General features: G+C 63.6%; 37 protein-coding genes. 16 read left to right on the top strand and 21 right to left on the bottom strand.

What is annotated here, in order from left to right; genetic code table 11:
- Window positions 1–197: 197 nt before the first annotated feature.
- From EAV90_RS33615 to EAV90_RS33585, 7 genes are all read left to right on the top strand, one after another.
- Window positions 198–1,211 (top strand): formylglycine-generating enzyme family protein, encoded by a 1,014-nt coding sequence (locus EAV90_RS33615; protein ID WP_122404336.1) that lies wholly within the window; start codon window positions 198–200, stop codon window positions 1,209–1,211.
- A 15-nt stretch (window positions 1,212–1,226) separates the two neighbouring features.
- Complete coding sequence (locus EAV90_RS33610; RefSeq protein ID WP_122404337.1) at window positions 1,227–2,840, top strand: arylsulfatase; 1,614 nt, start codon at window positions 1,227–1,229, stop codon at window positions 2,838–2,840.
- A 371-nt stretch (window positions 2,841–3,211) separates the two neighbouring features.
- The gene (locus tag EAV90_RS33605) at window positions 3,212–3,514 is read left to right on the top strand and encodes a transporter family protein (protein ID WP_245509676.1); all 303 of its coding nucleotides are present in this window, start codon (window positions 3,212–3,214) and stop codon (window positions 3,512–3,514) included.
- 120 nt (window positions 3,515–3,634) lie between these two features.
- Window positions 3,635–5,761, top strand: a complete 2,127-nt coding sequence (locus EAV90_RS33600; RefSeq protein ID WP_129145837.1) for an adenylate/guanylate cyclase domain-containing protein — start codon at window positions 3,635–3,637, stop codon at window positions 5,759–5,761.
- Entirely contained in the window at window positions 5,758–6,774 is a 1,017-nt protein-coding gene (locus EAV90_RS33595) for an ABC transporter substrate-binding protein (RefSeq protein WP_122404340.1), read from the top strand. The genes EAV90_RS33600 and EAV90_RS33595 overlap by 4 nt, the downstream gene beginning before the upstream one ends.
- Before the next feature lie 375 nt (window positions 6,775–7,149).
- Window positions 7,150–8,301, top strand: a complete 1,152-nt coding sequence (locus EAV90_RS33590; RefSeq protein WP_347338827.1) for a fructose-1,6-bisphosphatase — start codon at window positions 7,150–7,152, stop codon at window positions 8,299–8,301.
- A 90-nt stretch (window positions 8,302–8,391) separates the two neighbouring features.
- Window positions 8,392–9,579, top strand: a complete 1,188-nt coding sequence (locus EAV90_RS33585; RefSeq protein ID WP_164937217.1) for a 6-phosphofructokinase — start codon at window positions 8,392–8,394, stop codon at window positions 9,577–9,579.
- A gap of 534 nt (window positions 9,580–10,113) precedes the next feature.
- Here the strand turns inward: EAV90_RS33585 and EAV90_RS40950 are convergent.
- A complete protein-coding gene (locus tag EAV90_RS40950) occupies window positions 10,114–10,569 on the bottom strand; it encodes a hypothetical protein (protein ID WP_244607689.1) in 456 nt (151 codons plus the stop codon).
- Window positions 10,570–10,578: 9 nt separating this feature from the next.
- Here EAV90_RS40950 and EAV90_RS33580 point away from each other — a divergent pair, with 9 nt between their 5' ends.
- Window positions 10,579–11,562, top strand: a complete 984-nt coding sequence (locus EAV90_RS33580; RefSeq protein WP_244607690.1) for a Spy/CpxP family protein refolding chaperone — start codon at window positions 10,579–10,581, stop codon at window positions 11,560–11,562.
- Window positions 11,563–11,597: 35 nt separating this feature from the next.
- Here the strand turns inward: EAV90_RS33580 and EAV90_RS33575 are convergent, their stop codons facing one another.
- Together EAV90_RS33575 and EAV90_RS39850 are read right to left on the bottom strand one after the other, a co-directional pair.
- On the bottom strand, window positions 11,598–11,816 hold the full coding sequence (locus EAV90_RS33575; protein ID WP_122404343.1) for a hypothetical protein: 219 nt from the start codon (window positions 11,814–11,816) through the stop codon (window positions 11,598–11,600).
- 27 nt (window positions 11,817–11,843) lie between these two features.
- Window positions 11,844–12,140, bottom strand: a complete 297-nt coding sequence (locus tag EAV90_RS39850) for a hypothetical protein (RefSeq protein WP_162500380.1) — start codon at window positions 12,138–12,140, stop codon at window positions 11,844–11,846.
- Window positions 12,141–12,591: 451 nt separating this feature from the next.
- Between EAV90_RS39850 and EAV90_RS33570 the strand changes: the two genes are divergently transcribed.
- Window positions 12,592–13,977 carry an FAD-binding oxidoreductase gene (locus tag EAV90_RS33570; protein WP_122404344.1) on the top strand — a complete coding sequence of 462 codons (1,386 nt, stop codon included), beginning with the start codon at window positions 12,592–12,594 and terminating at the stop codon, window positions 13,975–13,977.
- Window positions 13,978–14,082: 105 nt separating this feature from the next.
- On the opposite strand, the gene EAV90_RS33565 is transcribed toward EAV90_RS33570, so the two are convergent.
- From EAV90_RS33565 to EAV90_RS33525, 9 genes are all read right to left on the bottom strand, one after another.
- Window positions 14,083–14,946 carry a sugar phosphate isomerase/epimerase family protein gene (locus tag EAV90_RS33565; RefSeq protein WP_122404345.1) on the bottom strand — a complete coding sequence of 288 codons (864 nt, stop codon included), beginning with the start codon at window positions 14,944–14,946 and terminating at the stop codon, window positions 14,083–14,085.
- A complete protein-coding gene (locus tag EAV90_RS33560) occupies window positions 14,946–16,136 on the bottom strand; it encodes a dihydrodipicolinate synthase family protein (RefSeq protein WP_122404346.1) in 1,191 nt (396 codons plus the stop codon). Before EAV90_RS33560 ends, EAV90_RS33565 begins: the two co-directional genes overlap by 1 nt.
- 121 nt (window positions 16,137–16,257) lie before the next feature.
- On the bottom strand, window positions 16,258–17,409 hold the full coding sequence (locus EAV90_RS33555) for a Gfo/Idh/MocA family protein (RefSeq protein ID WP_122404347.1): 1,152 nt from the start codon (window positions 17,407–17,409) through the stop codon (window positions 16,258–16,260).
- Window positions 17,406–18,803 (bottom strand): hypothetical protein, encoded by a 1,398-nt coding sequence (locus tag EAV90_RS33550; protein ID WP_122404348.1) that lies wholly within the window; start codon window positions 18,801–18,803, stop codon window positions 17,406–17,408. The genes EAV90_RS33555 and EAV90_RS33550 overlap by 4 nt, the downstream gene beginning before the upstream one ends.
- 5 nt (window positions 18,804–18,808) lie before the next feature.
- Window positions 18,809–19,636 carry an ABC transporter ATP-binding protein gene (locus EAV90_RS33545; RefSeq protein WP_245162990.1) on the bottom strand — a complete coding sequence of 276 codons (828 nt, stop codon included), beginning with the start codon at window positions 19,634–19,636 and terminating at the stop codon, window positions 18,809–18,811.
- Window positions 19,637–19,650: 14 nt separating this feature from the next.
- Window positions 19,651–20,643: an ABC transporter substrate-binding protein gene (locus EAV90_RS33540; RefSeq protein WP_162500381.1), complete on the bottom strand. Its 993-nt coding sequence runs from the start codon at window positions 20,641–20,643 to the stop codon at window positions 19,651–19,653.
- A 51-nt stretch (window positions 20,644–20,694) separates the two neighbouring features.
- The gene (locus EAV90_RS33535; protein WP_122404351.1) at window positions 20,695–21,504 is read right to left on the bottom strand and encodes an ABC transporter permease; all 810 of its coding nucleotides are present in this window, start codon (window positions 21,502–21,504) and stop codon (window positions 20,695–20,697) included.
- A gap of 364 nt (window positions 21,505–21,868) precedes the next feature.
- Complete coding sequence (locus EAV90_RS33530; RefSeq protein ID WP_129145838.1) at window positions 21,869–22,528, bottom strand: TetR/AcrR family transcriptional regulator; 660 nt, start codon at window positions 22,526–22,528, stop codon at window positions 21,869–21,871.
- Between the two features lie 240 nt (window positions 22,529–22,768).
- The gene (locus EAV90_RS33525; protein WP_129145834.1) at window positions 22,769–23,617 is read right to left on the bottom strand and encodes a VOC family protein; all 849 of its coding nucleotides are present in this window, start codon (window positions 23,615–23,617) and stop codon (window positions 22,769–22,771) included.
- 210 nt (window positions 23,618–23,827) lie between these two features.
- Here EAV90_RS33525 and EAV90_RS33520 point away from each other — a divergent pair, with 210 nt between their 5' ends.
- Window positions 23,828–24,721 (top strand): sugar kinase, encoded by an 894-nt coding sequence (locus tag EAV90_RS33520; RefSeq protein WP_122404354.1) that lies wholly within the window; start codon window positions 23,828–23,830, stop codon window positions 24,719–24,721.
- Window positions 24,722–24,739: 18 nt separating this feature from the next.
- Entirely contained in the window at window positions 24,740–25,648 is a 909-nt protein-coding gene (locus EAV90_RS33515; RefSeq protein WP_129145833.1) for a ribokinase, read from the top strand.
- A 10-nt stretch (window positions 25,649–25,658) separates the two neighbouring features.
- Here the strand turns inward: EAV90_RS33515 and EAV90_RS33510 are convergent, their stop codons facing one another.
- A complete protein-coding gene (locus tag EAV90_RS33510; protein WP_129145832.1) occupies window positions 25,659–26,879 on the bottom strand; it encodes an NAD(P)/FAD-dependent oxidoreductase in 1,221 nt (406 codons plus the stop codon).
- A gap of 227 nt (window positions 26,880–27,106) precedes the next feature.
- On the opposite strand from EAV90_RS33510, the gene EAV90_RS33505 reads away from it, so the two are divergent.
- Window positions 27,107–27,901: an enoyl-CoA hydratase/isomerase family protein gene (locus EAV90_RS33505; RefSeq protein ID WP_164937216.1), complete on the top strand. Its 795-nt coding sequence runs from the start codon at window positions 27,107–27,109 to the stop codon at window positions 27,899–27,901.
- Window positions 27,902–27,920: 19 nt separating this feature from the next.
- Here the strand turns inward: EAV90_RS33505 and EAV90_RS33500 are convergent, their stop codons facing one another.
- Window positions 27,921–29,633: an IlvD/Edd family dehydratase gene (locus EAV90_RS33500; RefSeq protein ID WP_164937215.1), complete on the bottom strand. Its 1,713-nt coding sequence runs from the start codon at window positions 29,631–29,633 to the stop codon at window positions 27,921–27,923.
- Between the two features lie 320 nt (window positions 29,634–29,953).
- Between EAV90_RS33500 and EAV90_RS33495 the strand changes: the two genes are divergently transcribed.
- Together EAV90_RS33495 and EAV90_RS33490 are read left to right on the top strand one after the other, a co-directional pair.
- A complete protein-coding gene (locus tag EAV90_RS33495; protein WP_245509674.1) occupies window positions 29,954–31,117 on the top strand; it encodes a TAXI family TRAP transporter solute-binding subunit in 1,164 nt (387 codons plus the stop codon).
- Between the two features lie 33 nt (window positions 31,118–31,150).
- Complete coding sequence (locus tag EAV90_RS33490) at window positions 31,151–31,714, top strand: hypothetical protein (RefSeq protein WP_129145828.1); 564 nt, start codon at window positions 31,151–31,153, stop codon at window positions 31,712–31,714.
- A 39-nt stretch (window positions 31,715–31,753) separates the two neighbouring features.
- Here the strand turns inward: EAV90_RS33490 and EAV90_RS33485 are convergent, their stop codons facing one another.
- On the bottom strand, window positions 31,754–32,575 hold the full coding sequence (locus EAV90_RS33485) for an NAD-dependent epimerase/dehydratase family protein (RefSeq protein WP_129145827.1): 822 nt from the start codon (window positions 32,573–32,575) through the stop codon (window positions 31,754–31,756).
- A 90-nt stretch (window positions 32,576–32,665) separates the two neighbouring features.
- Here EAV90_RS33485 and EAV90_RS33480 point away from each other — a divergent pair, with 90 nt between their 5' ends.
- The gene (locus EAV90_RS33480) at window positions 32,666–33,634 is read left to right on the top strand and encodes an SMP-30/gluconolactonase/LRE family protein (RefSeq protein ID WP_129145826.1); all 969 of its coding nucleotides are present in this window, start codon (window positions 32,666–32,668) and stop codon (window positions 33,632–33,634) included.
- A gap of 270 nt (window positions 33,635–33,904) precedes the next feature.
- Here the strand turns inward: EAV90_RS33480 and EAV90_RS33475 are convergent, their stop codons facing one another.
- Window positions 33,905–35,335, bottom strand: coding sequence for an aldehyde dehydrogenase family protein (locus EAV90_RS33475; RefSeq protein WP_122404362.1), 1,431 nt, complete (start codon window positions 35,333–35,335; stop codon window positions 33,905–33,907).
- A gap of 313 nt (window positions 35,336–35,648) precedes the next feature.
- Window positions 35,649–38,009 (bottom strand): transketolase, encoded by a 2,361-nt coding sequence (locus tag EAV90_RS33470; protein WP_129145825.1) that lies wholly within the window; start codon window positions 38,007–38,009, stop codon window positions 35,649–35,651.
- 132 nt (window positions 38,010–38,141) lie between these two features.
- On the opposite strand from EAV90_RS33470, the gene EAV90_RS33465 reads away from it, so the two are divergent.
- Complete coding sequence (locus EAV90_RS33465) at window positions 38,142–38,603, top strand: Lrp/AsnC family transcriptional regulator (protein ID WP_027571162.1); 462 nt, start codon at window positions 38,142–38,144, stop codon at window positions 38,601–38,603.
- Window positions 38,604–38,689: 86 nt separating this feature from the next.
- On the opposite strand, the gene EAV90_RS33460 is transcribed toward EAV90_RS33465, so the two are convergent.
- The 4 genes from EAV90_RS33460 to EAV90_RS33445 all read right to left on the bottom strand — a co-directional run bounded on the left by EAV90_RS33460 (window position 38,690) and on the right by EAV90_RS33445 (window position 42,714).
- Window positions 38,690–39,769 carry a zinc-binding dehydrogenase gene (locus tag EAV90_RS33460; RefSeq protein WP_129145824.1) on the bottom strand — a complete coding sequence of 360 codons (1,080 nt, stop codon included), beginning with the start codon at window positions 39,767–39,769 and terminating at the stop codon, window positions 38,690–38,692.
- A gap of 60 nt (window positions 39,770–39,829) precedes the next feature.
- The gene (locus tag EAV90_RS33455) at window positions 39,830–40,816 is read right to left on the bottom strand and encodes a DMT family transporter (RefSeq protein ID WP_122404365.1); all 987 of its coding nucleotides are present in this window, start codon (window positions 40,814–40,816) and stop codon (window positions 39,830–39,832) included.
- Between the two features lie 142 nt (window positions 40,817–40,958).
- Window positions 40,959–41,798 (bottom strand): aldo/keto reductase, encoded by an 840-nt coding sequence (locus EAV90_RS33450; protein ID WP_129145823.1) that lies wholly within the window; start codon window positions 41,796–41,798, stop codon window positions 40,959–40,961.
- Window positions 41,799–41,817: 19 nt separating this feature from the next.
- Window positions 41,818–42,714 carry an SMP-30/gluconolactonase/LRE family protein gene (locus tag EAV90_RS33445; protein WP_129145822.1) on the bottom strand — a complete coding sequence of 299 codons (897 nt, stop codon included), beginning with the start codon at window positions 42,712–42,714 and terminating at the stop codon, window positions 41,818–41,820.
- Window positions 42,715–43,014 lie beyond the last annotated feature (300 nt).

Here is a 43,014-nt window from a genome sequence, read left to right as displayed (position 1 = left end):
TCAATCCGCTTCCACTCCGCCTCACTCAGCCAATATAGCTTTTGCCCCATCAAGCCCCCCTTCGACTCGGAGGTCTTGAATCACAACTCCGCCTCAGCGGGAATCCCTATTGAGTACAGACCCTAGATCAATCCAGCCTCCGTTTGGCGCACGAATTTGCACCGGGGTCGGCTCCTCACGCGCTCGGGCGCCTTGAGATGCTCCGGAAAGCTCTCGAACATAACAAGCGGCAGGGAGATGATGTCGCAACCGAGGACCTGGCGTGGGTTCCCGGCGGCACGTTCCGCATGGGCTCGGATCATCATTATCCGGAGGAGGCGCCCAGCCATCGCGTCACGGTCGACGGCTTCTGGATCGACCGCACGCCGGTGACAAATCGACAGTTCAAGGAATTCGTCAACGCGACCGGTTACGTGACCACGGCCCAGACGGTGCCGAATCCCAAGGACTATCCCGGTGCGCTGAAGAAGATGCTCTACGCTGGCTCGCTGGTATTCTCGCCACCGCAGCGCATCACCGACTCCAGGGATTGGAGCCAGTGGTGGAGCTTCATGAAGGGCGCCAACTGGCGCCATCCCTACGGCCCCAAGAGCAATCTTAGGGAATTGGACGATCATCCCGTCGTCCACGTCTCCTATGCAGATGCGCTCGCTTACGCGATATGGGCAGGCAAGGATCTGCCGACCGAGGCCGAGTGGGAGTTCGCCGCGCGCGGCGGGCTGGAAGGCAAGGAATTTGCCTGGGGCGATGCGCTCGCGCCAGGCGGCAGACACATGGCGAATGTCTGGCAGGGAAACTTCCCGGTCCAAAATCTCTGCGAGGACGGCTTTGAGCGCACATCGCCGGTGAACGCGTTTACGCCGAACGGCTACGGCGTTTACGACATGATCGGCAACGTCTGGGAGTGGACCTCGGATTGGTGGTCGGCCCGGCATGAGGCCGTTGCGCAAAAAGCCTGTTGCATTCCACGCAATCCGCGCTCGGGGCAGGAAAATGCGAGCTACGACCCGACCCTGCCCAACGTAAAAATCCCGCGCAAGGTCTTGAAGGGCGGCTCGCATCTTTGCGCGCCGAACTATTGCCGCCGCTACCGGCCCGCGGCCCGCCATGCCGAACCGGTCGATACATCAACAAGTCACGTCGGATTCAGATGCGTAGTCAGAAAAATGGGAGTTGACGATGGCCTCGAAGTCAAAGCGAGACTCGCTTGATCGCCGCACGGTGCTTTGAGTGGAACTGCCCTGGTCGCGGCAACTCTTGCCTCCGACGCACTGGCGCAGGCGCAGAAGGCCGCGCCTTCGCCGGCACCTGCCGCTGCACCTTCGGGCAGCAAGCCGAATATTCTCGTCATCTTCGGCGACGACATCGGCTACTGGAATATCAGTGCCTATAGCCGCGGCATGATGGGTTATCGCACACCCAACATTGATCGCATTGCGAGAGAAGGAGCGATCTTTACTGATCTGTATGCTCAGCAATCATGCACGGCGGGTCGCGCTGCGTTCCTCACGGGGCAAAGTTGCTTCCGAACAGGACTGCTCAAAGTTGGCCTTCCCGCCGCCAAGGAGGGGCTCTCAGAAAAAGACCCGACGCTTGCCGAATTGCTTAAGCCGCTCGGCTATGCGACCGGACAGTTCGGCAAGAACCACGTCGGTGATCGCAACGAATTTCTGCCCACGGTACACGGCTTCGACGAGTTCTTCGGCAACCTTTACCACCTGAACGCTGAAGACGAGCCGGAGAACCCAGACTATCCCAAGGACCCGGCGTTTCTCGCCAAGTATGGTCCGCGCGGCGTTCTCCACACATACGCGACGGACGCGGATGACCCGACTGAAGATCCGCGGTTTGGCCGGGTCGGCAAGCAGAAGATCGAAGACACCGGTCGGCTCACCAAAAAACGCCAAGAGACGGTGGATGAGGAGTTCTTGTCCGCCGCGATGGCATTCATTGAGAAGAACAGCCAGGCCAACAAACCCTTCCTATGCTGGTTCAATTCGACGCGCATGCACGTGTTCACCCACCTCAAGCCGTCGTCCAGTGGCAAGACCAGTTTGGGACTTGAGGCTGACGGGATGGTCGAGCACGACGGCATGGTCGGTCAGTTGCTCAAGCAGCTCGAAGATCTTGGCATCGCCGACAACACGATCGTACTTTATACGACCGACAATGGTGCCGAAGTCTTCTCGTGGCCGGACGGCGGCACGACTCCGTTTCACGGGGAAAAGAACGCGAGCTGGGAGGGCGGCTACCGCGTTCCCGGCATGATCCGCTGGCCCGGCGTTGTCAAACCTGGGACTGAAATCAACGAACTCATGTCCCATGAAGACTGGGTGCCGACGTTGGTAGCTGCTGCGGGTGAGCCGAACGTGAAGGAGAAGCTGCTCGCCGGGTACCAAGCTGCCGGCAAGAACTTCAAGGTCCACCTGGACGGCTATGATCAGCGTGCTCTGCTGGCCGGTAGCGGGCCAACCAAGCGTAAGGAGTTCTTCTATTGGACCGATGACGGCAACCTTGCCGCTCTTCGCTATGACCGCTGGAAGCTCCTGTTTCTGGAGCAGCGAGCGAACGGAATCGATGTGTGGCAGGATCCGCTGGTACCGCTTCGGCTCCCCAAACTCACGGACCTTCGCGCGGATCCTTTCGAGCGGGCTCAGTTCGATTCGGGCGAATATGTCACCTGGCGGCTCGAACGTGCTTTTGCCCTTGTCCCCGCGCAGGACGTGGTTGCCCAGCACCTGAAATCATATGTCGAGTTTCCGCCGCGGCAGAAGCCAGGCAGCTTTTCGCTCGATCAGGTGCTCGCAAAGCTACAGGAGGGCAGCAGCGGCAAGCGCTGACTTGAACTCCGCCGAGCTACGTCAATTTGCGGCCGTAACCCGTGGCGGCTCGGAACTCGGAGCTACGGCCTCGCGCGCCATGGCACGCGATTGAGCCGAAAGCGATGTGAAATTTATTGCGGATGGAGGACTCGATGAGCGAAACAACATTGACCCCGACGTGATACCGAGAAGAACGGCTTCTCGATCATTGACGTGACGCCGAACAAGGTGACCTTCCGCCTGTTCATGTGGCGGCTGCCGGAACCGGTGTCATCGGTCGATACGCTACAGCCAGCTTTTGTCTGCGAGGCAAGGAGGCCCATCATAACGGCCGCGACTCAGACGGATCTCATCGCGTCAGAAGAAGCGAGCTATCGGAGGGGACAGGCATGACAAGGAGTCAAAAAGGAAAACTAATCGCGCTCGGCTGTCTGTGCGCTTTTGCGCTGCTCGCCAGTCGGCCTCCCGCTTCGGCCGACGAAGGCGGCATCAGCTTCTGGCTGCCCGGAACCTTTGGGAGCCTCGCTGCAGCACCCGGCACCCCCGGTTGGGCCTGGGCCACGATCTACTATCACACCGACGTTTCGGCGGCGCCAGGAGCACAGTTTCCCCGCGGCGGCAGTCTGGATGTCGGCATCAGCGGTAAGGCCGATCTTGCTCTGTCGGTCCAAGCTACGTCTTTGCCGGCCTAGAACAGACCGCAGGGCTGGAACACTTGGCTGACGTTCGCGATCTCGCTGACGCCGGACACGACGTCGGCCAAGCCGATCGTCCGGAAATACCAGTGGGAGAGCAACAGCAAGGCACCTTCAATGAGCGCAAGCGTCTCCAACGGTCAGCGTTCCCTTCGCGTCGGCTTCCGGACGTCGATCATCACCGTGTTCATTGCGGTCGTGCTGCTGGTCGGGCTGACGCTCGTCTATTTGAGCTTCGCGCGCGTCACCGACATCACCCGGAGCGCAGCCGGCACCTTCATCGATAAGGTCGCACAGCTCGGGGCGGACCGGATCGACTCGCAGTTCAAGAATGTTCGCGATTGCCTCGATATCCTGGGCGGACTTCCCTCAGTCCAGTCCGCGGACATCGACGACAACACGAAGCTCTATGGCCTGATGGCGGCAATGCTGCGCAACAACGAGCCGCTGTTCAACCTCTATGTCGGCTACGAAGACGGCTCGTTCCTCGAGATGGACATGATCGATCGCGCTGGCCCCGCCTTCCGGTCGAGCCTGAACGCCCCGGAGGACGCGACATTCCGCCTCGTTGCGATTTCCCGGACCGGCCCGGCGGCTCACCCTGCCACCACGATGCTCCTGTCGGACAACCTCATCCCACTCGAAGAGAAGCCGGGGCCAGGCGATTACGATCCGCGGCAGCGGCGTTGGTATACCGACGCTTTCAGGAGGGAAGGCACTCTTCTCACCGGCCCTTACGTGTTTTTCGCGACAGGGCTTCCCGGCTACACGCTGCGCATTCCGCTGAAGGACGGACGGCGCGGTGTCGTCGCGGGCGACATCCTGCTCAGCCAGTCCGAGGCGCTCCTCCGGCGGCAGCAGCTCGGCTCCGGAACGGCCTTCCTGTTCAACGATGACGGACGGATCGTGGCCCATCCGGAGATGAGCAAGCTGATGACGGATTTCCGAGGTCGCGGAGACGAGCTGCCGAAGATCGAGGCGACAAATCTTGGGGGCCTCTCCCAGGCGGTGCGGGCGGCAGAGGCAGGTGGGCACGCTCACCAGTTCCTGTCGGACAAGGCGGGACGGACCTACGTTGCGGCGTTCCAGAAGGTCGAGAGCGCGGGTGCAGCCAATGTCAGGCTCGCCGTGGTCGCCCCGCTGGACGAGTTCTTCGCCGAGATCATCGCCGAACGTCGCACCCTGTTCGTCACGGCGCTTGGGTTCGTCGCCGCCATGGTGCCGCTGGCATTCTGGATCGGTTCGCTGCTGGCGCGATCGTTGCGCGAACTCGCCCGGCAGACCGACGAGATCCAGCATTTCCAGCTCACGGAGCGCCCGAAGCTTCGCTCGATGATCCAGGAGATCGACGACCTGGCCCGTTCGGTCTTCACCATGCGCACCGTGATCCGCAATTTTTCGAGCTTCGTACCAAAGCAGATCGTGCGCCAACTGATCGAATCCGGCGCATCGCTCGCGCTCGGCGGCACGCGGCGCGAGATCACCGTCTTGTTCACCGACGTGGCCGATTTCACTGCGAAGACCGAGAAGGCGGATCCGTCGCAGGTCATGATCTATACCTCGCGATATTTTGCGGCCCTGTCGGAAGTCATCATGGCCAACCAGGGCACGGTCGACAAATTCATTGGCGACGCCGTCATGGCATTTTGGAATGCACCGGCTGATGATGCAGAGCACGCCGTCAACGCTTGCCGGGCCGTGCTCGCGTGTTTGCGCAGGAACGAGCAGTTGAACGCGACGTTCGAAGCGGAGGGCTGGCCGCCCTTCGCCACGCGCTTTGGCCTGCATTCGGGCGACGCCGTCGTCGGAAACGTCGGCTCGGCCGATCGAATGAACTACACGGCTCTCGGTGCCACGATCAACCTGGCCTCGCGGCTCGAGGGGCTGAACAAGAGCTACGGCACGCGCGTGCTGGTTTCCGCGGCCGTGAAAGATCGCGCGGAAACTCACTTCGTCTTCCGCTGCGTCGATCGCATTCAGCCGAAGGGATTCGCGGAATCCTTTCCGCTATTTGAGCTCCGATGCGAGCGGACGGGCGATATCAGCTCCGAACTGGAGTTCTGCCGGCGATGGGATGCCGTCTACGCCATTGTCGAACGCCGCGATGACGCGGCCGCTCTCGGTATGGTGTCGGAGTTTCTGTCGAACCATCCCGAAGATCGCGTCGCTCAGCTTCATGCGGAGCGTCTCCGCTCGGCTGATGTCATTCCGCTGCCCCGTCAGGCGGGGAGGCATCACACATGAGCGCTGCCCTGTCACAACGCCTCGATCGGCGGCAGGTTCTGAAGCGCGCGGCAGGTGTCGCGATCGGCTCGATGCTCGCTGCGCCATCGGTGGCGCAAGCCAGAACGAAGTTGCGGCTGGGCTACCTTCACGTGGTCGCGGTCGACGGGCATATCTGGACCGGGCTGGATCGTGGCTCCTTCGACAAGCAAGGCCTCGATTTCGAGCTGCATGAGTTCAACACGGGGCCGGAGGTTTTCGAGGCCATGGCTGACGGTCGGTTGGACGTGCTGTCCGCCGGCGGCGTGATCTCCAATTATCTCGCACTCGGGCGGGGACGCGCCTTCGTCATGAACGATATCGAGGTCGCAACGGCTCAGCTCTGGGTGAGGCCAGCCCTCGGCGTCAGCACGTTCGCCGATCTCAAGGGAAAGCGGATCGCGACGACGACCAGGACCACGGCGCACATCTTCCTGGACCGGGCGCTCCGCGCCAACAACGTGGATCCGTCGCAAGTCGAGATCGTCGATCGCAACATGTCCGGCGCGGTGCGGGCCTTCATGTCCGGCGAGGTGCCGGCCGTAGCGCTCTGGGTGCCATTCAACATCACGGTCCGCGAGGAAATACCGGACGCCATCAAGCTGGTAGACGCCTCCGCCTTCTATCCCCAATCCGCCGTCCTCGGCGGATGGGTAGCGAGACCAGACTATTACGCGGACAACAAGGAGGTGCTGGTCCGGATCATCCGCGCCTGGGCGGAAGCCAACGACTACATGGTGCGCAATCCCGGGCCGGCGGCTCAGACGCTGCATGACAATCACTACAGCCAGGCGAAGCTCTCGGACGTCAGCGAGGCTTTCAAGGCCGAGAAGATGTTCACGTCGAGAGAATGGAAACGGCTCTACACGGATGGGACCGTGGTCAAATGGCTCCAGCAAGTCAGCGACTTCTTCATTGCAGAGGGCCGTATCCCCAATCCAGTCCCCGCGGCCGACTATTTCGACCCCAGCCTTTATCTGGCCGAGATCAAATGAGCCTCATCCGCCAGTCCAGCCGGCCGTCTCGCTGTTGCGGCAGGAGGCGCCAGTGATCACCAGCGATCAAATCGACTGGGCGCTGGAGCGGCTCGCCGCCACCCTAACGCAGGATTTCTCTTGAGGCTGTGTCGGAAGATCGCATGCCGGCGGCGGCCAACCACGAGTTAGCGGTCCGGCCAGAACCGGACTCGTGCAGCGCAGCAATAGTGACGCATGGTCCTAAGGCAAGACTGTGCGTGATCCCGGCAACCGGACGAACGGGGTGCGTGGAACCTATCGGAGCGACGGACGTTTTTGTCCGCGAATGAGCAGCGCCGTGCCCGGCGCAGCAAGCGCCGAGGCCGGAGGCGCAGAGCTGCGCGGATCGGAGTAATGCTCATGAGACTCACTCTTTCAGTCATCAAAGCTGACGTTGGCTCCATTGGCGGGCACACGAAACCGTCTTCACGCATGATCGCGACTGTCGAGGGCGAGGTTGCCAAGGCGATCTGCAATGGTCTGCTGATCGACGGCTTCATCTGCCACACCGGCGATGACATTGCGATCATCATGACGCACACGCGGGGTGAAGGAAGCTCCGAGGTCCATCAACTCGCCTGGAAGACGTTCCTGGCGGCCACCTCGGTCGCGAAGACCTCCGGGCTCTACGGTGCTGGCCAGGATCTTCTCGCCGACGCGCCTTCCGGGAACATTCGCGGCGCCGGCCCAGGCGTCGCCGAGCTCAGCTTCGACCACAGCCTCTCCGGCCTGCGACCCGCGGAATCCTTTATGGTGTTCGCGGCCGACAAATGCGGCCCCGGCGCCTACAACCTGCCGCTCTATCTCGCCTTTGCCGACCCCATGTACTGCGCTGGGTTGATGCTGCCTCCGATGATCCAGGGATTCCGTTTCCATATCATCGACATGGACAACACAGCCGGCGACAGCCTGCTCGAGCTCGACGCGCCCGCCGACAGCTACCACATTGCCGCCCTGCTTCGCGACAACGAGCGCTTTGGCATCGATCGCATCGTTTCTCGAACCCATGGCGAAGTCGCCGCGGCCGTTTCGGCACAGCGCCTCCACGCGATCGCAGGCAAGTACACCGGCAAGGATGATCCAGTCGCGATCGTCAGGAACCAGGGGATTTTTCCAGCTCCGGAGGAGATAATCTCGCCGTTCGCCAAAGCGCACTTCGTGGGCGGCGATGCACGCGGCTCGCATGTGATGCCGCTCATGCCGGTGCCACTCAACACCCCCGTTACCGGCATGTACTGCCTGCCGATCGTTTCTTGCGTCGGCTTTTCGATCGACAGGGAAGGCCGGTTTGCCGAGTCCTACACCGATTTCTTCGACAACCCGGCGTGGGATGAGGTCCGCCGGCGCGCCCAGCACAAGGCCATCGAGATGCGCAGCCAAGGTTGGTCTGGCGCCGCCATGCTGCCCTATTCCGAACTGGAATATGGCGGCTTCCGCGACACCGTATCCGGACTGCTGAAGCGTTTTCGACTGCGCGACGACCGCAAGCCGGAAGCGGCCGAGTAGCGACCGTCTTCAATCAGAAGCTGGAGCGTCGTTCACCGTTCAATCGACAGATGCAGTCGCTATGACGACATGCCGATCCGGGAGGTGGATATGGCCAAAAAACGCATCGGCATTCTCACGGGCGGCGGCGACGTCGCCGGCCTCAATGCAGTCATCAAGAGCGTGACTTATCGCGGCAGTGAGGACGACATCGAGGTTGTCGGTCTGCGCCGTGGTTGGGAGGCGCTCACGCACCTGAACCTCGACGACCCAAACAGCAGGTCCCACTACGTCATCCCGCTGAACCGTGAAAACACTCGAACCATCGACCGGCGCGGCGGCACCGTGCTGCACTCGAGCCGCGTCAATCCCTCCAAAATACAAAAGCTGCCCTATCATCTCGTCGGCAATGATGTTCCGGTCTCGCTGAGCACCAACGGCGGCATCGCGACAAAGACGTGGGACCTCACCAGCCGGGTGCTCGCCAACCTCTCGGGACTCGGCATCGAACACCTGATCGCCATCGGCGGCGACGACACACTCAGTTATGCGGCCAAGCTCAACGAACTCGGCGTCAAGATCATCGCCATCCCGAAGACGATGGATAATGACGTCCGCAACACCGAGTACTGCATCGGCTTCTCGACCGCGATCACCCGCGCCAGCGATGCCATCCAGCGGCAGCGCACGACAGTCGGCTCGCATGAGCGAATTGGCATTTTCCGCGTCTTTGGCCGCGATGCCGGATTTACGGCACTCTACACCGCGTATGCGACCTCGATACGATGCGTCATACCGGAGTATAAGGTCGACCTCGACAAGCTGATCCGGTTGCTCATCGAGGACAAGCGCGCCAATCCAAGCAACTACGCGCTGATCGTACTCAGCGAGGGAGCTCAGTGGGAAGGCTACAAGCTGCGGGAATACGGCGAGCCCGACGCCTACGGTCACCGCAAGAAGGCCAACGTGGCGGAATCGCTTGCCGACGAGATCAAGCAGCGCACCGGCGAGGAGACGATCATCTCCGATCTCACCTACGATTTGCGATCGGGCGATCCGGACTTCATCGACAAGCTTGTGGCCCTGACTTTCGGTAACATGGCCTACGATGCCATGCTGGAAAGCAAGACCGGCCTCATGTCGGCGCTGGTCGAGGGCCGCTACGACCTCGTGCCCATCCCTGACGCCAAGCTCGGTCCGCGCAAATTGGACGTTGCGAGCAGCTACAACACGGAGCGCTACCGCCCCATCTACGCCAACAAGCAGGGGCTGCCGATCTTTCTCAACCGCGCGTCCTAGCGCGTCGACTGGGCGCTGGAGTGGCTCGCCACCACCTGACGCAGAATCTCGAGAGCCTGCGTCGGAAGATCGCAATGCCGGTCGTGGCCGAGAACGAACGATTCCGCCGGCTGTGCGTTGAACGTCGTGGGCGATTACGAAGTGGGAGCGACAATCATGCTTCCGCGTGGCGTTTGCCTGACGGCTGCTTTAGTTGGTGTCTCGATGCTGACGGCGAGCATCAGTGCGCTCGCCCAAGGACCCGGCCAGGGACATGGAAGGGGCGGGCCACCCGGCCCAGCCGCAGCGCGGCCAGCAGCACCACCGGCCATGTCACGTCCGGCGGCGCCGCCAGCCATGGCACGTCCCGCCGCGCCGGCATTCCATCCGCCGGCCATGGCGCCACGTCCGGCGCCGCATATGGCCTCACCGCCACCTCGCCCGGCCCCGCACTTCGCTGCACCGCCGCGAGCGGCCCCGCGTGTGGCAGCGCCGCGGCCTGAATTCCATCGGGCGCCGGCCGCACCGCAACGCCCGGCCATGGCACCGCGGCCGTCACCGCACATCGCCGCCCCGTCGCGGCCCAGCGCACCGCCCGCCGCGAGCGAGCGGCTGTCGCGGCACGATCAGATCGAACAGCGCGCGCAACAGCGCCAGCAGCAAATCCAGCAGCGCCAGCAAATGGTGCAGCAGCGGCAGCGCGAGATGCTGTCGCGCCAGACGACGGAGCGTCAGGCCCGCATCGATCGCCTCCAGCAGCGCGTGCAGCAACTCCAGTCGCAGAAGCCGGAAGGGGCGCGGGCGCTGCGCGAGCAGCAACGGACACTCCAGACGCAGAACCGCTTGCTTGAACGTGAGCAGCGCGCCCAGCAGAGTGACCTGGCGCGCCAGCAGCGGCTTGGGCTCCAGGCTCCGGCCGGGCGGACGCCGGCGGCTGCGGCCGCCGTGGAGGCCGCCCAGCGCGGGCGGTTCGCGGAGCGGTTCCGCGAGCAGGCAACTGCGCAGACTCAAGCGGCGCTCGTGACCCGCGAGAGCGGCTGGGCTCCCCGGCAGGCCTGGCGTCACCGCCATCCCGCGGTGTTCGTGGCGTGGCTCGGCCCGGTGTTCTGGCCATACGCTTACTCCGACATTTTTGACTACACGTTCTGGTCCTATGCTTACGAGCCCGGCTATTGGGCCTACGCCTATGACGACTTCGTCGATACCGTATTCTGGGGCAGTGGCAGCCCCTATTCCGCCTATGCCAGCACCAATCCGTATGACTATCCGCAAGCCGGCGGCGGCTACCGCGCACGGTCGCGCGCCAGCGCGAGTCCGCAAACGCTCCAGCAATTGTGCAGCACGCCGGACAGGGGCGTCACAGCCTGGCCGCTCGCCGATATCGCGCGAGCCGTGCAGCCGACGCCGGAGCAACGCGCGCTGCTCGACGAGTTGAAGACCGCAGCGGCCAAGGCTGCCGATGTATTCAAGGATACCTGCGCGGAGACCTATGCACTTACTCCGCCCGGCCGCCTGCGCGCGATGATGAACCGCATCAGCGCGACGCTGGAAGCCGTCAAGATCGTGCGACCGGCCCTGGAGAATTTCTACAACTCGCTCAGCGACGAACAGCAGGCGCGCTTCAACGCGCTCGGCCCCAATGTCGGCGACCGCTCGTCCCAGCAGCAGGAAGCGAGTAGCGAGACCTGCGGTGATCCCAAGTCCAGCCTGACCCAATTGCCGATCCAGAGGATCGAGGCCGTACTTCACCCCGCAGGCAAGCAGAAGGACGCGCTCGACCGCCTCAGCGAAGCGACCGCGAAGGGAGTTGAAGGCCTGCAGGCTGCCTGTCCGAACGATGTGCCCCTGACGCCGGTCGGACGGCTCGAGGCGATGCAGAGCCGGCTCGAGGCCATGCTGACGGCCGCCAAGCTGGTCGAACCGGCGCTGGACGAGTTCTACGCCACGCTGAGCAGCGAGCAGAAGGCGCGCTTCAACACGCTGCAGCAGGTCGCAGGCCCGTAGGGCAGCGTCGCGCTCTGATCTCATGCGGAAATCGTCTACCGCCCAGCATCATTCGTGCTTGTGATCGCTTGAGGCTGCTCGATCTCATTCGAGCCAATGGCGTTGCATTGTTGGTAGTGAGAAGACAGCTCGAGATCAGCCAGATGATCCCAGTATTCTGCTTTTGCGAGCAGCTTCCACTTGTTCATGCTGTTGTACGCGGCCTGTTGGCGGCACAGAGAGCTCATCGCACGCAAGCGTCGCACTTTCTCCACTGCGAACCTCCCTTCGCGCCTGCTTGTTCACAAGCGCATTTGTGTGGTCAGAGCTTCGCAGATCGAATTGACGAGTGATAGTCCGGGATTCGCCGGTGAATCCATGATAGCGCAATCGTCTGACTTTTCACCGATCGGTCGCGCCAGCGAATTTAATCGCAACACTGGCTTGGCCCAGCGCATTGAATCGTAGGATCGTCCCTGGCGGCTTTCGCCGCAATAAATCACGCCGGTGCCCTCGGCAAAGCTTGCCGGCCTTGTCACGCTTACTACAACAATGGCCCCGACGGTTGCACGTCGGGGCCATTCAAGATCAACAGGCATGGGTACATCCGCCGTGCCTGCTGATCGTTGATGCCATTGATTACCGCATCCGATCTGGCACAGACTGTGGCGCGGCTGCGGCATCGGGATGATGTTATTCTGCCTGAAAGCTGATGGTCCGCATCATCATCGGTGGTACTCCGACCAGCTCGCTGCTTCGCCTGTGTTCTGGCTCGCGATGGGGCATTCGCGACCGGGTCGAGCGGGCAGCAAGTCCAACCAATGTCCGTTCTACCGTTCGATGCAGGTGCGCAGCACCTCGTTCATCGGCTTGCCCCACCAGTCGTTGGAGAAGATCTCGATCTCCGAATAGACGCATACGCGTAGTCGATTTGCGATAGCCATCGCGCTGCGCTTGATCTATCTTTTCATGAGGGGCGGAGAACGTTCGAGGAGCCCTGCGAGCAACCTCCGACCCAATGACCGATCATGGGTGGAATAGGAGGACATCATGCAGAGCATGGCCACCGAAACCTTCATCGGCAATATGCGCGGCCCGGTTATCAGGCGAATGGATGCCGACTACGACGCCGTGCGGAGCCTCTACAACGGAATGATCGACAAGAGTCCAATGATGATCGCACGGTGCGCCGACGTTGCTGATGTCGTCGCAGCGGTCAATTTTGCAAGGGACAATGATCTTCAGGTCGCGATCCGCGGAGGCGGCCACAATGGGCCGGGCCTCAGCAGTGTCGAAGACGGACTGATGATCGACATGTCGATGATGAAAGGCGTGCGGGTCGATCCCGGCGCTCGTACCGTCCGCGTCGGTCCCGGCTGCTCGCAAGGCGATGTCGACCACGCCACGCATATCTACGGGCTTGCCGTGCCGGCCGGCATTGTATCGACCACTGGGATCGCCGGCCTTACGCTCGGCGGCGGCACAGGATACCTCACCCGCAAGTATGGCCTCACCATCGACAATCTCCTTGAGGCTGATGTCGTGCTCGCCGATGGACGCATCGTCACCGCCAACAAGTCGGAGAACGCCGACCTTTATTGGGGCCTGCGCGGGGGCGGCGGCAATTTCGGCATCGTGACGAGCTTCCTGTTCCAGGCTCATCCCGTGAAGATGGTATATGCCGGTCCAATCTTCTGGAGTCTCGAAAATGCCCGGACCGTGATGCAGAAGTACAGGGATTTCCTCCGCAGCGCTCCCGAGGAGCTCGGGGCCTTTGTTGGCTTGAAGACCGTTCCGCCGATGGACCCGTTCCCGCCGGATCATCAGGGCAAGCATGCCTGCGCCATCATTGCGTGCTATAATGGTCCGGCAGAAGACGGCAAGGCGATCATAGCGGGGTTGCTCGGTGAGCTGCCCCCGCCGCTCTTCAATTGGATGGGCGAGATGCCCTATCCGGCGCTCCAGTCCATGTTCGATCCGTTCTTCCCGAAAGGTCTGCAGTGGTACTGGCGCGGCGATTTCGTGAAAGAACTGACCGACGAAGCAATTGACGCCCATATCGAGCAGGCCCGGAAAGCACCGAGCCCGCTGTCGCTCATGCATCTCTATCCGATCGATGGCGCCGTCCACCGCGTCGGCAAGAGCGACACCGCCTGGAACACGCGCGACGCGACCTGGTCGATGGTCATCGCCGGCATCGATCCCAATCCGCAAAAAGCAGGCGAAATCACGCGCTGGACCAAGGGCTATTGGGAGGCCGTGCATCCTTACTCGGCCGACGGCGGCTATGTGAATTTCATGATGGAGGATGGAGACGACAGCAGACTTAGGGCTACTTACGGTGACAACTACGACCGCCTCGTCGCCTTGAAGACCAAGTACGATCCGACGAACTTCTTCCACATGAACCAGAACATCAGACCGCTGCACTCGTAGACGATCACACCTGCTACACGGATCGGTCGCGCCTAATGACGTGTCGGAGCGCTCTGTCGCATCGAAAATCGAGGGAGCGCTCCCCTGAGTCACCGAGATCGTAATCTAAACCACCGTCTTGTGCCGCGAAATGCAGGTCCGGAGCACCTCGTCCATCGGCTTGCTCCACCAGTCGTTGGAGAAGATCTCGATCTCCGAAAAGCCGGCATAGCCCTGCGCCTCGACTGCCTGACGCACCGCTTTGATGTCGATGACGCCGTCGCCCATCATGCCGCGGTCGTTGAGGATGTCTTTGGTCGGCACCAGCCAGTCGCAGACGTGGAAGGCGAGCAATCGATCCCGGCCGGCGCGCGCGATCTGGCCCATCAGCTCCGGGTCCCACCAGATGTGATAGACGTCGAGCGCGACCCCGAGCATGCCGCTGCGGCCGGGATCGAGCCGGTCGCAGATGTCGAGCGCCTGTTTCGTGGTGTTCACGCAAGCACGGTCGGCCGCATAGGCAGGGTGCAAGGGCTCGATCGCCAGCGGCAGCTTTGCCTGTCTCGCGTAGTCGAGCATCTCGGCGAGCGCTTCCTCGACCTGCCCGCGCGCCGCGGCGATGTCCTTCGACGCCTCGCTGCCCGGCCGCGAATATTGCGGCAGGCCGCCGACGACGAGGACGATGCAGGAGGCGCCCAGCGCCTTGGCCTCGTCGACGCAGCGGCGATTGTCGTCGCGCACCTCGCCCCGGCGCGAGGCGTCCGAGGTGAACATGCCGCCGCGGCAATAGCCTGAGAGATCAAGGCCGGCATCGCGCACCGCGCGCGCGGCACGGTCGAGCCCGATGGTCGCGACCTGGTCGCGCCAGGGATCGATGGCGCGGATGCCATGCTTCGCACAGGCATCGATGATCTCGACGAGATCTCCCTGCTTGCGGACTGTCGCCGTGTTCAGCGACAGCCAGCGATGGTCGGACGAAAAGTCGCGCATCAGGGTTCGATACCGTGGGTGGCGAGCACGGTCTTCATCCGCTGCGTCGCGAGTTCGGGATTGGCGAGCAAGCCGGCCCTGTCGGCGAGACGGAACAGCTCGGCCAGATGCAACGTGGAGCGCGTGCTCTCCTGTCCCCCGACCATGGTGAAATGATCCTGATGGCCGTTGAGATACGCCATGAACACCACGCCGGTCTTGTAAAAGCGCGTCGGCGCCTTGAAGATGTGACGCGACAGCGGCACCGTCGGTCCCAGCACATCGTGGAAGCCAGCCTCGTCCCCGGCCGCCAGCCGTGACAATGCATAGGACGCCGCCGGAGCGATGGCATCGAAGATGCCGAGCAGCGCGTGCGAAAAGCCTTGGCTATCGCCGGCAATCAGCTCCGCGTAATTGAAATCGTCGCCGGTGTACATCTTGATGCGCTCGTCGAGGCGACGGCGCATGTCGATCTCGCGCTGCTTGTCGAGCAGCGAGACCTTGACGCCGTCGACCTTGGCGGCATTGCCGTTGATGATGGCGACCGCCGTGTCCATCGCCTTGTCGATATCCTTGGTGCCCCAGTATCCCGTCAGCGCCGGATCGAACATGTCGCCGAGCCAGTGGATGATGACGGGCTCACGGACTTGCGAGAGCACGCGGTCATAGACCCTGGCGTAATCCTCGGCGTTGCGCCCCAGTTTGGCCAGCGCGCGCGAGGCCATCAGGATGATGCGGCCACCGACCTTCTCGACCGCCGAGATCTGCTCCTCATAGGCGCGGATGACGTCGTCGAGACTCCTGGCATCCTCCACGGCGAGATGATCCGTGCCTGCACCGGAGAACACCAGCGCATTGCGCCGCTTGGCGGCGCCGACCGAGCGGGTGATCAGCTCCAGCGAGGTTGGCCAGTCCAGCCCCATGCCACGCTGCGCGGTGTCCATGGCTTCGGCAACGCCGAGACCGAGGTCCCAGACATGCTCGCGGAAGGCAATGGTCTTGTCCCAGTCGACGGCAACCGACAGCCAGGGATCATTGTCGGCGAAGGGATCGGCCACCGTGTGCACGGCCGAGAAGGCGATGCGGTTGAGCGGCCCCTCGAGCTTTTTGGGGAACGTGCGCGAGGCCGCGAGCCGGTAGGTCTCAAGCGAGCGATCGGCCTTCGGCAGCTTCAGCGACAATGACGACATCGGCTGGACGGGCTTGTTCATGATTTCTGACCTCTCCCCGTCATTGCGAGGAACGAAGCGACGAAGCAATCCAGACTGACTCTGCAGAAAGATCTGGATTGCTTCGCTCCGCTCGCAATGACGGCTTAGCAGATTTCTGACCTTACACTTTGATCGGGGCGACATCGACCCAGCGCCGCTCCTTCCAGCTCTTCAGCGCGCATTCGGCAAGCTGCACGCCCTTGGCGCCTTCGAGCAGCGTGAACTTGTAAGGAGCGCCCTCGTAGACGTGGCGAATGAACATTTCCCACTGTTCCTTGAAGCCGTTATCGTAGGTGACGTTATCGGGCATCTTCTGCCAGTCGCCGTAGAAATCGTGCAGCCGCTTCTCGTCGGGATTCCACACCGGACGAGGCGTCGCCTGCCGCGCCTGGATCATGCAGTCGGTGAGCCCCGCGACGGCCGAGCCCAGCGTGCCGTCGACCTGGAAGGTGACGAGGTCGTCGCGGTAGACCCGCGTCACCCAGGACATGTTGATGTGAGCGATGATGCCGCCCTCGAGCTGGAACGTCGCGTAAGCGGAATCATCCGCAGTCGCCTTGTACTTCTTGCCCTGCTCGTCGAAGCGTTCGAGGATATCGGTGTTGCCGATGCAGCTGACGCTCTGAACATTGCCGAAGAGGTTGTCGAGCACGTAGCGCCAGTGGCAGACCATATCCAGGATGATGCCGCCGCCGTCCTCGCTGCGATAATTCCAGGACGGCCGCTGCGCCTCCTGCCAGCCGCCTTCGAATACCCAATAGCCGAACTCGCCGCGTACCGACAGGATACGGCCGAAGAAGCCGGAGTCGCGCAGGAAGGCGATCTTCTTCAGGCCGGGCAGGAACAGCTTGTCCTGCACCGTGCCGTGCTTGACGCCCTTGGCGTTCGCGAGCTTCACGACCTCGACGGCTTCCTCGAAATTGGTCGCGATCGGCTTCTCGCAATAGACGTGCTTGCCGGCATTGATGGCCTGGGTCAGCAGGCCCGGCCGGGCCTGCGTGGTCGCGGCGTCGAAGAACATGGTGTCGTTCTTGTCGGCAAGCGCGGCATCGAGGTCGGTGGTCCAGCGCGTGATGTTGTAGCGCTTCGCAAGCGCCTCGACCTTCTCGGCGTTGCGGCCGACCAGGATCGGATCGGGCATGACGCGGTCGCCGTTCTTCAGGCGGACACCGCCCTGGTCGCGGATCGCCACGATCGAGCGGATCAGATGCTGGTTGAGCCCCATTCGGCCGGTGACGCCGTTCATGATGAGGCCGAGGCGTTGGGTGGTCATGCCAGATACTCCTGAAGTGATTTTGGCTGTTCGAGCGGACGGAGCGCCGACCACTCCGGATGGACCGAGGACGCAAAGCCCGTTGCGTGAAGCGATCCCGTCAGGAGATCGCCGTCGTGAATTTTGAGCCTGATGCCCTGCCCGGCGTCGGCATAGAGATCGGGATGCGCGGCCGCGAAGGCTTGCGCTTCCGCGGCCGGCGTGTCGCCGAAGCCATCGACATAGTGGTGGCCGTTGCGTTCGGCATGGGTGGCGCCGATGAACGCAGCGAGCGCGAGATCCTGCTGCACGGCGAGGCCGGCCTGACAGGTTAGATCTTCACCAGTCACGAAGAACCGCACGCCGTCCGCGCTCCATTTCGCCGCGCGTGTCGCGTTGACCACCGACTTATAGAGTCCCTTGCAGGATTTTGACGAAATGCCGCAATAGCCCAGCGCACGCGCGGCGGCGAAGGCATCGTAGGAATCGTCGGCCTCGTCGATGATGAAGCCGTGCGAGGCCAGCGGTCCCAGCGGCGATTGTCGCGTGATATCGCGCGGCATCGGCTGCTCGACATAGAGCAGGCGCGCGGCGATCGGGCGTAACGCGGCGTCATGATCGAGCCGGTCCATCAGCGCCTCCAACGCAGCGAGATCCGCATACTGCTCGTTGGCGTCGAGCGTCACCTTGGAGTCGCGCCCGAGCGTGTCGAGCTCCTTGCCGATACGCGCCAGACGCGCGGCATCGGCTGCAGGCTCGCCCGACAGCTTGAGCTTGAAGTAGCGAGCACCGGCGTTCTCGCGTGGATCGGCAACACCGCCCTCACCTTCCACCGCATCATCAAGGCCGACGGTGTGCCTGACGGCAACACGCTCCAGCGGCACACGGCCGGAGAGAAACGTCCTGATGTCCCTCTCGCTCAGATCAGGAGACAGCCGCGTATCAATGCCGGCGATATTGCCGGCCATGCCATCAAAGAAGTTGGTCGCGAGGGCGCGGAGCAGCGCATCGAGAATGGCCTTGTCGATCTCGGCGGGGCCATAAGCCGCAGCAAGCGCCGGAATGTTCTTATTCGCACACGTCGCGATCTGCGCGCCGATGCACGAGGCATGCAGATCGAAGGCGGTCTGATACAGGCTGCGCGCCAGATAGAGCCCGCGCGCAATCTCGAGCGACCGTCGCAGCCCATCTACCGTCTGCGCCGGCGACAGCTCCGGCCGCTTGTCGAACCATTTCGGCACCAGCAGCTCGGCACTGGCGCCGACCGCGCTCCCCCTGCCCTCGACCTCGATCTCGACCCGGACGAACAGCTGCGGTGTCGCGTTGATGGTGACGGCGCCGAAGCGGAACGGCCGCGCGAAATGCACGGGGCGTTCGAAAAAGGCGATGTCTCGCAGCTTCAGGCGGGGTGACATGATCGTCAGTCCAGTGCACCTTGCGAGAAGAAATGCTTGCGGATGCGTTGCACGAGCTCGGTGAAAACAGGATCGGCCATCACATCGAGCGAGCGCGGGCGCGGCAGCGGCACGTCGTAGATCGCGGCGACCGCGCCGGGACGTTCGGTCATGACCAGCACGCGGTCGGCGAGAAACACGGCCTCGGGAATCGAGTGCGTGATCAGCAGCACCGTCTTCTTCGTCTCGCGCTGGATCCGCATCAGCTCGACGTTCATGCGCTCGCGGGTCAGCGCATCGAGCGCGCCGAACGGCTCGTCCATCAGCATGATCTTGGGATCGTGTACCAGCGCACGGCAGATCGAGGCGCGTTGCTGCATCCCGCCGGAGAGTTGCCACGGCAGCTTCTTCTCGAAGCCTTCGAGGCCGACCAGCTTCAAGAGCTCCTTGGCGCGGGCGAGGTATTTGTCCCGGGCCAGGCGCTTCATGTCGATCGGCAGCATCACGTTGTTGAGGATGTTGCGCCAAGGCAAGAGCAGCGCGTTCTGGAACACGATGCCGACATTGCCGTGCGGCGTCGTGACCTTCTCACCTTCGACCAGGATCTCGCCCGTGGTCGGCGGCAGCAGGCCCGAGATCAGCTTGAGCAGCGTGGACTTGCCGCAGCCGGAGGGGCCGACCACGACGAAGAACTCGCCGTCATTGATGTGGAAGTCGAGCGGCCGCAGCGACGGCACATCGCCGTCGCGCGTCCGGTAGGTTTTGGACACGCCTGATAGATTGATACCAGACGCATCGCCGGCCCGGTCGCTCACCAATCTCAGATGCGCGGCCGGCTGCACGGCTTCGTTCATGACTGTCGCAGGTTTCACGAGCCACTCTTGGGCAGGTAATCGTTGGTGTAGAATGCCCTGGGGTTCTCCTTGGCCTTGGCATCGAGACCGCCATATTCGACCAGCAGATTGACGGTCTCGGTCATGTTCTGGTCGGTGACCTGGAACGGCCGCTTGCTCTTTGTTTCCGCGGTCCGGTAGAGCGGGATGGTCAGCTCAAATCCCTCAGTCAGCGTATCGATCTTGCCGCCCTTCGGATTGGCATCGAGGATCGATTGCGCCGCGGCCTTCGGCTCCTTCTCGGCAGCTTCGACCGCCTTGGTCGTCGCCGACATGAAGCGGCGGACGAGATCGGCATTGGCTTTCACATAGTCGGAATTGGCGATGATGCCGGAGGAAACCATGTTGATGCCGTAGTCGGCGAACTTGATCGGATAGACCTCCTTGCCGGTGGCGTCCTTGATCTTCATCGACTGGTCCATGACGTAGCCGAGCAGGAGATCGGCCTGGCCGTTGATGACGGCGTTGAGCTTGGTCTGGCCGTCGCCGGCGACGGTCTTGAAGTCGCTCTCCTTCAGGCCGGTCTTCTTCAGGAACAGTGGCCAGATCTGCGTCATGGAGTCGGCCGGCGTGATCGCCACCGTCTTACCCTTGATGTCTTCGGGCTTTTTGATGTTCTTGTCGACGAAGCCCATCGCGGACATCGGGCTGGTCTGCAGCAGCACGCCGGTCGCGACCACAGGCGCGCCCTTGATCGCCGCGCGCATCATGGTGGGCACGTCGACATAGCCGAAGTCCGCAGTCTTGGCGGCGACGGCCTGCGTGGTCGCCGCGGAGCCGCGGCCTTCCTGGATCTCGAGGTCGATGCCTTCGGCGGCATAGATGCCCTTGGCCCTGCCGTAGTAGAACGGCGCGTGCTCGCCATAGACGTACCAGTTCAGCATCAGCACGACCTTGTCGGCCGCCTGCGCCGGCACGGCTGCAAACGCCAGCAGCGCCACTGATGCAGCCCCAATCCACCGCTTCATCGTCACTCTCCCTCGTCGTTATGTTTCGGCCGTTGGTGACCGTTGCTTGAATTAAGACGCGAAAATCACGTCCTCGCGCTGGCTGACATGCCAGGGAATGACCAGCTTCTCGATCCGGTCGACCATCCAGAACAGGATCACGCCGAGCAGCGCCAGGATCACCAGCGCCGCGAACATCGTCGGCAGGTCGAACGTGCCGATCGAACGCTGCATGACGTAGCCGATGCCGGAATTGGAGCCGACGAACTCGCCGACGACGGCGCCGACCACGGCGAGCGTCACCGACACCTTGAGGCCGGAGAAGATCGCCGGCAGCGCATGCGGCAGGTTCACCGTGCGGAACACCTGGAAGCGGCTGCCCTGCATCGCGCGGGCGAGATCGACCATGTCAGGATCGACTGATTTGAAGCCCTGCACGGCCGAAACCACCACGGGGAAGAAGCCGAGCAGGAAGGCCGAGATCACCTTGGGAATGATGCCGAAACCGAACCACACCACGAACAGCGGCGCGATCGCGATCTTCGGCACGGATTGCGAGAATACCAGCAACGGATAAACGTAGCTCTCCACCGTCTTCGAGCCCGCGATCAGCATCGCGACGGGAATGCCGAACAGCGCCGACAGCAGGAAGCCGCAGACGGTCGCATAGGTGGTCGGCCAGGACTGGCGCAGCAGCTCCGGCCATTCAGTGCGCAGCACCGCGACGACGTCGGCCGGCGACGGGATCTGGTAGGCCGGGATCTTGAACAGGCGGATCGAAAGATCCCAGGCCACGACGATGAAGACCAGGAACAAGAACGGCCGAACCCAGGCCGCATTCAGCATCTTGGACACCGCACCTTGCGGCTTTGGCTCGGCCAATTTTCACTCCCGGCATTTTCTTCGTTGCGGGGAGAAATTAACCCGTTGGATAAATACTGTCCAGAGGATTCCCTGTGACGTTTGCGGCGGGTTCCGGGTGTTTGGGGAGAGTGGCGCCGGCGCTCTCCTGTCCCGGACGCGCTGCAACGCTCTTTGGCGTTGCCCCGCAAAGCCGGGATCCAGAGGCCCCGCGCTCCGCAGTTGCGTGGGCCCCGGCTCTGCAGCGCATCCCTTGCGTGCTGCGCTGCGTCCGGGGCACGAGACCGCCCACCCTCGGTGTCATTCCCCGCGAAAGCGAGAAATCCAGTACGCGGCGGCCTCTCGAGTACTGGATCGCCTTGGGCGATGACAGCGGAGGATTTGGCTACACCGTCTGCACCACGGCCGTGCGCGGGTTCGGCGCCTTCGCAATCTCGAACAGTTCTGCCGAGCGTCCCGTCAGCGCCGCGAGCACGAGGCCGACCATATGGGCCAGCCGCTCATCCTTGGCCTTCTTGTCCAAGAGATCGCGGCCGAAGATCACGCTGAGCGTCGCCGAGTTGGAGAGATAGAAGAAGCTCAGCGCCGCGATCGAGATGTAGAGCTGCACCGGGTCGACGGCGACCTGGAAGTCGCCAGACTCGACGCCGCGGCGCACCACGGTGCGGATCATCTCGACGAAGGGCGAGTGCATCGACTTGACCTTGGTCGATTTCTTCAGGTGCTTTGCGCGGGCAAGGTTCTCTGTCTGGAGCAACGACAGGAATTCCGGATTGCGCAGGAAGTAATTCCAGGTGAACTCGATCAGGCGGCGGATCGCCTCGGGCGGATCGAGATGTTCGAGATCGAGCCCGCGCTCCTCGCTGCGGATCTTGTCATAGGCGCCCTCGAGCACGGCGAGATACAGCTCGTCCTTGTTGCCGACGTGATAGTACAGCATGCGCTTGTTGGCGCCGGCCTTGGCCGCGATACGGTCGACGCGCGCGCCGGCGAGCCCATGGGCGGAAAACTCCTGCTTGGCGGCTTCGAGAATGCGCAGCCGCATCCCCTCGGGGTCGCGCTGCCATTTCAGGGGTCGCTTTGCCTTTGCTGTCGCCAAACCGGGTGCTCGCTGGGTGGTCCAGGTACGCGTGTAACACGCGCCCAGCCCGCCGCATAGAAGTGAAGCGGGCATCTGCCTCAACACCGTCATTGCGAGCGAAGCGAGGCAATCCATGCCGCCGCGGCAACAGTCTGGATTTGCTTCGTCGCAAGGGCTCCTCGCAATGACGGAGGAGAGACCGCCCTAATCCACCGGCTTCGGCGACCGTTCCAGCAGCACCGTCTGGATCCCGCACGTCCCGCTCCGCACCGTCATGATCCGCGTGCCCGGCTTGCGGCCGTTGCGCACCTCGGAGACATCGAGTCCGCTCGCGATCAGGCGGGCGCGGGTGGCGTCGATGTCGGCGACGCGCCAGCTCAGGCCCCAGAGACGGTCATGCGCGGCATCGCCGCCCGCCACGGGGCGGCGGACCACTTCGACGATGAGGTCGCCGCAGCGGAAGAACATCAGCTGTCCCCAATCCTGGTGCGAACGGTCGAGCGCGAGATCGAGCCCGAGCCGCGCGCCGTAGAGCGCGGCGGCGCGCTCGGAATCCTCGGTGGTGATGACGACGTGGTCGAGCCCGTCGATCGGCGCGATGTCGGTCGCGACCGACTTGGGACGCTCGTCGGCGAGTTCGAGGAAGAACATGCGCACGCCGCGCGTCAGCTCGGTGGCGGCGCGGGTGCGCTTCCAGCGCAGCACGGCTTCGGTGACGGCATCGCTGCTTTCGACCTCGGCGACCGGGTCCGGCCGCAAGGCCACCCGCTCCAGCCGGCGGTGCATCCTGCCGATGTCTGCGACACGAAAGCACAGGCTGGCGAGCACGCCCTCCTGGCCGTCGAGCAATGCGCGCATACGGTCGGCGGTGACGCTGAAGCCGCTCGGCGCCATCAGCTCGATGGTCATGTTGTCGAGGGTGAACAGCACCCGGTCAGCGCCCTCGCCCGAGTTCTGCCAGGCCGGCGCGCGTGCGAGCAGCGTCTGATACGCCGTCTTGGCCGCACCGATATCGCTCACGAGAACGACGATGTGATCGAGACCGGCGATCATCCTGTACCCTTCTGATCGACATGGAACCCACAAACCGAAAGACGGCGTTTGCCCGGGCTTGGCATTGGCCCGTGATGGTCGTATTCCCCCACCATGCTGACCTCAAGCGCTTCGGGGCGGTTTTGCGAATAATTTCAGCGTCCCTCCGGAGCGGAACCGGTGTTAGAGTAATTCCGCCGGCCGGGACCACAAGCGCATCACGGACAAGCAATGCAGGCTCTCTTCATCGGACAGACTTATATCGACGTCGTCTTCATCACCGACCACATGCCGACGGGCGACGAGAAGCACGTGGCCTCGGACTACGCGGTCTCCTTCGGCGGCAACGCGGTGACGGCGGCATTCTGCTGCGCCAAGCTCGGCATCGTGCCGGATCTGATCGCCACGGCAGCCAATGACTGGCTCGGGCGCATGTTCCAGGACATGTGCGCGAAGTACGGCATCTCGCTGCACGGGCGCAAGGTCAACCAGTCCTCGCTCTCCTTCATCATGCCCAAGGACGGCAAGCGCGCCATCGTCCGCTGCCGCGATGACTCGCACATCCATCCGTTTCCGATGCTCAATCTCGGCGGCTGCCGCGCGCTGCATGTCGACGGTCACCAGCCCGATGCTGCAATCCATTACGCCAAAGTGTGTCGCGAAGCCGGCATCCTGACTTCGCTCGATGGCGGCGGGCTGCGCACCAACACGCATGAACTGCTCGAATTCATCGACGTCGCGATCGTCGCCGAGCGGTTGTGCGAGCAGATGGACCTGACGCCGGAGAAGATGCTCGACTACCTCAAGGGCCGCGGCTGCAAGATCGGCGGCGTCACCATGGGCGAGAAGGGCCTGCTTTGGTACGACGAAACAGGGACGGTGCAGGTGATGCCGGCGATGCCGATCCCGCGCGAGCGCGTGATCGACACCAACGGCGCCGGCGACGTGTTCCACGGCGCCTATGTCTATTCCTACCTCGCCCATCCCGGCAAAAGCTGGCGCGAGCATTTCGATTTCGCCCGCGCCGCCTCGACCTTCAAGATCCAGCGCCTCGGCAATGAGGCCGGCCTGCCGACGCTCGTCGACATCGCCAAGGTCAGGCACGAGTTCGAGGTCAGGGTGTAGACGTCGGAAGGGTGTGTCATGGGGCGCGTCTTCGTCGCCGGCAGCATCAACATGGATGTGGTGGCGACCGCCGATCGCCATCCCAGGGTCGGCGAGACCGTCGCCGGCCGCCAGGTGCTGTATTTTCCGGGCGGCAAGGGCGCCAACCAGGCGGTCGCGGCGTCACGGCTTGGGGCGCGGACTACGCTGATCGGACGGCTGGGGACGGATTCGTTTGGACGCGAGCTGAAGGCCTTTCTCGGCGGGCAGGGCATCGATCTCGGCTATGTCGTGGAAACGGCGGAGGCGCACACCGGCACGGCCATCATCACCGTGGCCGAGGCCGACAACACCATCGTCGTCATTCCCGGGGCGAACGGGCTGGTCGGCGCTGACGACGTCGAGGTCGTGCCGCTGCTGGCCGGCGACGTCGCCGTCAGCCAGTTCGAGATTCCACTGCCGGCCATCGCCGCGTTCTTCCGGCGTGCCCGTGCCGCCGCGGCCACGACGCTGCTCAACCCCGCACCGGCGCAGCCAATGCCCCGCGAGCTGCTTGCACTCGTCGACATCCTCGTGCTGAACGAGACGGAGCTCGGCTTCCTCGCCGGCCACGAGCTCTCCGAGAGCGACGAGGCCGCACAGATCATCGCTGTGGCGCGGCAGGTCCAAGCGCGGGAGGACCAGACCATCTGCGTCACGCTCGGCAAGCGCGGCGTGCTCGCGCTGGCGGGGCGCGAGGAGATTGCCGTGCCGGGGCGCGCGGTGAAGGCGCTCGACACCACAGGCGCCGGCGATTGTTTCGTCGGCGCGCTGGCCGCGCAATTGGCCGACGATGTGTCCTTGCGCGCCGCCCTCGCCTTCGCCAACACCGCCGCCTCCATCAGCGTGCAGCGCATGGGCGCGGGGCCGTCGATGCCGACGGCGAAGGAAGTGGCGGCGGTGTTGTAGCGCTAAGCACTTATGCCAACGCGCCCTTCAGATCAAAGCTCTCGTCTGCGGCCTGCTCCGGCGTGATGGTGCGATCCATGGCCTGCAAGCGGCGGCCGAACATGTGATCGCCGGCGCGGTTGATGGATTCGATGCCGAGCAGCTTATCGCCCTTGTAGCAGAATGCGGAAAACGCCTTCTTCGCGGGATCACCGCGCAGCACAACGCGATCGTAGCCGGTCGTCAGCCCTGCGATCTGGAGCTTGTCGTCGCCCTGGTCGCTCCAGAACCAGGGATGGCTGTCATAAGGCTTCCTGTCACCGGTCAGCCGCGCCGCGAGGCAGCGGGCGTGATCGGTGGCATTCTGCACCGATTCCAGCCGCAGCGAGCCGCCGAAGCGCGGGCTTGCGAACAGCGCGCAATCGCCGATCGCCGAAATATCAGGATCAGCCGTCGCGAGATATTCGTCGACGATGATGCCGGCCGCGACCGGAAGCCCGGCCTCGGCTGCGAGCTCGATGTTCGGCAGCACGCCGACGCCGACCACGACGAGGTCGGCCGGCAGATGCCGTCCGTCGCTCAAGGAGACGCCGGTGACCTTGCCGCCCTCGGCCTCAATCGAGGTGGCCTGCACGCCGAGATGGATGCGGATGCCGGCTTCGCGGTGGCGCTCCTGAAAATACTCCGAGACCTCGGCCGTCACGGCGCGCGCCATCACGCGCGGAGCAAGCTCGAGCACGTCGACCTCGAGGCCCTTGATCCGGGCGGTGGCGGCGAATTCGAGGCCGATGAAACCGGCGCCGATGATCACGGCGCGCTTCTTCGACGGCATGACCAGCCGCAGCGCCTCGCTGTCGTCGAGGATACGCAAATATTTCACGTCGGGCAGGTTGGCATTGGGCAGATCGAGCAGGCGGTTGCGCGCGCCGGTTGCCAGCACGAGGTGGCCGTAAGGCAGCGTTTCGCCCGACGCGAGATGCAGCTTGCGCCCCGTGCGGTCGATTGAGGCGGCGCGGCCGGCGATCAGTTCGATCGTCTGGTCCTGGTAGAACTTCTCGGGGCGGAACATCAGGCTCTCCGGCCCGGCCGAACCCTTGATGTAGGCCTTGGACAAGGGCGGCCGCTGATAGGGCAGATGCGCCTCGTCGTTGATCAGGCAGATGCGCTCGGAAAAGCCCGCCTGACGCAGGGATGCCGCGACCTGATAGCCGCCATGGCCGGCCCCGACGATGATCACCGGACCGCCGGTCATCGGACAGCCCATTTCCGGAAGACACGAGCGTGACCCATGCCGTCTCCTCTCTCGCTGATTTTGGTTGCGGGCCTTACGAGGAGCCGGCGCTCGTGTCCGTCCCTTGGCGAAGGCGGGCTCATTTGAGCCTATCGGTCCGCCCGGCGCAAGAGCACCACGCGGGGATTGTCTCCCCTCGCCTTCTGCGATTTAGTTGCAGCTACGAACCTCTTGCCGGGGATTTCAAGATGCCAGCTCCCGTCTCAAAGCCCGATGATCCCGCCCTGCTGCGGATCGACGGCCCGATCGCGACCATCACGCTCAACCGGCCCGCCGCGTTCAACGCGATCAATCTTGCGATCGCGCAGAAGCTCGAACAGCTCGCGGCCTACATCGAAGGCGCGGACGACATCCGCGTCCTCGTCCTTGAAGGCGAAGGCCGCGCGTTCTGCGCCGGCGGCGATTTGCAGACGATCGGAGCTGCCGCCGAAGGGGGCACGGTGACGCCGGTGGTCGGCGAACTGCTCAAGCACTATCACGCTTTCATCGAGATCCTCCGGCGGATGCCGAAGATATCGCTGTCCAGCGTGCACGGCTCCGCCGCCGGCGCCGGCATGGGCCTCGCCTTCGTCACCGACCTCTGCATCGCCGCTGACGATGCCAAGTTCACGCCGGCCTATGCCAAGATCGGGGTGTCGCCGGACGGCGGCTCAACCGTCGGCATCGTCGGCACGGTCGGATCGCGCCGGGCGCTGCAGATCTTTCTCGCCGAGGATAATTTTACCGCGCAGCAGGCCTATGAATGGGGCCTCGTCGCCAAGACCGTTCCGGCGACCGAGCTGAAGGCGGCCACCCGACAGCTGGCCGAGCGTCTGGCGCAGAACCCGCCGGCGGCGATCGCCGGCACCAAGCAGCTGGTCTACCAGGCGGCCACCACGCCGGTGAAACAGCAGCTCGATGCCGAGGAGCACAAGATCATCATGGCCATGAATTCGGAGGCGTTCCGTACTGCGGTGAAGAAGTTCACCAGCAAGGCGAAATAGCCGCCACGCGGCCGCTGGCTCAGCCCTTCAACGGGCCATTCCTCTGCATGAAATCGAAATCGCAGCCCTCGTCGGCCTGCAAGATGGTCTCGTTGAACAGCCAGGCGTAGCCGCGCCGTGCCTCCTCGGGCGCAGCCGCCGGCTTCAAGCCAGCGCGACGCCGCTCCAGTTCGGCAGCGTCGACCAGCAGCTCGATGCTGCGCTTGCCCACATCGAGGCGGATCATGTCGCCGTTCTGCACCAGCGCGAGCGGCCCGCCGACGGCGGATTCCGGGGTGATGTGCAGCACGATGGTGCCGAACGCGGTGCCGCTCATGCGCGCGTCCGAGATGCGCACCATGTCCTTGGTGCCGCCGCGCGCGAGCTTCTTCGGAATCGGCAGATAGCCGGCTTCCGGCATGCCCGGCGCACCTTTGGGGCCGGCATTGCGCAGCACCAGCACGTCGTCGGCGGTGACGTCGAGATCGGGATCGTCGACTCGCAAGGTCATGTCCTCGACGGATTCGAACACCACCGCGCGCCCGGTATGCTGCAACAATTTCGAGCTCGCAGCCGATTGCTTGATCACTGCGCCGCGCGGCGCGAGATTGCCGTGCAGGATGGCGAGGCCGCCCTCTTTCTTGATCGGATTATTACGCGGGCGGATCGCATCCTGGCCTGGCACGTCCTCCGCATTCGCCGCGACATCGCGCAGCGTCTGGCCGGTGATGGTCTTGGCATCGAGATCGACGAGGTCGCCGAGCTGCGCGAGCAATTTCGGCACGCCGCCGGCGTGGTGGAAGTGCTCCATGTAGTGCTCGCCGGACGGCTTGAGATCGACCAGCACCGGCACCTCGCGACCGATCTGGTCGAACGCTTCGAGATCGAGCCGGTGCGGAGAGCGGTGCGCCATCGCGGTCAGATGGATCAGGCCGTTGGTCGAGCCGCCGATCGCCTGGAGCACGACCTGTGCGTTCTTGAACGATGCCGGCGTCAAGATTTCGCTCGGCTTCGGCCCCTTGGCCTTGGCCATCTGCGCGGCAACCTTGCCGCTGGCCTCCGCCAGGCGGAAGCGCTCGGCATGCGGCGCGGGAATCGTCGCGCTCATCGGCAGCGACAGGCCCATCGCCTCGATCATGCAGGCCATCGTCGAGGCCGTTCCCATCACCATGCACGTGCCGACCGATGGCGCGAGGCGGCCGTTCACCGCCTCGATCTCGGCATCGTCCATGTCGCCGGCGCGATATTTCGCCCAGAGACGGCGACAATCGGTGCAGGCGCCCAGCACCTCGCCCTTGTGATGGCCGACCACCATGGGACCGACCGGAATGACCACCGTCGGCAGGTCGGCGCTGATCGCCGCCATCACCTGCGCCGGCAGCGTCTTGTCGCAGCCGCCGATCACGATCACCGCATCCATTGGCTGGGCCCGGATCATCTCCTCGGTGTCCATCGCCATCAGGTTGCGCAGGTACATCGAGGTCGGATGCGCAAAGCTCTCGGCGATCGAGATGGTCGGGAACACGAACGGCATCGCGCCCGACAGCATCACGCCGCGCTTGGCGGCTTCGATGATCTGCGGGACGTTGCCGTGGCAGGGATTGTAGTCGCTATAGGTGTTGGTGATGCCGACGATCGGGCGCTGCAGCGCGTCGTCGGAATAGCCCATCGCCTTGATGAACGCCTTACGCAGGAACAGCGAGAAGCCGGCATCGCCATAGCTCGTCAGACCCTTGCGCAAGCCACTCGTCATCACGCCACTCCTTCTAGATCACCATCGTGGTACAGCGTGCCCCTCGATTGTCAATAAGGCCGGCCGATAGAGTTGCACCTTCCGGCTCCGGGCACCGGCTGGCACAGGAATGGATCGCGGGCGAGGCCGGGCGCTAGTCCGCAAACTTCTGCTGCAGGCGTCCATCACGGAACGCCACTGCCCCGGCCGCGTTGGAAGACCAAGCATTAGCCTCGGTCTCACCTCGGACGCGGCAGGTGACAGTCTCTCGGAACATGTCACCTCGCACGGCTGACCGAGCGGCTTGAACAATGAGGGTCTGCGGAGCGATGCGGGCCGGTTTGTTCATCGCATTGATTGCAGCGGCCTACTTTGGCGGGCAGGTCCAGGATTCTTTCGCGCAAAAGCGACTGCCGGCTTCTCCGAGCGAATCCACGAAAGTGTCTCCAAGAAAGGAAGGCACTCCCAGAAAGGAGACGGCGCGATCTGCGGACCCGTATACGGTGGGCTTCGTAACCGGCACGCCACAATGCACTGAATTCGCGCTCGCTCAGGACATTGCGACCACGCTCGCCGGCGGCCAAGAGAGCGGTCCTCAGGGCCAGGTCGCATTGCGGGTTCTGCCAATGGTGGGAAACGGCGGTGTCCGCAACGTCCTCGATGTGCTCACTCTCGCAGGCGCCGACGTGGCGATCGCGCCCGTCGCTCTGGTCGAGCGGCTCCGGCAGACAAGGACCTTCGGGGATATTTCAGACAGGCTGACCTACATTGCGCCGCTCCATATCGAAGAGTTCCATCTTCTCGCGCGGCCGGAGATCGGAAGCCTGACGGAGCTTTCGGGAAAGAGGGTCGATCTCGGGGACGACGGCAGTGCCGGCGCTATCCTCGGCCGCGAAGTGTTGAACCGTCTGGGCATCAAGATCAGTGAGACGAACTTGGGTCCGGAGGCCGCGCTGGATGGTCTGAGGAAGGGAGATCTCTCCGCCGCTCTGATCGTCTCAGGAAAACCGGTCAACTTCCTGACGCAGGTCTCGCAGCTCGACAATATTCACCTCCTGCCAATCCCCTACTTCAAGGAGCTGCTGCAACAAGATTATCTGCCATCGACGCTCCGCCATAAGGACTACCCGAATATGATCGCCGCCGAAGCAAGCGTCGACACGATCGCGATCAAATCCGCTCTCTTCGCCTACAACTGGCCGAGCGGCAGCGAGCGGTTTCGGTTGCTGGAATTCTTCGTCCAGACATTGTTCACGCGCTTTCCTGAATTTCTAACGGGCGCACATCACCCCAAATGGCGCGAGGTGAACCTGGCCGCGGAGCTCCCCGGATGGCGACGATTCCGGCCGGCAGAGCGCTGGCTCCAGCAACAATCCGGCGGCGAGGCCGCGCTTCGCAAGGCGTTCGGCCGGTTCCTCGAAGGAAAGCCGAGCGACAATCCGCCAGACCGGGAAGAATTATTCCGGGACTTCCTGCGCTGGCGAGAACGCAATCCGGATAAGTGACCAAGATTTGGCAGGCAAATGTGGGAGGTGTCGATGCGCAACGCGCTTGTGAGCGCAGCCTTGGCTGCGTTGCTCGCCTTGATCGCCGATGTGAGGCATTCTGCCGCCCAATTTGCTCCCTTCTTTCCGCCGACGCCGCAGACACTCGCACCGTCCAACGCGCCACCGGCCGACAAGGCCGAGCGCATCAGGACAGCCCCTCACCGAAGCACCAAGGCGCGCAGGAAGCACGAAACCGTTCGTCCGCCACCCAATCAGCGAAAGGTCGCCGAAAAAAACGGATACAAGCGGGTCAGCGATCTCGTGAATTTCCCAAAGTTCTTTCCGGGCCTCGGCATCATTTTCGTGAAGCCCGACACGTTGCCGCTGGGGCCGTTCCTGTGCTTCGATCGCAGGGATCGTCTGGTGGCGACCGTGTACATGGTCCCGAACAAGGACATCGACGATCACAAATCATTGGAGGGAGCGGGATCCGCAGCACCGGTTGACCACGTCAGCCTCTACTTCAACGCGGGTCACCCCGGGGTGGACGTGCCGCACTACCATGTGGTGCTCTGGCATGTGACCAAGAACCAGGAATCGCGCGTTGCAAAATGACGCGCAACTCGCGCGCGCGGTGGATCATCCGGCCGGCGACTACCGCTTAGTCCAATCGATGATCCGGCTCGGATCGGCGTCGAACTCCATGCTGCAGAACGCGCCGCCCTGGAAATAATCGCCGACCGGATCCGGCTTCAGCTTGGCCTGCTCGGCCATCGCGTGCTCGCGGAAATCCTCCGCGCGTCCCGTGGGGCGGTAGCCGAGTTCGTAGGCGCGACTGTTGTCCCACCAGGCGCGCTCGTTGAGGGAGGCGCCGTAGAAGATTTCGAAATGGATGTCGGGATGTTCGAGCCCGATGCGGCAGAGCTGCACCAAATCGTCGGGCTTGAGCCAGATCGAGAGCCGGCGCTGGTCGAGCGGCATGTCGCCGAAATTGCCGATGCGCAGGCACGTCACCTTCAGCCCGTGCTTGTCGGCGTAGAGCGCACCGACCGCCTCGCCGAACACCTTGCTGACGCCGTAGCGTCCGTCGGGGCGCGGCATGACGTCGGTGCCGATCTTGTGGTGGCGCGGATAGAAGCCGACCGCGTGGTTCGACGAGGCGAACACCACGCGCTTGACGCCTTTGCGGTAGGCCGCCTCGAACAGATTGTAGCCGCCGATGATGTTGGCCTGAAGGATTTGATCCCAGGTGCCTTCGACCGAATAGCCGCCGAAATGGATGATGCCATCGACGCCCTCGCAGATCGCCTCGCACTGCGCCAAATCCGCGAGATCCGCCGCCTTGAACTGCTCGTTCGCTCCGAGATCGGCCGGCGGCTTGATGTCGGACAGCAGGAGGTCCGGATAGATCGGCGGCAGCAATTTGCGCAGACGCGTTCCGATCCCGCCCGAAGCTCCCGTCATCAAGATGCGCATGTCGTTCCCCGTCGTTGCAACCGATTTGCGGCCGTAGATATCTGATGCTAGCAGACTTGGACAGAGGGAACGCAACAACGAGAACCGCACATGAACGATGCATCGTCCCATAACCAAGGCTGGCGCCCGGCGACCTATTACCCTGACCCCGCGATAAGAGCACTCGATCCCCGCTTCGAAAAATACTGGCTGAAGCTTTCGGCGGTGGAGCGGCTGGCGACCGGCCTGCGCTGGGCCGAAGGGCCGGTGTGGTTCGGCGACGGGCGTTATCTGCTCTGCAGCGATATTCCAAACCAGCGTATCCTCAAATGGGAGGAAGAAACTGGCGCGGTCAGCGTGTTCCGCAAACCTTCCAACTTCGCCAACGGCAACACCAGGGATCGCCAGGGCCGGCTGATCACCTGTGAGCATGGCGGCCGTCGCGTGGTGCGCACCGAATATGACGGCAGCATCACCGTGCTGATGGATCAATTCAACGGCAAGCGGTTGAACTCGCCGAACGATGTCGTCGTTAAATCGGACGGCTCGATCTGGTTCACCGACCCGACCTTCGGCCTGCTCGGCAATTACGAGGGCTACAAGGCCGAGCCCGAGATCGAGCCGAACGTCTACCGGCTCGATCCCGCGACCGGCAAGGCGACCATCGTCGCCGAGGGTGTGCTGGGGCCGAACGGGCTGTGCTTCTCGCCCGACGAGAAGATCCTCTATGTCGTGGAATCGCGTGGGGTGCCGAACCGAAAGATCCTCGCCTATGACGTCTCGCCTGAAGGCACCACGATCTCGAACAAGCGCGTTCACATCGACGCAGGTCCCGGCACGCCCGACGGCATGCGCTGCGACATCGACGGCAATCTCTGGTGCGGCTGGGGCATGGGCGATCCCGAGCTCGACGGCGTCGTCGTGTTCGCGCCCGACGGCGTCATGATCGGCCGCATCGCCCTGCCCGAACGCTGCGCCAATCTCTGCTTCGGCGGCGTCAAGCGCAACCGCCTGTTCATGGCGGCGAGCCAGTCGATCTATGCGCTGTATGTGAACACGCAGGGCGCGGTGGGGGGATAGGCTCTCCACCGTGACGGTCTCGTAGGGGGGCAAGGCGAAAAGCGTGCCCACCTTTCTTACTCGTCGCAAGAAAGATGGTGGGCACGTCACGCGAAGAGCGCGCCTTTGCCCATCTTACGAGATCCCTCTTCCGTCATTGCGAGCGAAGCGAAGCAATTCAGACTGTCTCCGCGGAAGGATTCTGGATTGCTTCGCTTCGCTCGCAACGACGAAACGAAAACGCCGGAGCGGTTTCCCGCTCCGGCGCTTTGTTCGTTCGGTCGCTAAAACTTACGCCGCGTTGAAGCCGGCGACCGCCTTCACTTCGAGGAAGTCCTCGAGGCCGTACTTGCCCCACTCGCGGCCGTTGCCGGACTGCTTGTAGCCGCCGAACGGCGCGGTGCGGTCGTTGGGTACGCCCTGGAGGTTGACGTTGCCGGCGCGGATCTGGCGCGCGACGCGCTTGGCGTCATCGACCGTCGGGCCCGAGACGTAGCCGGCGAGACCATAGGGCGTGTCGTTGGCGATGCGCACGGCGTCGGCTTCGTCCTTGGCGCCGATGATGGTCAGCACCGGCCCGAAGATTTCTTCGCGGGCGATCGTCATCTCGTTGGTGACGTCGGCGAAGATGGTCGGACGGACGTAGAAGCCCTTGTTGACGCCCTCGGGCAGGCCCGGGCCGCCGGCGACGAGCGTTGCGCCCTCGTCGATGCCCTTCTTGATCAAGGCCTGGATCTTGTCCCACTGGCCGCGATTGACGACCGGACCGATGGTGGTGCCTTCGCCGCGCGGATCGCCGGCCTTGGTCTTGTCGGCGACGGCCTTCGCGATCGCGGCGACTTCCTTCATCTTCGACAGCGGCACGATCATGCGCGAGGGCGCGTTGCAGGACTGGCCGGAGTTGTTGAACATGTGCATCACGCCGCCGGTCACTGCCTTCTGCAGGTCCGCGCCTTCGAGGATGACGTTCGGCGACTTGCCGCCGAGTTCCTGACTGACGCGCTTCACGGTGGGAGCCGCGCGCTTTGCCACGTCGATGCCGGCGCGGGTCGAGCCGGTGAAGGAGATCATGTCGATATCGGGGTGCTCGCTCATGGCGGCGCCGACCTCGGGCCCGAGACCATTGATGAGATTGAACACGCCCTTCGGCACGCCGGCCTCATGCAGGATTTCCGCGAAGATCAGCGCCGAGGTCGGGGTGAACTCCGACGGCTTCAGGATCATCGTGCAGCCGGCGGCGAGCGCAGGCGCGACCTTGCAGGCGATCTGGTTGAGCGGCCAGTTCCAGGGAGTGATCATGCCGACCACCCCGATCGGCTCGCGCAGCACCATGGCGGTGCCGACCGGCTCCTCGAAATGATAGTTCTTGAGCACGTCGAGCGTGGTCATCAGATGGCCAAGGCCAGCGCCGGCCTGCAGCTTCTCGGCCATCGGCAGCGGCGCACCCATCTCGTCGGAGACGGCGGCACCGATTTCCTTCAGACGGCCCTTGTAGATCTCGATGATTTTAGACAGCAGCGCGACGCGCTCCTCGCGGCTGGTCTGGGAGAACGTCGCAAAAGCGCGCTTGGCGGCCGCGACCGCCTTGTCGACATCGGCCTTGGAGCCCAGCGCAACCTCGTACATCGCCTCTTCCGTCGCCGGATTGATCACGGCGGTGGACTTCTTGACGGCGGGATCGACCCAGGCGCCGTCGATGTAGAATTGCATGCGATTGACCATCGTTAACCTCTTCTTGGGGGCTTGGAGGGGGCGTTTCGGCAGGCATCCTTGCACGAAAGCGCCGGCAGTTGAACCCGCCATATGCGGGGCCAGCGTTGCGGCGAGCGGAGGTTATATGAGCCGATGCGAGGCAAGCGCGGCTCGGCTCAGCGTCGCGACATTTCATGTCGCGCCTTGTCCGGGACACGAGATCAGAGCGCGTGCAAACACGCGCTTGCCCCGGACGCAGCGCGGCACTTCCCTGGCGATGCGAAGCATCGTCCAGTTCAGTGATGCGCTGCAGAGCCGGGGCCCATGCAGGCCGTTACCTCGACTACACCGCCATCTTCCGATGCAGCACCGGCGCGCCGGTGGTGAGGCTCTCGGCCGCATCGATGATGGCATTGGCATCGATACCGTAATGCCGATACAGGTCAGCGATGGTGCCGGTCTGGCCGAACTGCTCGATGCCGAGCGCCTCGACGCGATGGCCGCGGACGCTGCCGAGCCAGCCGAGCGCGGCAGGATGGCCATCGATCACGGTCACGATGCCGCAGTCGCGCGGCAGCGGCGCCAGCAGTTTCTCGATGTGGCTGAGATGCTGCAGACCGCGACGGTCGCGGCGCAATTTCCGTGCGGCGGTCCAACCGGCATGCAGCCGGTCGGCCGAGGTGATCGCGAGCAGGCCGACGTCGCGGCGGCTCTCGCCGATGAAGCCGGTCGCCTCGATGGCCTCGGGCGCGACTGCGCCGGTATAGGCGATCACGACCTCGGCATTCGGGCCCGGCTTGCGCAGCCAATAGGCGCCATCCGTGATGCCCTGCCTCAGCTCCGGCGTCATGATCCGCTGCGCCTGCTCGATGCTGCGCGTGGAGAGGCGCAAGTAAACCGAGCCGCCCTCGCCTGGATCGCGCTGCATGTGGTCAAAGCCGAAAGCCATGATCACGGCGAGCTCGTCGACGAAGGCCGGCTCGAACGAGGCGAGCCCATCCTGCGCCATGCCGATCAAGGGCGTTGCGATCGACTGATGCGCGCCGCCCTCGGGCGCGAGCGTGACGCCGGACGGCGTCGCCGCCACCATGAAGCGTGCATCCTGGTAACAGGCATAGTTCAGCGCATCGAGACCCCGCTCGATGAAGGGATCGTAGAGCGTGCCGACCGGCAGCAGGCGCTCGCCATTGATCTGGTGCGACAGGCCGAGCGCCGAGAGCATGATGAAGAGGTTCATTTCGGCAATGCCGAGCTCGAGATGCTGGCCCTTGGGCGAAGCATCCCAGTTATAGGTCGATGGAATTTTCTCGCTGCGGAATAAGTCCGCTTTCTCCGCGCGGGCGAACAGGCCGCGCCGGTTCACCCACGGGCCGAGATTGGTGGAGACGGTGACGTCGGGCGAGGTCGTGACGATACGCTTTGCCAATTCGCTGTCGCTGCGCGCGATCTCGTTCAGCACGAGGCCAAAGCCCTGCTGGGTCGACATCTGCGGCGATGGCTTGAACGTGAGTTGGGGCACCTCGACGACGGGAGCCGTCAGCCGGCGGCCGTCCTGATTGAACGGCACCCGCGCGAGGAAAGCTTCCAGTTCGGCCGCATCCTGCGTCAGCCCTTCGAACTTGTCCCATTCATGGCCGGGCCGGATGTTCTGGCTGTCGCGATACTTCTCCATCTGCGCAACGGTCATCAGGCCGGCGTGGTTGTCCTTGTGGCCCTGGAATGGCAGGCCGACGCCCTTGATGGTGTAGGCAATGAAGCAGACGGGGCGATCGTGGTCGATGGAGTCGAAAGCCTCCAGCATGCTCGCCATATCGTGCCCGCCGAGATTCGACATCAGCGCCAGCAGCTCCTCGTCGCTGCGCTTGTCGATCAGTTTGGTGATCGGGCCCTGGTCGCCGATCTCGTCATGCAGATGCTTTCGGAAGGCAGCACCGCCCTGGAAGCACAGCGCCGCATAGAGTGCGTTCGGGCAATTGTCGATCCAGCGCTTGAGCGCCTCGCCGCCTGGTTCCGCAAATGCCTCGCGCATCAGGCGGCCGTATTTCACGATCACCACGTCCCAGCCGAAATTGCGGAACATGGTCTCGAACTTTTCCCAGAGCCCCTCGCGCACGACGGCGTCGAGCGACTGGCGGTTGTAGTCGACCACCCACCAGGTGTTGCGCAGGCCGTGCTTCCAGCCCTCGGCAAGCGCTTCGAAGATGTTGCCCTCGTCCATCTCGGCATCGCCGACGAGGGCAATCATCCGCCCCTCGCGCCGATCCTTCATCCAGCCGTGTGCCTCGACGTAGTCCTGAACCAGCGAAGAGAACAGCGTCTGCGCGACGCCGAGGCCGACCGAGCCGGTGGAGAAATCGACGTCGTCGACGTCCTTGGTGCGCGAGGGATAGGACTGCGCGCCCTTGAAGCCGCGAAAGTTCTCCAGCTTCTCGCGGGTCTGGCGGCCGAACAGATACTGGATGGCGTGGAACACCGGGCTCGCATGCGGCTTCACCGCGACGCGATCCTCAGGGCGCAGCACATGGAAATACAGCGCCGACATGATGGTCGCGAGCGAGGCGGACGAGGCCTGGTGCCCCCCGACCTTGAGGCCATCCGCATTGGGACGAACGTGGTTGGCGTGGTGGATGGTCCAGGAGGACAGCCACAGCGTCTTGCGGGCGAGCGCGGTCAACGTGTCGAGACGGGCGGAATCAACGGGCATGGCGATGCTCCGGGAAATATGCACCGATCATACGCCTGCGAGCCGCGTCAAACTTCTCAATTTTTCGCGCCATAACCATCGATTTTGGGATATTTTACCAATGTAGTGCCGCAAGATGCAGGTTCCATCCCAATGCCTGAGCTCGACGCCATCGACCGCAAGATCCTCAGCCACCTCCAGAACGACAGCCGCCTGACCATGCAGGAGCTCGCGGACAAGGTCGGGCTCTCGGTCTCGCCCTGCCACCGCAGGGTCAAGCTGCTGGAGGAGCGCGGCGTCATCTCGCGCTACGTCGCGACCGTGGATCAGAAGGCGCTGGGGCTGCATGTCAGCGTCTTCATCTCGATCAAGCTGGCGCGGCAGAAGGAGGAGGACCTCAACCGCTTCGCCCGTGCCATCTCCAAATGGGACGAGGTCTTGGAGTGCTATCTGATGACCGGCAATCGCGACTATCTGCTGCGCGTCGTCGCTGCCGACCTCGCCTCCTACGAGACATTCCTGAAGACCAAGCTGACCCGGCTCGACGGCATCGCCTCGATCGAATCGAGCTTTGCGCTGAGCCAGGTGAAGTATTCGATCGCACTGCCGGTGTGATGGCCGTTGGTCACCGCTCTTGTCCGCCGAAGCCTTGGCGAAGACGGATGCGCGGGAGGGAGCGCACTGCCGCTGCGGCTACACCATCACCGCCACGGCTGCACGATGATCTTGGTGTGGGCTTCAGGGTTGGCGAGATCCGTGAAGGCTTTCGCGACGCCGTCGATGCCGACCTTCGCCGTCACCATCGCCGCCGCATCCACCTGCCCCTCGGCAATCAGCCGAAGTGACGCCGCGAATTCCTCCGGCGTGTAGCCGAGCACGTATTGCACATTGAGCTCCTTCATGATGCCGAGCATCGGCTCGCTTCTGTCGGTCTCCATGCAGACGCCGACCACGACGATGCGCGCATCGCGCGGGGCACCTTCGAACACCTGCTGGAGCAACCCGGGCACGCCGACACATTCGAAGATGATCGCGGGCTTGAGCGCCGGCTGCATGGCCTGGAACGGGGACCGCGCCGCCTTCTCGGCTTCCGACATCTGCGCGTGCTCCGCCCAGGTCGCGTAGGGCTGCGAAACTCTGGGATCGACGACGATGTCGGCACCCAGCTTTGCCGCCAGCGCGCGACGCGCCGGGGAATAATCGGCAGCGACGATCGGATGCAGGCCCCTGATCTTGAGTGCGGCGATCACCGCGAGCCCGACGGGGCCGCAGCCGATCACGAGCGGCACTTCGCCGCCGCTTATATTGGCTTTGGCGACGGCGTGGACGCCGACCGCCAGCGGCTCGGTGAGCGCGGCGTGCTCCGGCGCAAGTCCGTTGGGCACCTCGAGCAGCAGCGCTTCACTGAGCAGCATCGCCTCCGCATAGCCACCGACGTTGTCGTTGGAATAGCCGATGCCTTCGACACCCCCAGGTGTCACCAGCGCCGGCAGCGAGCAGACGTGTGTTCCCCGCTTGAGCCTGCGTGCCGTGCCGGGACCGTAATCGACGATCTCGCAGCAGAACTCGTGCCCGAACACGACGTCACGGCTAAGGTCCATCGGCTTGCGCCCGACCTTCCGCGCCATCTCGACCATGCGGGGGGCGTGCTGACGTGCATGCAAATCGGAGCCGCAGATGCCGCAGGCGAGCGTCTTGACCAGGACCTGACCATTGCCGGGTTTCGGCTCAGCCATCCGATCGACGACAATCTCTCCGTTCCTGAAAATCGCGGCGCGCATCGGGCTCCTCCCTCATCGTTGGAGCCTTTGATAGCACGAAGTGGAAACCGCGATATTGCGTCAGGCGTTCGGGGAGCGCTCTTCCAGAACCAGGAGCTGGGCGCGGCGGACGCGCTCGCGATGGGCGATGTAGAGACCGCTCGCGACGATGAAGGCCGCGCCGACGATGGTCCAGATGCTCGGCACCTCGCCGAAGATGAAGAAACCGAGAATGCTGACCCACAACAATTGCGAGTAGGAAAACGGCGCCAGCACCGAAGCATCGCCATAGCGATAGGCCAGCACGACGATCCACTGACCGGCGGTCGAGGCAACCCCGATGAAGATGCCGAGTGCGATCGCGGTCCAGGATGGCGTCACCCAGACGAACGGCACGATTGCGGTGAGGATCGCAAGGCCGGTCAGCGAGGAATAGGCCATGGTGGTGACGACGGCTTCCCGCCCGCTCATCATCCGCGTCAGGATCAGCGTGCCGGCCCAGCAGGCCGCGGAGACGACGGGGAAGAACGCCGCTGGATGAAACGCGCTGGTGCCCGGGCGCAGGATGATCAGCACGCCGACGAGGCCGAGCGCGGTCGCGAACCAGCGGCGCATGCCGACCTTCTCGCCGAGGAAGACGATCGAGAGCGCAGTGACGAACAGCGGCGCGACGAAGCCGGTGGCGGACGCCTCCGCGATCGGCAGGAAGCCGAGGCCCGTAATGAAGAACAGCGAGGAGCCGAGCAGCACCGCGCCGCGCATCACGTGCAATCCGGGACGCTCGGTGCGCATCGCGTAGTACGGCGAGGACCGCAGCATCACCGGCGTGAAGATCAGCGCGAAGGTGAGAAAGCGGATCCAGGTGATCTCGATCGAAGGCAGGCTGGTCGAGAGATATTTCGCGGCGGTGTCGGAGCAGCCGAGAAACACGGTCGAAAGCAAGATCAGTGCGATGCCCTTGAAGGGATGGTCGACGCGCGCAGGTGCGCGGCGGCCGACATGCTTCTTCTCGGGAACGGGCACGGAAATACTGTCGAGCCTTGCGGCTGCGGCTGGCGGCGGGGTCACGGCTGGAACTCGGGAAAAAAGCGAATCGAGCGCCTCTAAAAAACGACAAATGCGCCGCGTTCACAACTTCCGAAAACAGGATGCCGATATGCGCTGATCGCCGCGCGCGTCAATGCTCCATTAATAATGCGCGTTTGCTGCACTACAACATGGGCAGGCTGCGCGGCTTCGGCCCGCGCGGAAACGCCGCATCGAGCGCCGCAATCTCCTCTTTCGTCAGCACGAGATCGCCAGCCTCCGCGTTTTCCCCGGCGTGTTCCGCGGATGACGCCTTCGGGATCGCAAACACCGTAGTCGCACGGGTGAGGAAGCTCAGCGCGACCTGACGCGGCGTCGCACGACGCGCCTCCGCGATGCGCGCGAGCACCGCGCCGCCCCTGGTGTTGCTCGCCGGAAAATCGTCGTGACCGAATGGCGAATAGGCGACGACGGCCACGCCATGCTGCACGCACCACGGGATCACGGCATGCTCGATGGCGCGTTCCTTCAGATGATAGAGCACCTGATTGCAGGCGATCCGCCCTTCGCCGGAGACAGCGAGAATCTCGTCCAGATCGTCGGCATCGAAATTTGAGACGCCCCAGGATTTGACCTTGCCTGATTTCACCAGTTCCTCGAATGCCGCGACGGTGTCTTCCAGCGGATAGGAACCGCGCCAGTGCAGCAGGTAGCAATCGAGACGATCGGTCTTGAGCCGCTTCAGCGAGCGCTCGCACGCCGTGATGGTTCCCCGGCGCGAGGCGTTGCTCGGCAGCACTTTTGAAACGAGGAACACCTCATCGCGCCGGCCTGCAATCGCATCCGCAATGACGAGCTCGGCATCGCCATACATTTCGGCAGTGTCAATATGAGTCATGCCGAGATCGAGCCCGCGCTGAAGCGCCGCGATCGCGCGCTTGCGGTCGCCGTGGTCGAGATACCAGGTGCCCTGCCCGATGACGGAAACGTTGGCGCCGGTCTTGCCGAAAGGGTTTGTGTTCATGTTTATTCCTTCAGGTGCTCTAGAGACCGCTGATATCCGCGACCAGCACGCTGCCGGTCGAGGACTCCGTGATATAGAGCCGATCCTTGTTTTCGCCACCAATCGCCACATTGGTGCAATTCGGTCCCGCGCAGGACTTGATCCGCGCGATCAGTTCGCCGTTAGGCGCGAATACGAAGACGTGGCCGAGCGAAGCGTGGCCGACGAACAGCCGGCCCTTGGCATCCATGGTCATGCCATCGGGGCCGCTGGTGCCGAACAGCGAGCAGAAGCGACCGACCTTCGACACGCTGCCATCCTTCATGAACGGCATCCGCCACACCGCGTTGTCGCGCGTCATGGCGACGAACAGCACGGTCTCGGTCGGGTCGAGCACGAGGCCGTTCGGGCTGATGCCGGTGTCGATCAGGCAATCGAGCCGTCCATTCGATGCGAGCCGATAGACCCGGCCGCTGGGATCATGCAGGCCGGTCTGGCCCTGGTCGGTGAAATAAATGTCGCCATTGGACGCAAGGTGCAGGTCGTTGCAGCCGCGGAACGATTCCGAATTGCGCGCGGTCAGGATGGGCTTGACGCGCCCGGCTCTGGCATCGAGCTCCATGATGCCGTGCATGTAGTCGGCCACCAGGATGCGGCCGCCGGCTGCGATCTTCAGCCCGTTCGGCCAGCCCTCATATTCGACTACGAGCGACCAATCGCCATCGGGCGCGATACGGAAAATGCGATCGAAGGGAATGTCGACGATGTAGAGATTGCCGTCCCTGTCGAAGGATGGCCCCTCGATGAAACTGTCGGTCGGCACATTCGGTCGGTTGGCGTCGGCCCAATCTGTCCGCTCGCCCTTGCGGCGGAATTTGTCGGGCATCGCGGAAAACAGCCTGGTCTCGATCAGGCGCGGCGGCGTTTCCAGGTACATGATTGTTGTTATGGATGTTGAGGCGGAGCGCGGCAGCATAGGGCACAATCGGGGGCGCGTCGATTGGGGCGGGGCATGGCCGCCCCGCCCTCACTGTCATTCCCCGCGAAGGCGGGGAATCCAGTACGCCGCAGCTTCTCGATGACCCACTGCCGTCTCGGAGTACTGGATCACCCGGTCAAGTGTTCAGCCCGGGGACATGACCGACGGGTGTTCGGGGACATAGCCGACACATTCTCCGCTCGCCAAGTCGATGATAGCGACTTGGTGGGCGGCAAAGAAGATCCCGTATTGCGCATC

Origin of the sequence: Bradyrhizobium vignae (assembly GCF_004114425.1) — a bacterium.
GTDB classification, from domain to species: Bacteria; Pseudomonadota; Alphaproteobacteria; order Rhizobiales; family Xanthobacteraceae; genus Bradyrhizobium; species Bradyrhizobium vignae.
This window is presented reverse-complemented; position numbering and strand designations above follow the sequence as displayed.

What these genes read in the sequence shown, in the direction of transcription:
- EAV90_RS33475 (WP_122404362.1), bottom strand. Translation starts at nt 35,335, where the DNA reads ATGGTCAATCGCATGCAATTCTACATCGACGGCGCCTGGGTCGATCCC.
- EAV90_RS33545 (WP_245162990.1), bottom strand. Translation starts at nt 19,636, where the DNA reads ATGAACGAAGCCGTGCAGCCGGCCGCGCATCTGAGATTGGTGAGCGAC.
- EAV90_RS33555 (WP_122404347.1), bottom strand. Translation starts at nt 17,409, where the DNA reads ATGACCACCCAACGCCTCGGCCTCATCATGAACGGCGTCACCGGCCGA.
- EAV90_RS33530 (WP_129145838.1), bottom strand. Translation starts at nt 22,528, where the DNA reads ATGCGGCTGCGCATTCTCGAAGCCGCCAAGCAGGAGTTTTCCGCCCAT.
- EAV90_RS33490 (WP_129145828.1), top strand. Translation starts at nt 31,151, where the DNA reads ATGCGCAACGCGCTTGTGAGCGCAGCCTTGGCTGCGTTGCTCGCCTTG.
- EAV90_RS33550 (WP_122404348.1), bottom strand. Translation starts at nt 18,803, where the DNA reads ATGTCACCCCGCCTGAAGCTGCGAGACATCGCCTTTTTCGAACGCCCC.
- EAV90_RS33605 (WP_245509676.1), top strand. Translation starts at nt 3,212, where the DNA reads ATGACAAGGAGTCAAAAAGGAAAACTAATCGCGCTCGGCTGTCTGTGC.
- EAV90_RS33450 (WP_129145823.1), bottom strand. Translation starts at nt 41,798, where the DNA reads ATGAACACAAACCCTTTCGGCAAGACCGGCGCCAACGTTTCCGTCATC.
- EAV90_RS33485 (WP_129145827.1), bottom strand. Translation starts at nt 32,575, where the DNA reads ATGCGCATCTTGATGACGGGAGCTTCGGGCGGGATCGGAACGCGTCTG.
- EAV90_RS33615 (WP_122404336.1), top strand. Translation starts at nt 198, where the DNA reads ATGCTCCGGAAAGCTCTCGAACATAACAAGCGGCAGGGAGATGATGTC.
- EAV90_RS33465 (WP_027571162.1), top strand. Translation starts at nt 38,142, where the DNA reads ATGCCTGAGCTCGACGCCATCGACCGCAAGATCCTCAGCCACCTCCAG.
- EAV90_RS33520 (WP_122404354.1), top strand. Translation starts at nt 23,828, where the DNA reads ATGCAGGCTCTCTTCATCGGACAGACTTATATCGACGTCGTCTTCATC.
- EAV90_RS33585 (WP_164937217.1), top strand. Translation starts at nt 8,392, where the DNA reads ATGGCCAAAAAACGCATCGGCATTCTCACGGGCGGCGGCGACGTCGCC.
- EAV90_RS33590 (WP_347338827.1), top strand. Translation starts at nt 7,150, where the DNA reads ATGCTCATGAGACTCACTCTTTCAGTCATCAAAGCTGACGTTGGCTCC.
- EAV90_RS33515 (WP_129145833.1), top strand. Translation starts at nt 24,740, where the DNA reads ATGGGGCGCGTCTTCGTCGCCGGCAGCATCAACATGGATGTGGTGGCG.
- EAV90_RS33505 (WP_164937216.1), top strand. Translation starts at nt 27,107, where the DNA reads ATGCCAGCTCCCGTCTCAAAGCCCGATGATCCCGCCCTGCTGCGGATC.
- EAV90_RS33560 (WP_122404346.1), bottom strand. Translation starts at nt 16,136, where the DNA reads ATGAACAAGCCCGTCCAGCCGATGTCGTCATTGTCGCTGAAGCTGCCG.
- EAV90_RS39850 (WP_162500380.1), bottom strand. Translation starts at nt 12,140, where the DNA reads ATGCCTGTTGATCTTGAATGGCCCCGACGTGCAACCGTCGGGGCCATT.
- EAV90_RS33565 (WP_122404345.1), bottom strand. Translation starts at nt 14,946, where the DNA reads ATGCGCGACTTTTCGTCCGACCATCGCTGGCTGTCGCTGAACACGGCG.
- EAV90_RS33540 (WP_162500381.1), bottom strand. Translation starts at nt 20,643, where the DNA reads ATGAAGCGGTGGATTGGGGCTGCATCAGTGGCGCTGCTGGCGTTTGCA.
- EAV90_RS33595 (WP_122404340.1), top strand. Translation starts at nt 5,758, where the DNA reads ATGAGCGCTGCCCTGTCACAACGCCTCGATCGGCGGCAGGTTCTGAAG.
- EAV90_RS33445 (WP_129145822.1), bottom strand. Translation starts at nt 42,714, where the DNA reads ATGTACCTGGAAACGCCGCCGCGCCTGATCGAGACCAGGCTGTTTTCC.
- EAV90_RS33510 (WP_129145832.1), bottom strand. Translation starts at nt 26,879, where the DNA reads ATGACCGGCGGTCCGGTGATCATCGTCGGGGCCGGCCATGGCGGCTAT.
- EAV90_RS33500 (WP_164937215.1), bottom strand. Translation starts at nt 29,633, where the DNA reads ATGACGAGTGGCTTGCGCAAGGGTCTGACGAGCTATGGCGATGCCGGC.
- EAV90_RS33480 (WP_129145826.1), top strand. Translation starts at nt 32,666, where the DNA reads ATGAACGATGCATCGTCCCATAACCAAGGCTGGCGCCCGGCGACCTAT.
- EAV90_RS33525 (WP_129145834.1), bottom strand. Translation starts at nt 23,617, where the DNA reads ATGATCGCCGGTCTCGATCACATCGTCGTTCTCGTGAGCGATATCGGT.
- EAV90_RS33570 (WP_122404344.1), top strand. Translation starts at nt 12,592, where the DNA reads ATGCAGAGCATGGCCACCGAAACCTTCATCGGCAATATGCGCGGCCCG.
- EAV90_RS33600 (WP_129145837.1), top strand. Translation starts at nt 3,635, where the DNA reads ATGAGCGCAAGCGTCTCCAACGGTCAGCGTTCCCTTCGCGTCGGCTTC.
- EAV90_RS33470 (WP_129145825.1), bottom strand. Translation starts at nt 38,009, where the DNA reads ATGCCCGTTGATTCCGCCCGTCTCGACACGTTGACCGCGCTCGCCCGC.
- EAV90_RS33460 (WP_129145824.1), bottom strand. Translation starts at nt 39,769, where the DNA reads ATGCGCGCCGCGATTTTCAGGAACGGAGAGATTGTCGTCGATCGGATG.